Origin of the sequence: Parabacteroides caecihominis (assembly GCF_023656785.1) — a bacterium.
GTDB lineage: Bacteria > Bacteroidota > Bacteroidia > Bacteroidales > Tannerellaceae > Parabacteroides > Parabacteroides segnis.
Map to the genome: position 1 here is coordinate 115343 of NZ_JAMOKS010000013.1, position 57671 is coordinate 173013.

Sequence of the window (57671 nt, forward strand, 5' to 3'; positions counted from 1 at the left end):
CAGAATTGGAAGACATGGCTTTCAGGGTTGGCTGTACCGAACGGATTGTTTTAGGTAACTCAATAGAACTACCCGCATAATTTCCTGAGAATCCGTTGACCATTTTAACTTCGTAAACCATTGTTTTCAATTCCTCGTTCACATCATACCCTTCGCTGTTTGAGACGATCGTGAGAGGTAGGGCATACGAGATGTCGGGATCAAGCCCTTGTGGCTTTAGGGGTATATGAAGTACTCCGTATTGAGCGTTTGCCGGAATGGTTACCGATAAATCCGTCAATGTGTAATTTGCTTCCGGTAACAATTTTTTGTCGATATATAAAGGATTCCCCAATGCACTTTTTTTATTGAGCGAGTCGAGTGCATTCGGGTTGATTGCCAGTTGAACCGTCAGGTCGGACTTGATAGGTTCGGAGGAGGCGCAATAAACTGAAAATGACATGGAGTTGTTTTCACTTCCGTAAGCATGTTCACCCACGTAGAGCATATCACGGCTGTTTACGATATAGAGTGTTTTTTTATATTGTTCACCAAAATCAGTCGGTTCGCTCGAACAACTCCAAAATATGAAGGCTGACAGGGAAAATAATATGAGCTTTAATTTATCTGGTTTCATAATAAACTGTATTAATGTATTTGTCTAAAAACATATTATTAAAATCCGGGCATCTGGTCGAGATTAGGATTTTTATCCACTTCACTTTTAGGTATGGGGAAGAAAGTCTGTCTGCGGGTAAAGACCTTGTAGATCCAGTCTCTTTCTTTAACCTGGATAATGTTGTAAAATTTATCCTTTTCTGCTTCTGTTGCGCTTACATCACATCCCATAACCGGTGCGTTCTCGTAGATAATTGCTTTTTTAGTACGTCGCAGGTCATGATATCTGCGTCCTTCCCAGGCAAATTCGATCTGACGTTCCCGTGCAATCAACTCCCTCATTCTTTCCACATTGGCAACATCGGCGTCGGTGATGCCCGGTAATCCGGCCCGGTAACGGATCAGGTTGAAACAACGTTTCATTTCGCTTGTGTTGCGTGTCACTGTAATGTCGTTGATGGTGTATGCCTGATCCAGTTCATTCATCGCCTCTACATAATTTAAATATACTTCGGCCATACGGTAGGCCGGACAATATTTGGTTTTCTGCCTTCCGCCGCTGATCCATGAATCTTCGTAATGAAGGAATTTCCGGCAGAGATATCCGGTCATCGGATATTCTTCGGCTTCACCTTGGGGACGGTTCAGGGCATAGTCCCGTCCACTTTTTGAGTCGCTGAAATATTTGGCCACTTTGCCGTCCTGCTGGTCTACTTTGTCGGGAGGTGTTGAGGTGGAGGGGAAGTAGGAGTTATTGAAGGCAATCGTTGCATAAAAGCGCATTTCACGATTCGCGTACCATTTATGAGTTCCGCTCAGCAGCGTAAAACCATTACTGTTTTTCTCTCCGGAAAATACCAGATCCGTATTTGTGTAACCTTCCTCATAAGGATAGGCTTCACTTGCATTATTGATGGTACGTCCGTCGGCCATGTAGTAAGCATCGACCAGTGATTGCGGTACGAAGAATACATTCCAGGCATTCAGTACACCCGGAGCGGCATATTTATTCATACCGTTGATTCCCGAACTTTGGCGGCTAAAAAGTATTTCCCGGTTAGATGATGCTAATACACATTCGCCATTGAACATATCTATGTAAGAATGGTAAGGATCGATACCTCCTACGCCATCCGGGAAATTACCTTGTTCGGCTGCCGGTACAGGGAGAGTCGGAGTATTCTCCATTTTGGGAACAGTATAGAGATCGTTGGGTTTGATGTCAACCAATCGTTTAGCATTGGCAGCAGCGATAGCCCATTTTTTTATGTCTTTTACCGGATTAAGATAAGGTACCCCCTCGTTGTTTATAAAATCGCTGAATTCTGAATTTTCACCGTTATAGAGTGGGCTGGCCGTATAAAGCGTCAGGCGTGACAGTACTGCCAGTGCAGAATTCTTTACTGCCTGGCCGATTTCCGAATTATCCCTGACCTGCGTGGGTAATAGTTTGATTGCTTCTTCCAGCAAGGCTGATACATAATCGCTGCATTCATCCCATGTGTTGCGTTCGACCATCATCTGGTCGATAGGAGTGTCGAAGTCGACAGGCGTATCAGGAACAATGGGGACGGGACCATAGGCCAGCATCAGTTCAAAATAGATCATCGCTTTAACGAATGTCGCCTGTCCGATCCATTCCGATCGTTGTAAAGCGCTTACTTCCTGACATTCATTTACTCTTTGAATAAAAGTATTGGCTTTGCGGATTCCTTCATAAAAATAATTCCAATAGTCGAAGTGGTCCAGATCTTCCGCTTTCATTTCATTGTTACAGAAATAATTGTAGTTGTGTCTGTTTCTCTTGTAGCCTGCTACACCTTCATCGCTAATTAGAACCCAGGGTTGCGCATTGTCTGTCCATGCACTTGGCGAACCGTAGTCGATCAGATAACTATATACGTTATTCAGATATTTCTGTGTATATTCTTTTTTTGCAAACACAGTGTCAAGGGTGAACAGATCGGCTACATACGGATCTATATCCAAAAAGTTACACGATTGGAAGGTAATTCCTGCACTGTTGAGGATAACGAATAAGAAGGCAAATAGACTTGTTTTTATTTTTTTGCTTGTCATGATTCGATGAATTAAAATGAGACTTGTAAGACCATTGAATAAGAACGTGTAATAGGATAAACAGCACCATTGTCGCTTGCTTGTTCGGGATCCCATAATTTTACTTTATCCCAGACACATAAATTATCTCCGAGTACAGATATACGTAAATTGCTCATGTTTATTTTTGACAATATTTTTTTAGGAATCGTATATCCTATTTCAAGAGTTTTTAAACGGAGATATCCTGCATCGGCAAGCCAGAAAGAAGAGGGCCGATTGTTGTTTACATTTTCTCCGTAGGTAAGACGGGGAAAACGGGCGTTAGGGTTCTCCGTCGACGGGTCTCCTGAGTAAGAAGCCGGTGTCCAGCGATTTTTCTGATCGTTCACGATGGAAAGAACGTTGCCGGTCACACCTCCGGCAAACGGGTAATATCCGTTTCCTCCCATGAAATAATCTACCTGTGCTGCTCCTCTAAAAAATACACTGATGTCGAAACCTTTCCATTTGGCACTGGTCGCAAATCCGTATTGAACTTTTGGTATGTTGGAATTACCGATAGGAGCAATATCATAATCGTCGATACGGCCATCGCCATTTATGTCCTGATACTTAATGTCTCCGGGGAGGACTTTGCCGAATTGGGTAGGACTGTTTTTAACATCCTCTTCATCTTTGAAGAGTCCCAGAGCGATTAAACCACGGGTTACGCCATAACTGGTTCCTTTTTTAGCTAGATAAGGGTAGCGGGGAGGTACCTCGTCGTAATCGATGATCTTATCTCTTGTCAGTGTGAAGTTTCCGCGCAATTCAACGTCTACATTACCAAAACGATGGGTATAAGAGGCTGTACCGTCTGCTCCCCAGCTTTTCATCTTGCCCACGTTTCCCCAGGGTTTTGTTCCTACGCCGATGGTTCCAGGCAGTGTGGCACGTTCCATGAAGATATTATTTCGTTTGTCGATAAAAGCATCTACCGTGATGTCTAGCGCTTCCCAAAGGGTAAGGTCGATACCGAAATTCTGTTTGATCGCTTTTTCCCAAACAAGGCCGGTGGAACCCAATACGGCATCGGTCACTCCACCTCCCGAATTTTGGTACTGGTCGCCGAAGACATATCCGGGTGCACTCATATTTACGGTTGTAAGATAAGGAAAACGGACATCGTTACTGATCTGGTCGTTTCCTACTAATCCGTATGAATAGCGGAGTTTTAGGGTCGTGATGAACGGTAATTTCTTTTTCACCAGCGGATAGTTGGAAATAACATACCCCAAAGCTGCTGAGGGGAAAAAACCGAAGCGTTCTCCTTTCGGGAAATTTTCGGAACCATTATATCCGAAGTTACCTTCTACAAAGTAGATATCATTATAAGAATAGGTAAGGCGTCCGGCTAGCCCTTGATTACGATGCGGAATAGAAGCCAGTTCACCGTCTGCATCCGTGCGTTGGTAGTCCTTTTGATTGTAGAGGAACAGTCCTCCGATACGGTGCTTTTCGGCAAATAACCGGTTGTATTCCACTTTACCTTCGACATAAATCGTACGGATACCGTACGAAGTACTTTTGAAAGTCATTGGCTCGGCAACAACAGTTTTAAGCGTCATCAGTTCCCCGGTATTCCAGTTGCGGTCAGTCGCTTTATACAGATCCGGCATTTTGGTACGGCTGGTAAGATGATTGTTGTAGTTGTCGAACGACAGAGATGCCGTCGCTTTTAAGCCTTTCGTGATAAAATCTAGCGATTGTTCTATTTTCAATAAAGATTCTATAGAATTATCACGGTCAGTGAGGAAGCCGGTTTCATTTAGCAATACGGAAGGAGAGGTCATGTCTCCTTTTCCGTAAGCGGGAAGCTGTCCGTTCGAATAGCGTACCGGAACAGTCAACGGGGTTAAGGATGCTTGTGCACCCCATATCTCTTTGGTCGTGCCCATGCCCGGACGGTTCATATCAACCAATTTGGCGGATAAGAGTAAACTAATCAGTGTACTTTTGGTCAGATCGACATCGATGTTGCTTCTGAAAGTATATTGATTACGTCTTACATTCGAGTGATAACGTTCCATGCCGGTTTGTTTGTAAATGGCATCGTTGGTCCGGTAAAAGGCACTCATGTAATAACGGGCCAGTTTGCTACCGCCGGAAATATTGATATTGCCCTGTACACCCAGTGTCCGTTTTTTCAATATCTCGTCCTGCCAGCTAACATCCGGATAGAGGTCAGGATCCATATTGTATTTTATGATATCAAATATCTCGGGAGAATAAACCGATTTATCGCCTCTCACTACTTTGGCTTCGTTGGCTAATTGGGCATAGTCGTAAGCTCTGAGATAGTTGGGAAGTCTGGGTAGTGTTTCTATCATCGTTTTAACACTGCCGTTGATCGAAACTTTTCCTTCAATACCGCGTTTGGTATTGATCAGTACCACACCATTCGCACCTTTGGCACCATATACGGCAGTCGCTGTTGCATCTTTCAGAACGGAAAAACTCTCGATATCTTCGGGAGCCAGTTCATTCAGGCTGGAACTTCCGCGGTCTATCCCGTCTATCAGTATTAAGGCACTGCTATTGGCTCCGAATGTACTGATACCCCGGATCCAAAATTCGGATACATCGCTGCCCGGTTCGCCGCTCTGCTGAACGCCGATCAGCCCCGCTACACGTCCGGCTAGCGCATTACTGACTGAAGTTACACCGCCCACATTCAATGTCGTCGGTTTAATACTTGTAATGGCTCCGACTACGCTGACTTTTCGTTGTGTGCTATATCCTACGATACTGACTTCTTCCAGTTGCTGTGCATCGGCATCCAGTACCACATTGATTGTTTGTTCCTTGGCCGTGCCGATTTTGATCTCTTGTGTTTTGAATCCGATATAAGAAAAAACGAGCGTTGTGCCAGGTTTGACCTGAATGGTATATTTGCCGTCTATATCTGTAACGGTTCCATGCGACTGGTCGTTTCGCGGATATATGTTTACACCGATTTGGGTCTCATTATTAGAGTCGGTGACTACTCCCTGAATATTAATTGTTTTTTGCGCTGAGGCAAAAGCCGGCAGCATCGTCAAAAACAAGACGATCAATGCTATATATTTTTTCATTTTTATGTACTTTAATCTATGGTTATTGAATAGCTATACAACGGATCAAATAATTGTAGGTGTCGGCCACATATAGGATACCGTCGGGGGTAGCTGCTACATCATAAGGTTTATTGAAAAGTGCTTCCTGGGGTTTACCGTCTTTATATCCGGATTCTCCCGGAACTCCGGCGAAGATGGTTGCATTGAACTCCTCATCTACTTTCCAGATTACATGGTTGGTGTAGTCTGCCAGATAGACGTTTCCTTCCTGGTCGGCGGCCATTCCTTCGATCTCTCCGAGTTGTGCGGCTTTTCCGTTTCCTTCTTTAGCCGCGCCTTTACCTGTTCCAACGATATGTTCTATCTCGTTTTGTGTAATCCATGGAGTAGAATGTCCGGCAGGAGTGTGATAAGGATTCAGGCGATAGAGGCGTCCCCAGGCTTCGGAAGTGATATAGAGATATCCGTTTTTCTTATTATAGGCGATGTGTGCCCATGAATCCATATTCAGATTCTCTCCGATCAGTTCTACCTTTTTTGTTGCAATGTTTACACGGATCAGGCGTTTACCTGAAGAGGATAACAGGAAAACATAGTCATTGTCGGCAGCCAGCCCAAAATAGTCCATGGCTCCGGCGATGTAGTCACCTTTGTCGTTTTTTTGATCATAATAAGCTTCAGCTTCCTGCCAGTTACTCGATTTATACAATCCGTAGAAAAGAAGCGGGCGCATGGATGTACGTCTTTCCAGTACATAATAATTTGTAAAGTCCAGATTGAATGAACATTGCCAGGGCTCATGCATCCCGGAAAGTACAGTGCTGAGTTTGTTGTCCTGGATGGAAAGCATCCTAACCATCTTGCCTCCATCGTCAGCAATCAATACAGTCCCTTCATCATCGACAGCCAGCATGACGGGACGTCCGAATGAACCTTCCAAAGCTGGGCCGTCTTTAGCCGTTTTCACGTCTAATTGTCCGGCTACAGTAGTAACCGTGGCTTTAATGTTGTATTTAAATAATTTATCTTTAAGCGTTTCTTCCCTGTATTTGGGTGATCCGTCTGAATTTACTCCATCTTCTACTGCTACTTTGATGGTAGAACGTTCTCCAGGTTGTTTGGGGACCATGGCATAGATAGCGTTGTTTTGTACTTTAAGGATCAAGGCTTCTTTTTGATTGAAAAACAATTTTACTTTGGATATATCGTTTCCGAAGTTGGAGCCACTCACCACTACACGAGTTCCTATTCCTCCTTTTTCGGGACCTATGCTTGATACAACCAACGGTTTATCAGGAGAATACGGATTATCTTCAGAAGAACTGTTGTCATCATTACAAGCTGTAAGTCCTCCTATGAAAAGAAATGCGGTAAATAGATAGAATAAGGTTACATTAATTTTTGAGGTTTTCATTGTCTAATGTACTATGTTTAATACTAGGTGCAAAGTATCGTTAGTACAATCAGTAATTATTCATTTGCAACTGAATAATGATGATTGTATGTAAGCAGGCTTTTGCATGGTATAGCAAAAGAGGATCATATTAGATCTAATTTAACAAATAAAGATTACACATTCTCTTGGAGTATGTAATTGAATAATGCGACTAAGGGTATTTCAGGTCATGTTATAATATTATTTGTGAAAGACTGTAGTCTTTCTGGTTTGTAATTAGTATACGTTAACTTTAATGCTGTAGTCTTCGTAGAACTATGGCATTAGGCGAAGAATTGGGGGGCATAAATGGCAATTTATTTCATTTATTTATGATAAATCGAAATATTGTCCATCATTGTAGTCGTATTGTCCATTTTTATGCCTTTAAAAAGCTTGTTATTTTGTATTATTAATTAAATAATATGAGAAATAGTGCCATAGTTCTACGAAGACTATGGTGTTGTTATCAATAAGAATTATGCTGTATCAAATTAATTTGTCTCAGTTTTTACTTAATTTGAATTGGGTATGAAGAATGATCTGTTCCTTCAAATTTTATTTTGTTGTTTATATAATCCTTGTTATTTAATCGTTTATTCGTAAAATGTATGGTGCGTTGTTTGTATTGTCACTTTTAACTACATACTAAAAGAGAGCCTCAATGCTGTCGTTTCCTATATTTGCTTTCAGTTCTTAAATAAGTTGATTAAAATTAATTAAATGTCAGGGGCGTTTTGTTCATTTGTCTGTAATCTACGGAAGAGGACCTGGAGAGGGTAAAGCTTGCGATACTTGGTGGTACAGGCTATCCTGCTGTTGCGTATGGAAAAACAAAATTGATGAGTTTGAAAGAGTTTTCTTCCATTGACAAAGAAAAGGCTGAAAATATGAGGAAAGAAGTAAAGACGTATTTGGATCAAATGTTGCGGTTGCGTCTAGGGCTGGAAGAGGTGGAATTAGAATGGACATGCGATGGCACTATTTATAAGACTGTCTGTGTAGTTTCTGGCACACTTGGAGTCCTCTACGAAAATGTTTTTATCAACTCCTTTCAGCCTGGAGTTGAAACAACTACTGTGCGTTCGGAATTCTAACACAAAATTAAAACAACTATTTTCGGGATCAAAAACAATTGTTTTTTAGAATTAATTCTATATACTGTGTCAGTTTGTATGTCTGGGCTGTTCTCTATGTCATTTCAGACTACTGCTTTCAGCTTTCAGTTGTTCGGGATGGCCTATTTTTTTCAATCTATCCGGCTGAAGGGATGAAACCGTGAAAAAGTGTATACGGAAATTCGAGGTAAAATAACTTCCAGCAAAGCATATATGTTTTGTCGTCAAAGGTCCTGACTTAACATTTCGAAACACCTATGTTTTACGAGCAGGATAATTACCTGCAGGCAAATGGATAACTATTGGTTGGAGAATGGATAACTATTGATTGGCAAACGGATAACTATCTGGCGGAGTCTAAGTCCGGTTATATCACCTTTCAGTCGGACCGTTTATCTTTCAATGGGAGATTACGACTGACGCCTGAAAGGTGAGCTTTGAAAATTGCATTGCTATAGGCTGGGTTTTCTGCACGCTATTCAATGAGGTAGGATATCTTTCAGATTTCTGATTGTTTTAGACTTGTTCGTTAACAAATTGTAGTTGTTATGTCCTCCTGAATACAGAATACATTTTATTTCCAAAGCCTTTGCCACTTCCGCATCGTGTAATGTGTCTCCTATAATGAGTGCTTTTTCCGGATACAGAGAGTTTTCTTTTATCAGTCTTTGGCCGATTCCGATTTTTCCGGTAGCGCAGATATTATCTGAACCGTATATTCCTTTGAATTTATCCGTCAGGTGGAAACGGTCAAGCATACGTAGTAGATCGTTTGTCCCGGCAGCAGATAGAATATATTGGCTGATGCCTTTTGCATTGATCGCATCCAGGATAAAAGGGACATCAGCATGCAGCTTTATATCTTTCTCGTAGTTTTTATAACGTTCCATATACTCTGCGGATATCTCTTCGATCGATTCTTTTTCGAAGTCGATGCCTATCCGGATATGGAACTGTTTGACGGGGAAGCAAAATATCTCTTTATAGGTATTTATATCCAGCAGGGGTAAATTCCTTTTTGAAAGCATTTCGTTGATAACCTTGACGTTTACTTCTACATCGTCTAATAACGTTCCGTTCCAATCCCAGATTAAAGTTTCTGTTTCTGATAAAATCATTTTTTTAGTTTAAGTGTTTTTACTCGTCTTCTTTGGAGAAAGATAGTAGACAAAGATAGGCAGATTTCTTATATAATCCGGCTGTGTCGGTCGTGTTGTGGTACATTATTTTTATATTTGCGCCCGTCTCTTAATTCTGTGAATGTATGAAATATCTGTTGACTGTTCTTATTTTATTGGCTAATATGGCCGTTCAGGCCCAAACGAAAGAAACCTGTCGGGTCGCCTTGGTACAGGCACATCTTGCATGGGGAGATGTTGATGCAAACCTTGAAGCTTTTCAGAAGCGGGTAGAGAAATGCCAGGGATGTGATATGATTGTGTTCCCCGAGTTGTTTGTTTCCGGATGTGAAATGAAAAAGAAGGATAAAGAAATAGCTGTGCAGACGAAAGATGAAATAGCGGGTTATTATCCGGTTGTCATTGAGAAAATGAAGGAATGGGCGGCTGGTAGCGGAGCCTTGATAATCGGCTCTACAATATATAAAGAAGAAGGGAAATTTTATAATCGCTTACTTGCTGTTTTTCCTGATGGACATTATAAATATTATGACAAACATAACTGTTTTAAGAAAGGAAGTTTTTCTCCCGGAGAAAAGCAGTTGGTTCTGAACTGGAAAGGACACTGTTTGGCTACTTATATCTGTTACGATCTCCGTTTCCCGGATTGGAGTCGGAATGAAGGTCGTTATGATACAGCTATTTATATAGCCAACTGGCCGGAGTCCCGGCGTGATGATTGGAATCGTCTTCTTCGTGAAAGGGCTATAGAGAATCAGGCCAATGTTATCGCAGTCAATTGTGCCGGGACTGATCTGGGAGGTATCATCTATGCAGGCGATTCTTATCTCTTGTCTCCCGAAGGGAAGATCGTCGGGGAATGTGAAGCCTACAAAGATGACATACTGATTGTAGATTTATAATTACCGGTCAATATCTTATATCCATTTTCTCTTCTCCATTGTCAACAGCTACCGGATATGCGTTCTTATTATAAGTATATTTATAATAAGTCGTATGGGTGGTACCGGTTTTTCCATCTGTCACGGTTTCTTCCGTAAGTGTGTTCCGATAATTGAGGTACTGGCGAGAAGATATTCCTGATGCAAATGAATGATAACTGAAGAACCATAACGGTAATTCCACTTGGCTCATTGAACCAGGTTGGTTACTGTATTGAAAACTAGAGGTCGTAATAAGTGTCGAATCTTCGAGGTTGAACTTTTCGAGTTTTAACAGGTTTTTCGTTGATGGCTCGAAAGTTAAGGCATAGTAATATTTTCCATCCCATACTTTCTTATACCCTTCACTAGTCATTTGAAATGCACCCAGATCTGTTATCTTTGTAGGAAATCCGTTCCCGTCCAGTTCAATTTCCTGATTATAGGAAATATCCATGCTTGGTTCTCCACTTTGTTTTACAATGATTTTATTTCCTTCCTTTTCGAAACCTGTATAGCCGTTTCCGTCAGCAATATTGGGATCTGCAGGAGGAGCGTAGGAGATACCGCGAAGTTCATCGCCTTTGTAGTTGAAAGTAGTGGTGAAACCGTCTTGGTTCATCATTTGCAGCAATCGGTTACCGGAATACGATAGATAGGTTGTTTGATTTTCTGTTTTGAATGTACTGGGGAGACCGTCTCTCCCTGTCGAACCGAAACCTTCGGTATTGTCATCACAGGAAAACAGACAAAAACTTACAGCAATCAGAGCTGTCGAGACAAGGGTATGGATGAATAGTTTCATAATAATTAGTTGTTTATAGTTTTATAAATATGATGCGATAGTAATTTGGATAGTTGCATCTGTTTTTCTTTATTTTCTTGTTTTATGCATCATTTTCATTGAAAAAACACTTAACTTTGTAGTTAAGTAATAAAAAAGGAGGCATTATGGAAAGGACTGTTTTTAATGCTGCACAGTTACAGATATTGGATCTGATGGCATATGTTGAAAGTGAAGATACATTGAATGAAATAAAAGATATGTTGTCAAGTTATTTTGCCCAAAAGGCAGAAAAGGAGATTGATAAACTGTGGGATAGCGGACAAATCAACAATTCGGTAATAGAGGAATGGAAGTGCGAACATATGCGTACCCCTTATAAGGCGAAATAATGGATAGAATAGTTTTAGATACAAACTGCCTGTTGATTTCGCTGTCAAAAAGAGGCAATTATTATAAAGTCTGGAAAGAGTTTTTTGCAGAGAAGTATACATTGTGTTATACGAATGAGATACTGTCTGAATATGAGGAAATTCTTTCTTTAAAAATGGGGGCTGCTATTGCTCAAAATGTAATCAAAGCTATAATAACCCGTAAAAACACACTAAAACTGGATGCCCACTTTCGTTTTAACTTAATTCAATCAGATGTTGATGATAATAAGTTTGTAGACTGTGCTATTGTAGCCAATGCTTCTTATATTGTCAGCCAAGATCATCATTTTAATATTTTAAAAAATATTGATTTCCCAAAAGTGGAACTAATCGATATAGATACTTTTGTCGCTTTGTTAAGTAACGACTAAACCATTGTGAGATTCATTTTTTGTTTTATTATATAACTTCCATCTCTTTAGATGATGTTTTTGATGGTTGTTTATGTTTGTCAGATAAAGGTCCTATGTTTTGAAATGTAAAGACCTGACTTTCGTTTGCAAAATAAGGGACTTTTGATTTCAAAAGACCTGACTTTTTTTGAGGCGTTTCCTGGCTTTTCTTCTTTTGTTTTGAATCCTTTGTTTTTCAATATGAGTGAGTGCGTGAGGACTGATGATTGGTTTCTGAGAAATTGTTGTAGAAGAGCCATTATTTTTGTTTTTTAATAATTAATTCCTTTTCTCTGAATGATTTTCAATTCTTCTCTTTATATTTGCAACGTGTCTGATCGGGCAAAGCGTTGCCGCTTACACAAATTTATTAGTAAACATAAGCGTTTAAAGATATTATCCTAGAAATGAAATCTCGACAATTTCAGCAACAGGGGATAGTAGACAACTTCAAAACGCTCATGCTTTTTTACTTGTTATATATAATCTAGGGGTATGTTGTATCTGTAGGTATATTATAGTAAAGGGCGTGGGCTGTTGTTTATATCTCTGTTGCGGGCAGTCGAGAGCCTCATTTCCAGATATGATCAACAGTTTCCACGCTTTCTTTATTTATTAACTATCCATTTGGGAAATTGATGGATACCTTAAATCAGATTCTAGCATGAATACAAACTTATGCAAAGAAGTGTTTCCCTACATCCGAGGCCATACAATGTAACATGTCGCACATGCAGATAGGAATATCATGCACTATTCACACACTAGTATTGTTACATTAAGCTTATTACAAATGAAAAAGTCGTTACAAATGATCCGGAAAAGATCGCATCACTGGATGATAATGATGTTATTTTTATTCCTGGGGATCAATGTTGGCTATGCAGCCAATGAAAAATTGCCATCCATCGGCACGGTAGAAACAAACGTAAACAGTAATGCCGGAATTACTGAAGACAGATCCTGGACTATTCAGGGGCAAGTCTTTGAACAGTCTGAACCGCCTTACCCTTTGGCGGGAGTGAATATCTCGATCAAAGGAACCCAGCAGGGGACAATATCCGATAACGGAGGATATTTCTCTATTAAAGCTAAAAGAGGGGATATCATTGTTTTTACTTATCTTGGTTTTAAAAATTATGAGTATGTAGTTTCACGTGCTATCAGTAATTTGAATGTTTCGCTGGTTGAAGATATCGAAGCGCTTGATGAAGTGGTGGTAACCGGTTTCTCAGAAGAGAAAAAGCTGAACTCTATCTCGTCTATCTCTTCTTTGAATGTGTCTTCCAATCTTCTGAGTAAACCGGTGACTTCTGTGTCGCAGGCATTACAGGGAGGCATTACCGGTCTTTCTGTCAATCAAAGCTCTGGTTTGCCCGGGGCGGATGCGGCAACAATTAAAATCAGGGGTGTTTCGTCTTTACAGACGAACAATGACCCGTTGGTTCTGGTGGACGGTGTCCCGATGGATATGAACAATCTTGACCCGACAACGATCGAGAGTGTGACAGTCTTGAAAGATGCTGCCGCTGCGGCTATTTATGGGGCACGTGCGGCAAACGGGGTAATCGTTATTAAGACCAAACGCGGTACTCCCGGCAAAGTCAATGTTTCTTACAACGGATATTATGGTATCCAGCAGGCAACTTATCTCCCCGAATTTATTGACGGTGCGGGCTATATGGAAATGGTAAATGCTGCTAATATGAATATCGGGGGTAATCCTGTTTATTCACAGGAAGCGATCGACAAGACGAGGGATGGTTCAGATCCGGTCAATTATCCGGATACGAACTGGACTGATTTTCTGTTTAAGAACGGTTCCGTCCAAAGCCATTCCGTATCAGTGTCCGGCGGTGGTAACCTGGCCCGCTTTGCTTTAACAGCCAATTATCTGAAGAATGACGGTTTGGTACAAAATACCAATTCGGATCGTCTGAATATCCGTGCCAATACCTCTGTCAGTTTATTGGATAACTTGTCGGTAAACATGGACTTTAATTCTTACCGGACCAACAGGGAGAAACCGTTGTTTGATAATGGAGGCAATATCTTTTCCTATATTTATTCAACACCACCTAATACGGTAGTCCGTTATCCGATGAAAGAAGGAAACGATATAGTCTATTACGGTAACCGTCCGGAACAACGTAACCCGGCAGCTATTCTCGATCGTGGAGGTATCCGGACAAATCTCGAAGATAATATCAGTATCAATATTGCTCCCCGTTGGGAGGTGATACCGAAGTTGATCCTCCGGGGACAATATTCATACCGTATCAGTAGCAGTGCACAGCGGGATGAACGGAAGGCCTACAACTTCTTCGATTATAATTCCGGTGCGTTTCTCCAGACATGGGGAGCTTCTTATTCTGCTTCCAAGGATCGTTCCAGCTATTACTATATCGGTGCAACGGCTGAATATACTTGGGAAAAGAAAAAACATCGCTTATTCGGTATCGGAGGTTACAATCAGGAATTGACGAATAATGGAGATTGGGATCGCTGGTCGATGACTTCTATTTTTGCTAAAGTCAACTATACGTTCGATCGTCGTTACCTATTGGAAGGGACGATCCGCCGTGACGGTTCTTCTCGCTTCGGTAAAGGGAATAAATTCGGAGTATTCCCTTCCATTGCTGCCGGTTGGAACCTGCATGAAGAAAGTTTTATGAAACCTTTGAAGGAACAGGTAAATGAATTCAAGGTGAGAGCTTCGTACGGATTGTTGGGAAATGAGAATATCGGGTTGTATAAATATCAGACGTTGATTGATGCAGGCAACGGAAATGAAACGGTTTTCGGTAATCCGGATATAACCTGGGAGACAGTCCATATGCTGAATATCGGTGCTGATATTCGTCTGTTTAAAGATTGGAATATTACATTCGATTATTATGACAAGTTGACGAAAGATATGATCATCACTCCCCCTATTTCTTTTATCGGCGGAACAAGTGCTGCTCCCCTCAATTCAGGAGAAGTAAGGAACAGGGGCTGGGAATTGGATGTGAATTATGGAAAACAGTATAAAACATTCGGATTTAATGTACATGCCGGCTTATCACAGAATAAAAACAAGATTGAATCTTTGTTCGGTGCTCCTTATGACAAAGGCGACCGTGTTCATCAGATCGGATATGCTCTGAACAGCTATTATGTTTATCCTACCGACGGTCTGTTACAGGAGAACGATTTCACCAAAGATGGCGATGGTAAATGGATTCCCAAAGACGGTGTGACCATATTTGACGGACAACAGCCCGGAGATATAAAATATAAAGATATATCCGGACCGGATGGGAAACCTGATGGTAAGATTACGACAGACGACCGGGTTATCCGTGGGGATGACCAGCCGGATTTGAACTATTTTGCCAATATCTCGTTGAATTACAGGAATTGGGATTTTGAAATACTGTTCCAGGGAGTTACCGGGGTAAATGCTTATTATAGTGAACCGTATTCGTTCGGATTGAATGTATCCGGTGACGGACAAACACCGCTTGCCGTACAAACCGATTACTGGACTCCCGAGAATACGGATGCCCGTTATCCGAGAATGGCTCCGAACTCAACTTACGGTAGTAATTACCATACATCTGACTTCTGGCATTTCAATGCAAGCTACTGCCGTGTGAAATATATCCAGTTAGGATATACCTTTGATCAATTGGGATTGAAGAAGATAGGAATTTCTAATATCCGTCTGTATGTGAATGCACAAAATCCTTTCACTTTTGCCCAGGAGAAGTTAACAGACCCGGAAAGCCGTGGACAGAGAGGATCTTATCCGTTGGTAAAGACTTATTCGGCCGGTGTCAGCCTGAATTTCTAATTATTAATTTCAAAAACAGAATATATGAAACTGTATAATAAAATAAATCCGAAAGTATATCTGCTTATATGCCTGCTGGTTATATGCAGTAGCTGTTCAGACTTCCTGACGAAAGATCATCCGACCGGAGTGACCGACGATGACTTCTGGAAGACAATGAACGAATGTGAGAACGCGTTGGGGCAATGTAAATTATGGGTAAAAGGAGCCTATGGTGGCGATGAACTCGGACTCATATTTCTTGAAGGAGCGACTGATAATCTGTATTTTCAGTCTAACTTTGAGCAGCGGATCGTTAGTTTGGGTAATGGATCACTTGTTCCGCCTACCGATAACAATGCACCTTCGTCCTGGGAGTCAACGTTTAACAGTTGGAAGAATTATTATCTTCGCATTCGAAGATGTAATCGCTTTCTTAAATTTGTCGACAATGCTTACTTTGCCGATGAGAAGGAAAGATCACGTATGAAAGCTGAAGTCAGAGTCTGGAGAGCTTGGTATCATATCCGTTTGTTGTGCTGGTATGGCCGCAATGACGGTATACCTATTGTAGAAACGGATTTGACTCCTACCGAGATTTATAAACCTCGAAACACGGTTGAGGAATGTCTGGATTTTATCAATAAGGAGCTGGACATGGTTATTAATTCAAGCGATCTGGAATTTTTATGGGATGAAGGCCGCCGTGACCGTATGTCTGTTTCTTCGGCACTGGCCTTGAAGATGGATGTGAATCTGCAATTCAAAAAGTATGATATTGCAAAGGAGGCTGCTAAAAAGTTGATGGATTCCGGCAAGTTTGAGTTATACTATTCGACTTCGACTGATGATGATCCGGGTAAGAACTACCGTGATTTGTTCCGTTACATAGGAGAACAAAATAAAGAACGGATCATGTTCAAGTCCAGTGGGGTGGATAATATTTGGTTCCGTAATATGGGAACACCGCTTGGCGGGCAGGGAGTATCTGCTATTTTGAAGTCGTTTGTCGATTGTTATGAGACGATAGATGGCAAGACTATTCAATCGTTGCCGGCTGACGAAAGGAACAATTTCGAAAAGAATCCATTGCATAAATCGAGAGATCCGCGTTTATATGCAACAGTCTTTTTGCCGGGCGATAATACGACTATCTCTAATTATACCTACGAGCCTTTCAATGAGAATAGTAGTGATTATGTGGGAAAGACCGGTGCTGTACGTTCAGGATATATGATGAAAAAGTTTATTGATGAACAAGATCGGGCGACCGGTAATGGTAGTCTGGATTATCCGCTTTATCGTTATGCTGAGGTGTTGCTCGACTATGTGGAATGTCTGGTTGAGTCGGGCGACTGGCAGAATCCGGACGTAGAGAAATATATTAATATGATTCGTCATCGTGCCGGAATGCCGAATATGGACAAGAGTGTGTATAATACGCAGGAAAAAGTTCGTGAATTGTATCGTCGTGAACGTCGTGTGGAACTTTGTTTCGAAGGGAAACGTTACGATGATATCCGCCGCTGGGGCATTGGGCAGGAGGTCATGAATGGTCCTATCTATGGTGCATGGAATCCGAATGACAATGCATTTGTCACGATTGAAAACCGTACTTGTACATTCCCTAAATATGACTCATGGCCGCTTCCTCAAACAGAAGTGACTTCGAACCCGAATATTAGCCAGCCGACGGGCTGGTAAAAAAGTGGAAGAGGTGGTGCAAAGGCTTCAAGCCAATGTACTACCTCTTCTTATATATATTAATGTACGTGTTACCTACCCAATTCTTTATTATAGACTTCTTCATCATTAATAATGCGGAGTGCTTCTTTGAAGCTGGCATTATCATCATTGATTACCTGGAAATATTCTGCCATATCATACAGGTCACGAGCTATCAAAGCCTTTATCTGTAAGGCAATAAGTGGTTTTGAACGGTTGTATTCTTCTTCTTTATACTCGATCTTATCTTCTTTACCCAGATTAATTAACTCCTGAAGAGTTTCTTCGGGGACAACAAAGTCTTTTTTATACTGGCTGAATTTCGGATATTTCTTGTTCATTGCCGCACGGTTACGGTCCAGGTAACTCATAGAAACACGGTTTACAAGACCGGATGCAACCAGGTTGCGGTGATAATCCGTATAACGGGTTGTGTCTACCGGGATGAAAACGTCCGGCATGATACCGCCGCCACCGTAAACGATACGTTTGGTTTCCAGTGTGTTGTATTTCATAGAATCCGGGAAATGGATGCTGTCGGCACTCATTAGCTCGCCGCGGTTGTAACGGTCGATCAGGTCGTGCTGGTAATCTTCCAGTTTACCGTTTTCGTAATGTTTCTGGATACTACGTCCGGTAGGCGTATAATAACGGGCTACTGTCAGACGGATCATAGAACCGTCCGGCATTGGGATCGGTTTCTGAACCAGACCTTTACCGAATGTACGGCGTCCTACTACGACACCACGGTCCCAATCCTGTACGGCACCCGAAAGGATTTCGCTGGCAGAGGCAGATGATTCGTCTACCATAACGACCAGGCGTCCTTCCTCAAAATTGCCTTTGGCTGTCGATTTGGCTTCGTCGCGCGGCTGTTTGTTACCTTCGGTATACACGATCAGTTTGTCTTTATCGAGAAACTCGTCTGCCAGTTCGATGGCAATATTTAGATAACCGCCCCCATTACCTTGCAGGTCGAGGATCAGGTTTTTCATGCCTTGTTTTTGCAGTTTGGCAAGTGCGTCGCGGAACTCATCGGCCGATGAGGCGGCAAAACGGTTCAGCTTGATATAGCCGGTCTGTTTGTCTGCCATATAAGCGGCGTCCAGGCTGGTTACGGGTATCTTTCCGCGGATGATCTTGAATTCGATCAGTTCCGGATTCTTATTTCGCAATACCTTGATGTTTACTTCAGTTCCTTTCGGACCACGCAGACGTTTCATGATGTCGGTCGTCTTCATTTTTACACCGGCTATCAGGGTGTCGTCGACCATGATGATACGGTCGCCAGCCATCAAGCCGACCTTTTCGGACGGACCGCCGGGAATTACCTGAATGACATATAAGGTATCGGTCAGCATATTGAACTGGATACCGATACCGTCGAAGTTGCCTTGTAGGGGTTCGGTCATCTCTTTTGTCTCTTCCGGATCCATATAGTTTGAATGCGGGTCCAGCTTTTCCAGCATACCAGTGATCGCATCTTCTACCAGCTTGGAATCATCCACCGGATCTACATATAGATTCGAGATGGCATATACAGCCATGGATAATTTGCGGGCATCCTGATTCGGTTTCTGGGCCACAGCCGTTGTGATGGCAATCATTGCAACGAGCAGGGATACTACAATTCGTTTCATTTTAATTTTTGTTTCGTAAATAGTCAATATAAGTTGGTTCCCTTCGGAACGAAGGGAGAAATATCTTTGCCATACCGTAATAGCTCCCGTACAATGCTGGAACTGATGTGTGTATGTTCGGGTTCTGTAAAAAGAATGAATGTCTCAATGCCGCTCAACTTCCGGTTGACGTCGGCAATACTTTTTTCATACTCGAAATCATTGACGGTACGGATACCGCGCATAATAAATTCGGCACCGACTTCTTCTGCAAAATCGACAGTCAGTGAGTTATACGACATCACTTTTACCCGTGGCTCGTCTTTATAAAGACACCGGATCGCTTCCATACGTTTTTCAAGCGTGAAATAAGTCTGCTTTTTATCGTTAATACCGATAGAAATGATGATCTCGTCGACCAGGGCGAGCCCGCGGCTTACCAGCGATTGGTGTCCAATCGTAAAGGGATCGAACGTTCCGGGGAACAAAGCGATACGCTTATTCATTTTCAATTTTCAATTTTTAATTGATAACGTCTTCTTCTACAACCAGATTGTCAATAATAAAGTTCTGTCTTTCCATGGTGTTTTTACCCATATAGAATTCGAGCATCTCCTTAACCAGGTCTTCTTTTTTCATCGTTACCGGGTCCAGGCGCATGTCCTTGCCGATAAAGTTTCTGAACTCGTCCGGTGAAATCTCTCCCAGACCTTTAAATCGGGTGATCTCCGGATTCTTTCCTACTGCCTGGATTGCTGCCAGACGTTCTTCTTCTGTGTAACAATAATACGTTTTTTGTTTGTTGCGTACACGGAAAAGCGGGGTTTGCAGGATATAGACATGATTTCGTTTAATCAGGTCGGGGAAGAACTGCAAGAAGAACGTGATCAGCAGTAACCGGATATGCATACCGTCGACGTCGGCATCGGTAGCGATGATAACTTTGTTATATCGCAGACCGTCCAGTCCGTCTTCAATATTGAGGGCGGCTTGCAGTAGATTGAATTCTTCATTCTCATAAACGATCTTTTTAGTCAGGCCGTAGCTGTTAAGCGGTTTACCGCGTAGACTGAAAACAGCCTGAAAGTTCGGGTCACGGCTTTTGGTGATCGATCCGCTGGCCGAGTCACCCTCGGTGATGAAGATACAACTTTCTTCTGTCCGGTCGCCTTTGGCATCGTTGAGGTGGATGCGGCAGTCACGGAGTTTCTTATTATGCAGGTTTGCCTTCTTAGCTCGTTCGCGGGCCAGTTTCGTTACACCGGCAATCGCTTTACGTTCCTTTTCCGATTCGAGGATCTTGCGAAGCAGGGCTTCCGAAGTATCTGTGTTCTTATGAAGATAGTTGTCGAGTTCTTTCTTGATAAAGTCGCCGACGAATTTTGCCACGGTAGGGCCTTCGGGACCGATATCTTTCGAACCCAGCTTGGTTTTTGTCTGGCTCTCGAACACTGGTTCTTCCACCTTAATACTGATGGCGGCAACGATACCGGCACGGATGTCCGAATATTCGAAGTTTTTATTATAATATTCTTTGATGACACGTCCCAGCGTTTCGCGGAAAGCGGAAAGATGCGTTCCGCCCTGAGTCGTGTATTGTCCGTTTACGAACGAATAATATTCTTCACCGTATTGGTTACTGTGTGTTATAACCACTTCGATATCTTCTCCGTTCAGATGAATGATCGGATATAAGGGCTCGGTGGTCATATTTTCGTTCAATAGATCGACCAGTCCATTGCGTGAATGGAATTTCTTGCCGTTGAACATAATGGTCAGACCTGAATTCAGAAAGACATAATTCTTCAAAAGGCTTTCTATGAATTCGTCCTTGTATTGATATTCTTTGAAGATTTCCTTGTCCGGAATGAAATAGATAAGTGTCCCGTTTGCTTCGTCAGTCGGTTGGATTCCAGACTCCTCTGTAATGATGGCTTTGCTGTATTCGACCCGTTTACACTCTCCTTCGCGGAAGCTGGTAATCAGGAAATAGCTGCTCAGGGCATTCACGGCCTTGATACCGACACCGTTCAGTCCGACAGACTTTTTAAAAGCCTTGCTGTCGTACTTGGCACCTGTGTTCATTTTACTGGATACGTCGACCACCTTTCCCAGCGGAACACCACGGCCAAAGTCCCTGACGGAAACAGTTCCTTCTTCAACGGTCACTTCTATAGTTTTGCCGTACCCCATCATATATTCGTCGATGGAGTTATCGAGTACTTCTTTCAGCAATACATAGATTCCATCATCCGCATAGCTACCATCTCCCAGTTTACCAATATACATACCAGGGCGCCGGCGGATATGTTCCATCCAGTCCAGCGTCTTGATATCGTCGTCATTATACGCTGTCGGTTGTTGCATTGTTGAATTCAGTTCTTCCATAGAAAATCCTTATTTTAATTTTTTGATAAATGCTCTTCTTGTTTTGTGATGTTCACGTTTGAAATAGTCCCATTGGGCCTGTACGGCATTGTTGTTTGCCAGTTCCGGATTACTTTCGGCATATTCGACACCCAGACCGATATATACGGGAATAAGGTCGTTGAACAGCAATGCGTTTACCCCTTTGTTCTGATATTCAGGTAATACTCCCGTCAGATACAAGTCGATTACTTTGGGCTTTGTTTTCAATGCTTTCAGCAGATGTATCCAGCCGAAAGGGAATAAATGTCCTTTTGCCTTTTGCATGGCATGTGAAAGGCTGGGTAATGAGATTCCGAAACCGACTACGGTGTCATCTTCTTCCCTGATAATAAGAGTCACCAGATCCAGACGGATCATCGGGATATACATTTTTACATAATAGTCGATCTGCTTCTGGGTCAGCGGAGCAAAACCGTATAATGGTGCATAAGCCTCGTTCAGTGTTTCAAAAATCTTTTGTGCATACGGCCATATCTCTTTCGTCTTTTTGAACTTCATCGTTTTAAGGCCATATTTCTTTTTTACTATTTCTCCGATGCGCAGGTGTTTGTCGGGTACACCTTCCGGAATATATATTTTAAATTCATGCCAATCCTGATCTTTTTCGTATCCCATACGTTCCAGATGCTGCGGGTAATAAGGGAAGTTATAGATGGCGGCCATGGTTCCGAGTTGGTCGAATCCTTCGATCAGCATACCTTCATGATCCATATCCGTAAATCCCATCGGCCCGTGAATCTCTTTCATTCCTTGTTCTTTAGCCCATTTTTCAACGGCGTTGAACAAAGCGTCTACGACTTCTGCGTCATCGATGAAATCCAGAAAACCGAAGCGGGCGCGTTGTTGGTTCCACACTTCGTTACTACGGCGGTTAATCATTCCGGCAATACGGCCGACGATTTTACCGTCTTTGTAGGCAAGAAAATAGATGGCATCGCAAACTTCGAATGCCGGATTCTTCTTCTTGTCCAGTGTAACCATCTCCTCCTCGATCAATCCCGGTATATGGTAGGGGTTGTCTTTATATAAATCAATATTGAACTTAACGAATTTCTTCAGTTCTTTTTTGCTGGTAACTTCTTTAATTACTACGCCCATTGGTTATTTTTATTAGAACGGCAAATTTACATAATTAATTCGTTACATCATTCGTTTACAGTTAAGATTAGGACTTTTAACATGAATAATACCGTCCTGATCCGTATAGTATGGGACGTTTTTTGTTTTCGACGTCCTCAAAAATAAAACAGTTCCTAATAAGAGTCGGTATTCATCGTGAAAAATCCGTTTTCTACTAATATTAATGGGATTCGATCGTCCGGGTATTCGTAAAATATGTTATATTTGCACTTAGTAATGAGCAGCGAAATTGATTATTTACCATGAAAAATTTAATAGTGACCCTTATGTTAACAGTCCCTTTTCTTTCAGGAGCATCATGTTCCTCAGCTCCTAAAATGATCCAGTCGGATCTGGCATTTAAAGCAGAAGCAACAACCGGTGAAGGTTCTATCTGGCATCCGGACAGGAATACCCTGTTTTGGGTTGATATCGAAGGAAAGACCTTGTATGAATATTATCCGGACAAGCAGGACTGTAAAACGTGGGAATTCGACCGTATGGTTTCGACGGTGGTGCCGGAGACGGACAGTACGGTGGTTGTCTCTCTTCAGGATGAGATTGTACGGGTGAACTTGAATGACGGGAGTTTGTCATCTGTGGCGCCTATTCCTGATTATGAAGGAAAAGTAAGATGTAATGACGGAAAATGTGATCCGGCAGGTCGTTTATGGATCGGAACGATGGGATTCGGGGCGCCTAAAGGTGCCGGAACATTATATACGGTTGTGCCTGACGGAATGGTGGAGATCAAGTTGGAGAAAGTTACCATCTCCAACGGGATTGTCTGGTCGGCCAATAAGAAATACATGTATTACAATGATACTCCGACCGGTAGGGTGGCTCGTTACCGGTATGATGAAAAGACAGGCGAAATCCTGTTTGATGGCGTTGCTGTCACCTTGCCTCCCGGTTCAGGGGCTCCTGACGGGATGACGATCGATAGCAACGATAATTTATGGGTAGCTCAATGGGGCGGTTTCGGTGTGTACTGCTACAATCCTTATACGGGTGAGTTACTGGGAAAAGTAGAAGTTCCGGCTCCCAATGTGGCCTCCTGTGCATTCGGCGGCAAGGATATGGATACGCTCTACATTACAACGGCACGGGCCGGACTTTCGGAACAACAACTGGAAGAATATCCCCTTAGCGGTAGTCTTTTTGTTTGTAAACCCGGAGCAAGCGGGCCGGAGCCTTACAAATTTAAACAACCGACAAAGTGAACAATATAATTTAACCTGTTTGTAAACAGTATATCGATTATATTTGTTTATTTTGTGAGAGAGATGATTTATCTCTCATTTAATTACAAAAAATATATGACGAAAAACAAATCCGGGAAGAAGGATAATAGAGAAAACAAACCGAAGAAGAACAAGGCTAAACGTATGAAGAAAGAAGCCATGCTCCATTCCGTTATGTCCGTTTTTCAATCCTCTCCCAAGGAACCATTTAACTATAAACAGATTAGCAAACTGATTGGCGTAGAGAGCCAGGTGCAGAAGCTACAGGTTGTAGACCTGCTGTATGATCTCTCTGCCGAAAATTTTATTACAGAAATAGACCGCGGACGTTATCGCTATAACGGTCTGGGTACCACTGCGATCGGTACATTCGGACGCCGGAGCAACGGGAAAAATTCGTTTATTCCGGAAGATGGTGGTGCGCCGGTTTTCGTGGCGGAACGGAATTCCGGACATGCGATGGACGGTGATAAAGTGAAGGTGCAGTTGTTTGCCAAACGCAAGGGCGCTGAACCGGAAGCCGAAGTGATCGAAGTACTGGAAAGCCAGAAAAAGACATTTGTCGGTAAATTGCAGGTAACGAAAGGCTTTGCCTTCCTCATCACCGAGAACAAGACGCTGGCAAACGATATATTTATCCCGAAAGAAAAACTGAAAGGCGGCAAGAATGGCGATAAGGCTATTGTCCGTATCGTTGAATGGCCGGATGAAGCCAAGAACCCGTTGGGTGAAGTGGTCGATATTTTAGGTGTGGCCGGTCAGAATACAGCGGAAATGCATGCGATACTGGCAGAATTCGGCTTGCCGTATACTTATCCGGAAAATGTGGAAAAGGCGGCAAATAAGATATCGGAGATTATTCCGGAAGAAGAAATTGCCAAGCGTGAGGATTTCCGTAAGGTCCTGACCTTTACCATCGACCCGAAAGATGCCAAGGACTTTGACGATGCCCTTTCGGCTCGCCAGCTGGATAATGGAAACTGGGAAGTGGGCGTACATATTGCCGACGTAACTCACTATGTAAAACCTGAAAGTCTGATCGACCGTGAAGCGGAAAGCCGTGCGACTTCCGTCTATTTGGTGGATCGTACGATTCCGATGTTGCCCGAACGGTTATGCAACCAGATATGTTCCTTGCGTCCGGACGAAGAGAAGTTATGCTTCTCCGCTATTTTTGAACTGGACGAAGAGGCTAACGTGAAGAAATCGCGTATCGGACGTACCGTGATCAAGAGCGACCGCCGCTTCACTTACGAAGAGGCGCAGTTGGTGATCGAAACAGGCGAAGGTGATTATAAAGACGAAATACTGGTCCTGGACGCATTGGCAAAGAAGTTGCGTGAAAAACGTTTTAAGAACGGAGCCGTTAACTTCGACCGCTTTGAAGTAAGGTTTGAAATTGACGAAACCGGAAAACCGATCAGTACTTATATCAAGGAATCGAAAGATGCCAACAAACTGATTGAAGAATTTATGTTGCTGGCGAACCGTACAGTAGCTGAGTTTGTAGGTAAAGTGCCTAAAGGAAAGACAAAGAAAACGTTTGTCTACCGTATCCACGATCTGCCCGATCCGGATAAACTGGAGAATTTTGCCGCCTTTATCCGCCGCTTCGGTTATAAGATGAAAACGGAAGGCAGCAGTAAGATCGATATCTCCCGTAACCTGAACCGTTTGCTGGACGAAGTACATGATAAGCCGGAAGAGAATCTGATTGAAACATTGGCAATCCGCTCGATGCAGAAAGCACGTTATACGACAGAGAATATCGGCCATTATGGTCTGGCTTTTGAATATTACACTCATTTTACTTCTCCTATCCGTCGTTATCCGGATATGATGGTGCACCGTTTGTTGGAACGTTATCTTGAAGGCGGACGCAGCGTGGTAAAGGCAAAATATGAAGAAAAATGCGACCATTGTTCTACGATGGAGCAGGTTGCGGCAAATGCTGAGCGTGCGTCTATCAAGTATAAACAGGTTGAGTTTATGCAGGATAAGTTGGGTATGGTGTTCGACGGTGTGATCTCCGGTGTTACCGAATGGGGATTGTATGTTGAGTTGAATGAAAACAAGTGCGAAGGCCTTGTTCCTATCCGTGACTTAGGGGATGATTTCTACGATATGGATGAAGAAACATACAGCCTGATCGGTCGTCGTAAGAAACGCCGCTTCCGTCTGGGTGATCCTGTAACGGTGAAGATCGCAAATGCCAATCTGGAACGTAAGCAGCTTGACTTTATGTTGATGGAATAAAGAAGATATTGCTGGATAAAATAAAAGAGACAACCGGTCATTAATGAATCAGTTGTCTCTTTTTGTTTTATATGGGAAGTGATAAAGTCGTATTATTCTTCAGCAGGTTGGAGGTTTTCACCGATATTGTATCCTAATTCGTCATCACGTTTTTTATCCTGGAAAAGATATGAGTTTCCTTCTTCAGATTCGATATAGTAAAGGTTTGTATAGATAAAATCCGGGTTGTCATGTTTTAATACTTTGGCAACATTGTCCGGGATAGGAGTATCCTTACTTAATTCATACACTGTCCTTCTCCAGAAACCTCTGTCCGTTGCTATTTCCCCATGAAAGAAAACATGTTTAATTGTATCATTGTGAAGGATGAAGTATTCATGCTCTCCGTCATTCATGTACCCTCTTATCTCTGCCCCCTTATATTTTTCGTGTATAAAATTAAAATGGTCTTCGGGCAGATTTACAAACCAGCGTGTGTCGTTTGGAGTACATCTAAGGGTTCTCAAGTAAAGTCCGTCGTCATTGATATAAATATAATGTTGCATGTTGTCGGATTTTTTCCAGGGATACGTGAAATGTAATGTGTAAAGGGGCCTTGTTATCCCTGCTCGTTCTGTCTTAAATATCTCGATGTCCTGTACGCCAATATATCCGGCTTGCAGGAAAGAAGTCTGAACTTCAATGGGGAGTTGTTGGATATCGCTGATCTCTGTATAGGTCATTTTCCAGCTATCATTGACATACGAGATCAATGCCTCATTTTGTTCCGGATCTTTAAATTTTATTTGGTCGATGCCATCCGAATAATTCATGAAAGAAGTGATCTCAGCAGATGGATATCTTTTGGAGAAGTCGCTTTTGATTGCTGCGGGGATCTCATCTTCTATTGTTGAGTTCTCTTTATCACAGGCAGTAATACACATAAGTAGCATACATGCTACGATGTAGTGAAAACAGTTTATTCGCTTCATAAGCATTTTTATTTAGACAGGTAAATACAATAGTAATACTAGTTGGGTACAAAGATAAGAAAAACAAGGAATAGAAATTCTCAGACAGACTTCTGTTCCTTGTTTATGATGTATTATTTTTTACCAGTAAATCAAACCGAGTGTGCCGCAGCCAATTAGCGCTAATCCCAGCAAAGCGTAAAATATACGTGCCCCTTTTCTTCCGAATTTATTTACGAAAGTTGTTGCTCCGCTGGTTTCGAAATACCAGTCGAAATTAAAGATGGCAGCGACCAGGGAAAATGCTCCCAGGGCAATGAAGATGGCTAGTATGAAATAATCGGTAGGTTCCATCGGTTATTTTACTTCTACGGTTCGTGATCCGTCGGAATTTTCGCTGATCGTAACGTTTACCACGTCTCCCGGCAACAACTCTTCGATCTTTTCCGGCCATTCGATAAAGCAGAGGGCGCCACTGTAAAAATAATCTTCGGTTCCTATCTGTTCTGCTTCACTGATCTTATTGATGCGGTAAAAGTCAAAGTGATAGATCAACTCGCCGGTCGTATCGCTGCGATATTCGTTGATGATGGCGAATGTCGGGCTGTTGATAACATCTTCTACGCCCAGCTCTTCGCAGATCGCTTTGATAAAAGTTGTTTTTCCGGCTCCCATGTTTCCGTAGAAGGCAAAGACGGTACGGTCATCCATTCCGGCAATGAACTCTTTGGCTGCCTGGCGGATGGTATCTAAATTTTCAATCTTGATAATACTCATGATGTCTGTCGATTATTGATCATTTGTAATCTACCCGCAAAGGTATATTAATTTTCAATTTTCAATTCTCAATTTTCAATTATTTTGGTATCATGGTAATAAACGGCACCATCATTTCTTCCATCGAGATACCTCCGTGCTGGAATGTATTCTTATAATAGGAAACGTAATAATTATAATTGTTCGGATATGCAAAGAAATCATCGTTCATGGCAAATATATATTTGCTGCTCAGGTTGGGAGAGGGCAGGCCTATCTTTTCCGGATCGCGTATCTCTAATACTTCTTTGGGGTTGTAATTCAAATTTTTACCAACTTTGTAACGGAGGTTGGTATTGGTGTTCCTGTCTCCTATCACTTTGATCGGGTTATTGACACGGATCGTTCCGTGGTCGGTTGTAACGATCACTTTATACCCTTTATCGGAGATACGTCTGAACAACTCCAGGGTGGTTGAGTGTTGGAACCAGGAACGGGTCAGGCTGCGATAGGCAGCTTCACTTTGTGCCAGTTCGCGGATCATCTTCATTTCCGTCCGGGCATGCGACAACATATCCACAAAGTTCAGGACAACGACATTCAGCTGGTTGTGCGTCAGTGAAGAGATCATATTCAACAGCTTTTCACCATATTGTGAGTCGTGTACTTTATTATAAGAGAAGGTGTATTTCTTGCGGAAACGATCGATCTGTGTCCGGATCAAAGGTTCTTCGTTCAGGTTTTTTCCTTCTTCACTCTCTTCATCCACCCATAAGTCCGGAAACATCTTTTCTATCTGCAAAGGCATCAAGCCCGAAAAAATAGAGTTGCGGGCATACTGTGTGGCGGTAGGAAGAATACTGTAATACAGGCTTTCGTCGAATGTAAAATATTCAGCCAGCAGGTCTTTGACGACACGCCACTGGTCCAGACGGAAATTATCGATCAGGATGAAGAACACCTTTTCATCATTGTCCAGCAGAGGGAATACCTTTTTTTTGAAAAGATCCGGGCTCATCAGAGGACGTTCGGCGGGGTTTTGTATCCAGTTTACATAATTCTTTTTTACGAATTTCCCGAATGCGTTGTTTGCTTCTTCTTTTTGCATCCGCAGCATATCGGTCATCTGCACCTGGCTGCTTTCCAGTTCCAACTCCCAGTACACCAGTTTCTTGTATAATTCCATCCAGTCGTCGGTCGTCAGCGAATCGTTGATCTGCATACCGATGCGGCTGAATTCCTGCTGGTAGCCGACTGTTGTTGTTTCCGATATGATGACGTTTTTATGTACGTTCTTCTTAATGGAGAGGAGCAGCTGGTTCGGGTTGACCGGTTTGATCAGGTAGTCAGCAATCTTGTTTCCGATTGCCTGGTTCATAATGCTTTCCTCTTCGCTTTTGGTAACCATGACGACCGGCACGTTAGGGTTGATTTCCTTAATGTGGGCGAGTGTTTCCAGACCGGTCAGGCCCGGCATGTTCTCGTCCAGGAAAATAATATCGAACGATTGTTCCCTGCAACAGTCGATTGCATCCTGCCCGCTGATTACCGGAACCACTTCATACCCTTTATCCTGCAAAAACAAAATGTGAGGTTTTAGCAAATCGATCTCATCATCTGCCCAAAGTACTCTGTCTTTCTTTACTGCCATATTTGTTACCTTATTATTTCTTACAAATTTAATCGGAATAGTTTACATAATAACGAAGCTCGTTACAGATTTGTATATTATCCGCTGTTTTTTTACGGTCTTTTATATCCTTGTGTCTTATTTTGTAAATATCATGAAAATAGACGGATACTCTCGTTTATTATCCCTGATATTCTATATACAGTAACAAAATATCCTGTAAAAAGTTACAAATACCCCCTCTGCATACGGGTAAAAAATGATAAGTTTGTATATCTGTTATCAGGGGAAAAGAAGCTCAAACCGATTAGTCTGTTACTATATGAATAGAATACGATTTATATCTATTATTTGTCTGCTCTGCATTATTCCGTTTGTGCAGGGGGAGGAGAACAAGATATTGTTTAACCGTCTCGATGTAAACAACGGATTGTCTTCCAGTGAAGTCACCTGTATCTATAAGGACCGGAAAGGGTTCATGTGGTTTGGCTCCAGTTCGGGGTTGAGCCGTTTCGACGGATATGAGTTCCGTGCCTTCCGGCATGAGGTGGACGGTGCCCTGTTTTCGGAAGCCTATGTCACCCAGATAACGGAAACAGCCGACAGAAATTTGTGGATATCTTATGAAGACGGAAAAGTAGGCGTATATAATCCGGTTCAAGATGAATTCTATACGTTGGAAGAGATACAGAAGAAATTGGGACTACCGGAAAATATATCGAGAGTTTTTCAGGGTAAAGATTTTCAATTGCTGTTCAGTACTTTGGATAATGAGCTATGCGCTTACGACTATTTGACCGGGAAAGTGACCTGTTATCCTGCCGATCCGTCGGAAGGACAGGTCTGTGATGTTTACCAGAAAGGGGATATACTTTATGCGATTCATGTAACGGGTACTATTGAATTGATAGACTTATCACAGGAAAGAGCCATACTCAGGAACGACCACTTGAAAAAAGCCTGCAAAGCCAAACGTTTTATGCTGTTTGTGGATAGCGATAATGAGATATGGGTGTATCTCGATCCGGAAAGTTACGGTGGCGTATACCGTTTGAACCTGCGGAGCGGCAAATGGCAACAGTATGATACCTGTTCGCCTATCCCCCTGAGTTCTTCCCTAATACGGGGAATAGAGGAAGATTCGAATCGGGTTATCTGGATTGCCGCCGACCATGGAGGGCTGAATCTGCTGGATAAGAATACGGAAACGGTTCGTTATCTGAAAAATAACCCCTTCGACCTGCGAAGTATCAGCCAGAACAGCGTAATCAGTTTATATAAGGATGATACCGGAATCATCTGGACAGGAACTTACAAGAATGGCATTAATTATTACCATGAGAGTATCTTTAAATTCCGTTCGGTCCGTTATCCGGTGATGGAAGCGGAGGATGCGGAGATTAATGACTGTAACTGTGTGCTTGAAGACCGTTCGGGTAATTTATGGATTGGCACGAATGGAAACGGCCTGCTTTATTATAACCGGCATACCGGGCAATACCGGAAATACCGCCATGATCCTGCTGATCCTTCCAGCATCAGCAGTAATATTGTGGTTTGCCTGGAGAACGATGCCGACGGTAACCTTTGGATCGGCACGTATGTCGGCGGGTTGGATTGTTTTGACGGAAACCGCTTCAAACATTACCGTCCCCAGACCGATAGCCTGAAAGAGTTGTCGAACAACAGTGTATATAGCCTGCATGCGGACGAAGCCGGAAATCTCTGGATCGGTACGCTGGGGGGAGGTTTGGATTGCCTGAACCTGAAAACAGGGGAGTGGTCACATTATTATTCGGGCGACCCGCAGAATCCGCTGGGTTCCGATTATATTTATTCCATATCGAAAGGACGCAAGGATGAATTGCTGATCGGAACTTCATTGGGAGTCAATATGCTCGACACGAAAAGCGGACGTATCTCTTCTTTTAAAGGGGAGGTGAACGGCACGAAAGTATTCAATGATAAAGCAATCAATACGGTTTACCGGGATAGCCGCAACCTGTTGTGGATAGGCAGCAACAACGGGCTGACCGTCTATGATTCTTCCCATGATAAAATATATCATCTGGATAAAACGAACGGGCTGCCTGATAACGATATCATGTCTATCCGTGAAGACGATACCTACATCTTGTGGCTTGGTACGAAAAACGGTTTGCTTCAGCTTTCTCCGCAATACCGGAAAGATGATACGTATCACTTCAATTGCATTACTTATTATGAAAATGAGGGCGTGCAGGGACGTGTGTTCAACCGTAACAGTGTCTGCCGCTCTTCGTCGGGAGAGTTGATTTTCGGCGGGACGAACGGGCTGACTATCTTTAATCCGGCGCAGATAAAATATAATTTTAATCCCCCGACGGTTGCCGTAACCGGTTTTTTCGTGCAAAACGACCAGATCCTGCCGGGGCAGTCTTATAACGGGCGGATCATCCTCCAGGATGAAATCAGCTATTGCAACGAGTTGTCGTTGCAATACGATGAACGTAGTTTTTCTTTGAATATCACGGCACTCAGTTATTTCCTCCCGGAGAAGAACCGCTTTTCGTATATCATGGAAGGGTTCGACAAGAAATGGACAACCCTCGATGCCGCAAACCGGATTGTCACCTATACCAACCTCTCTCCCGGCACCTATACTTTTGTGTTGAAAGCAGAAAATAATGACGGAGTCTGGAGCCAGAAACCGGTAAAACTGAAGATTACAATTATGCCTCCTTTCTGGGGAACCAATTGGGCGATCTTTTTCTATTGTATCCTGGCGGCTTTCATGATTTATGGCACGATCCGTTTCGTCCTTCATATTCAGAAACGCAAGTTTGAGAAAGAGCAGGAGCGGATACGGGTTAACCAGCTTCATGAAATGGATGAGATGAAATTGCGTTTCTTTACAAATGTAAGCCATGAATTCCGTACGCCTTTATCCCTGATCATTACACCGATCGAGAAATTGATGAAAGGCGAAGCCAACCCGGAGAATCAGATGATACTGAAACTGATCTATCAGAATGCGAACCAGTTATTGCGGTTGGTGAACCAGTTGCTCGACTTCCGCAAAATCGACGTGCAGGGAGTCCAGCTGCTTCTCTCTTCCGGCGATATCGTATTGTTTATCAGGAATATTATTTACTCTTTCAAGGAATTGTCGGAGAAAAAGAATATCCGTTTCTCTTATACGGCTTCGTTCCCGGTGCTGGTCATGAAGTTCGATACGGACAAAGTGTTCAAGATCGTATCGAATTTGCTGAGTAATGCTTTCAAGTTCACGCCCGAAGGCGGGGAGATATCCGTTAATCTGAGTATGCAGCAGAGGGAGGACGGGAAGAGCCTGTTGCTGATTCAGGTCAGCGACACGGGGATCGGTATCGCAGAGGATAAATATGATCTGATCTTTAACCGTTTCTACCAGATACCTTCGGAGGATAAATCGGGAACCGTGGTCGGTACAGGTATCGGGTTGCATTTATGCCGGGAGTTTGTCAAACTGCATAACGGAGCGATCTCTGTCAGAAGCGAAGTAGGAAAGGGGAGTACTTTTACGGTTTCACTTCCGATAGAACTGCCTGAGATACAGGAAATCATTACCTCTCCGGATAAACCGGACACAACAGGCAATGTGGAATCGGGCGGAGTGTCCGAACCGGAGAATCTGTCTGAACAGCTTCAGGAAACAGGTGCGGCTGAGACGCTGGCCGTATCGGATAAACCTACTTTGCTGATCGTCGATGATAATGCCGATTTCCGGGAATTTATGAAACTGAGCCTGAGCGGCGCATACCGGGTCTTTACGGCCGATGACGGCGAGCAGGCCTGGGAAGTCATCCTGGAGGAACTGCCCGATATGGTTGTCAGCGACGTGATGATGCCGGTGACGGACGGTATCGTCCTGTGCAAACGTATCAAGCAGGATATCCGCACTTCCCATATCCCGGTCATCCTGCTGACTGCCAAATCAGCGGAAGAAAGCAAGCTGACCGGATTGGAGGCCGGTGCCGACGACTATATCGGCAAACCGTTCAATATGGACATGCTGGTCTTGAAGATACAGCATCTGGTGGAAATGAAAAAACGGTTGCAAAAACAGTTTTTGCAATCTTCTCCGACCGGTATCCAGTTATCGGATATTCCTATCAGTTCGATGGATGAACAGCTGATGCGGAAAGCGATCGCTTATATCGAAGAACAGATTTCCAACCCGGAACTCTCTGTGGAACGGTTAAGCCGCGAAATGGGCATGAGCCGTGTGAATTTCTATAAGAAAACGCTTTCCATAACAGGAAAGACCCCGGTCGAACTGATCCGTGCGATCCGTATGAAGCGGGCGGCATTGTTGTTGGAGAAGAGCCAGATGCGCATCAACGAAGTTGCCAGCGAGGTCGGTTTCAACGACATCAAACTATTCCGTAAGTATTTCAAGGATGAATTCGGTACGTTACCGTCCGATTATATGAAAAGGGAGTAAAGAGCTCCCCCAAGTAGGGTGACAAGGAATCATCCCACATGATTGTGGCAATCATCCTACATGATTCCTATAATCATCCCGCATGATTCCTGTGATCCTCTTACAATCATTCTGTATGATCTAATAGAGAAAGACAGAGGGAATAATATGTTAAATAAAGGGAGTTTTTACCACTAATGCAGCGTGTTAAAGCGGGGGATAAACAAAAATCCCCCATAAAAAACACATTTTATCCCTCCCCATTTACCGTTTGCCCCGCATCGTGAAACATCTTTTCCTTCATGTGTAAAGTACATGAACTAATTTTGTTTCAGTTAAAAATTTATTTTTTACTTAAATCAATTCAGTATGAATAAGCACGTTAAAATTTTGTTGACACTGAAGTCTTTGGGATTTGCAGTCTTGCTTAGTACGGGGCTTGTTGCCCATGCAACAGTCGGCACCGGTAATGTAAATCCGGCCAACGCAACTGCCCAACAGCAGTCGAAAAAAATCTCAGGTATTGTAACAGATGAAAAAGGTGAACCTATTATCGGGGCAAACATTGCAGTAGTCGGAACAACGATCGGTATAATCAGTGATATGGATGGTAAATATGAACTGGAAGTGCCTGACGGAGCCGAGGTGACAGTCTCTTATATCGGTTATGTTTCCCAAACATTTAAAGTCTCTTCGAAGGCTTCTTATAATATTGTATTAAGAGAAGACTCCGAAATGATCGAAGAAGTAGTCGTAGTCGGTTACGGTACGATCAAGAAAAGCGACGTTTCCGGTTCCGTTGTTTCGGTCGACAAGGAACAGATGATGAAACGTAACCCGCTGAACCTGGCACAGGGATTGCAGGGATCGGCAGCCGGTGTGATGGTTTCCAAAAACTCGGGCGACCCGGAAGGAACGGCAACGATCCGTATCCGTGGTGTTGCGACGGTAAACGGTTCGGCCGACCCGCTATATGTAGTCGACGGAGTACAGGTGGGGAACAATGCCAACTTTGTGAACCCGGCCGACGTGGAAAGCATCGAAGTCCTGAAGGATGCCTCCGCTACCGCTATCTATGGTGCCCGTGGTGCTAACGGTGTCGTGATGATCACGACGAAGAAAGGCTCGAAGGGCGCTACCCAACTCAACTTCTCTGCTAATTTCGGTATCCAGAATATGACCGGTAAACTGGATGTGGCCGATGCGGATCTTTTCGCTTATTCCGTTCGCCAGGGACGCGCCAACGATAATGCAAATATCCAGAATAAAGCATTCGGGGCAGACTATGCAGGCCGCCTGCGTACGATCGACTGGCAGGATGTAATGACCCGTACCGCATTGCAGCAGAATTATATGTTGTCTGTTTCCGGTGGTAACGAGAATACCCAATCCACCTTCTCTGTCGGTTATCTGAACAACGACGGTGTCATTCTGGATTCCAACTTCTCCCGCCTGACAGCCCGTGCCAACGTGACGCATAAGATTAAAGATTTTATTGAAATAGGTGGAAATGCCGCTTTTGTACACTCTGAAAAAGTAGGTGGCGGAAATCTCCGCAGCTATGCTACATTAACGCCGACAATGGACTATGTGGACGAAACGACCGGACAGTTCATCAGTAATGACTGGCGTGTCAATGCCGATGGCACCTACAATGCTTTCATGCAGATCAGCGGTGAAGGCGATATCGCAAAAGGGCAGGACAACCCGTATGCTGCCAAGATGGAAGAGGACAAAACTCCGACCTACGAAAATAAGTTTGTCGGCAGTGCCTATCTGAACCTGAAACTGTTCAAAGGATTACAGTTCCGCACGATCGGTTCCTATACCTTATCGACCGTCGATGCCAGCGCATTCAACGTTGTGAATGACCGTTCTATCACGGCTGCCCAAAAGAACTCATTCTCCATGAACCAGTCACAGGATAATAATATTGAAGTGGAAAGTTATTTTACATATAACTGGAAAAACGACATCAATAACCTGACGGTCATGGCCGGTAACTCCGTAAGTAATTATTGGGGCCATTGGGTATCTGCTTCTGCAAACGATTTCCTGTCGGATACTTATCGCCAGATCTCATTGACAAGCGACCAGACTTCGCGCATCGGTGACGGAGGTTATAATCTGAAAACCCGTTATATCTCCTGGTACGGACGTGCCATGTACACATTGATGGACCGTTATATCGTAACGGCTACCGTACGTCGTGACGGTTCTTCCAACTTCGGTTCGGGCAACCGTTGGGGTACATTCCCTTCTGCTGCCCTGGCCTGGCGTCTGTCGGAAGAAGATTTCATTAAGAACCTGGATCTGTTCAGTAATATGAAATTACGTTTCGGATGGGGACAAACAGGTAATGCCGGTGACGCGACAAGCCTGTCCGTATCGCAGCTTTCTTCCAACCGTATCGCTTACGACTGGGGACAGTTGGGAGGCTCTTCTTCCAGCTATACGAAAGTAGTCGGTTTTGCCCAGCTGAAAGAAATCGATACCAACCTGAAGTGGGAGACAAATACACAGACGAATATCGGTCTGGATTTAGGCTTGCTGAATAACGACCTGAATATCACGATGGATTACTTTATCCGTGATTCTAAAGACCTGTTGCTGTATCGTAATATGCGTCCGTCTACCGGACATGGCCAGGTGTATACCAATGCCGGACATATTCAGAATAAGGGTTTTGAGTTCAGCGTATCTTATAACAAACGTTTCGGTGATTGGAATCTGGGGGCAACGCTGACCGGTTCTACTTTGAAGAATAAGGTAATCGAAGTGGGTGATCCTATTTATAACAACCTGGATGCCAATGGCGATTTAATCACGGACGATGGCGATAACTGGACGACTCACTCGGTTACGATGGAAGGTCATCCGGTAGGTTCTTACTATGGTTATGTAGTGGAAGGCATCTTCAAAAACCAGGCGGAAGTAGATGCAGCCAATGCCCTGGCGAAAGAAAACGGTTACGATGCTTACCAGGTGAATGCTACGACAGTAGGTGATTACAAGTATAAAGATTTGAATGGCGACGGTCATATCGACGGAGATGACCAGCAGGTTATAGGACACGGTTTCCCGAAACTGAACTACGGCCTGACATTGAATGCCAGCTGGAAAAACTGGGATGCCATGATTTATATGTATGGTGTAGCCGGCATGAAGATCAACTCGTATGCAGCCATGAAAATGACACAGTTGTATAAAACCGGCGGCGGTATCCAGAATACGTTGAAAGAATATATCAACAATGCCTGGAGCGAATCGAACCCGGATGCAACCTATCCGCGTATGACTATCAACGATAACAACACCAATATGAAAGCATCCGACGCGTATGTGAAGAAAGGTGATTTCCTGAAAATTGCCAATATCCAGATCGGTTATACCTTCCCGCGACGCTGGTTGCAGCCGCTCCGAATGGACAATGCCCGCATCTTCGCCTCTGTCGAAAACCTGGCGTGCTTCTCCAGCTATAATAAATACGGTGACCCGGAAGTTGGTAATGCAGCCGTCTTGCAGACCGGTTTCGACGGCGGACGTTATCCTTATCCGCGTACATTCACTTTCGGTCTGAGCGTACAATTCTAATTGTTTAATCTTATAATTCGAGTCTTATGAAAAAAATAGTTATATCCGTCCTGTCAGTAGTCCTGTTACTTTCGACAAACAGTTGTAAGGATTATCTGGAAGTAGACCATTACGATATTCTCCCCGGCGACTTCATGTTCCAGAGTGAAGAAAACGTGGAAGGCGGCCTGATCGGCTGTTACGATACCTTCTATCCGTCGAAAGAAGACAATGAAGCCGGAGCCGACGGTTCCATGTGGGGATTCAAGCCGCAATATATGCTGTCAAACCATCCGACACTCGATACACAGGCGAGCGGTTGGGATAAAGCATACTGTACGGAAGACTGGACCTCTTCCAGTTCCGAGTTCCTTTCCTTATGGGTAGGATGCTATAAAGCGATCTCCCGTTGTAACACGTTGCTGGAAGGCCTGGAAAGCATGGACAACGATCTGTTCAGCGAAGGAGAGAGCGGCAAGAAGAAAATCGAGGCACAGGCCCGTGCCATCCGTGCTTACAACTATCTGGCATTGGCTAAGAACTTTGGCCGCGTCCCTATGCTGATGGCGGGAGAGACCTATGTCAACACCCCATCCAAACCGCGCCCGGAAACGGAAGATGAAACCTGGCAGGTGATCATCGACGACCTGGCATTCGGAGCATCCGTTTTGGACTGGACGCCTATCAATGGCGAATACGGCCGTGTAACCAAAGGTTTCTGTCTGGGTTATCAGGCTGAGGCTCTGATGTTCCAGGAAAAATATGCAGAAGCTAAACCGTTGCTGAAACAGATTATCGACAGCAATACCTATTCGCTGGTTCCTTGCTTCAGCTATTTGTTCGATCCGGAAAAAGCCTGGCAGACAGAAGACGTTTTTGCTACCGTCATGTGGACGGATAACGGGAATAACACGTCGGGTGTGCAAGGATGGTCACCGACGGAAGATCATTATATGACAGCTTGCTATTGTGCCGCTTCTATGGAATATAACGGTTGGGGCTCCCTGTTTGTTTCCTGGGAATGTTACAATTCGTTTGAAGAGGGCGACCGCCGCCGTGCCGCATCAATGGTGGCTTTAGGCGAGACGAACCCCTGGACCGGACAGACGATCGGTGCCAACGGTGCTCCGAATGTAAAGACTGGTTCCGAATACATGCCGAATATCTCCAGCCTGAAATACTGGCGTGCCAACTGCGACTATTGGACGACGATCAACCAGCCGTTCACCATGCACCTGTTACGCTATGCAGGTATCCTGCTGAATTATGCGGAATGCAGTTTCCAGACCGGCGACGAAACAAGTGGCTGGGATGCAATTCGCCAGATTCGCGAACGTGCCTGGGGTAACCACGAAGTAGGCCTGAGTGATCCGGAATATCCGATCCCGATGCAGGGCGAAACTGTTTCGGTTCCGGATGCAAGAACTTATTATACAAGATATAAAGCAGAAAAAGGTTATTCTGCCGACGTATGGATGATAGCTGTAAATATGGAACGCCGTCATGAGTTCAATGCAGAATTTAGTTTCTTCTATGACCTGAAACGTACGGGAATGATCGAAGAGTTCATCAATCTGGAATATCCGAAGGGCGTCGGCACGGCTCCGGGTACAGACGCAGCTTATCAGGATTGGCGTACGTATCGTACTTTCGATTATAACAAGGACAAAATGCTTTACCCGATCCCTTACCAGGAAATCCTGACAAATGCGGAGATCGGACAGGAAGATCAGAATCCGGGATATTGATTGATTCTTAAACGGTTTGATTATAGCTAAAGGAGTATCTCTTCCCCTCTCGAGAGGGGAAAGAGATACAACCGGTCGCTTAGAATCCGAGATAAGACACAGAGTATTTCCGGAAAATCTGCAACTATCAAAATGATACTACCTTACCATGTAATTCGCATTACTATACCAGGTATTTTGAATTACCCCACCGGGTAATATTTTTTAACGTATCAAAAAGACGGGAAAATAACTCGTTGCATTTCATTATGCTATTCGGGGAATTGGTAAGTCTTGATTAAATCTTATTCACATGAAACGAACACTTATCGGCATATACTTACTGGCTTCTGTCATCTCCTTACCCGCACAGGAGTTTAAACTAAATTCGTTAGGCTATTTCCGCAACGGAGGAGTGGATGTGATGTCGTTCAACGATTTCTATCCCGAAGGCCATCAGGGAGGCGTTTGCCTTATCATGAACGGTAACAGGGTGGCGACAAACGGCGATATACGCCTGGAAGCAACCCCCGGGCAATGGCAACCGGTTCCCAAACAGCTGGACCGGAAAACGGATCATGCATCCAACAGTATTATAACCGAACTTTGCTATCCGGATTCATCCCGTCATATGACCGGCTTCAATCCGATGATCTATCCCGATCTTCAATTCAATTACACAGTCCGGGTAGAAGGAAAGGGCGCGGATATCGTGGTTACGGTGGATCTGGACCGTCCCGTCCCGGCTGAATTTGCCGGTAAGGTGGGATTTAACCTGGAACTGTTTCCGGGAGGCCTTTTCGGTAAACCCTGGCTTATGGACGAACAGGATGGTATCTTCCCCCAACAACCGAACGGGCCGACACTGAATGTCCCTTCCAATCACCGGCATTCGGGCGATTATTGTTCTTTCACCCGCGAAAGTGGCCTGCTGGCCGACCGGCAACAACTGGCAGGGGACGGATCATCCTATAACCCGATCATTGCCGACGACCTGATTGCCGAACCTTATGCAGTGGGACATCGTTTTACCGTACGTCCCGACGACGCTTATAACAAATTTACAATCGTATCGGAAAACACGGAATTAAAATTATATGACGGAAGGATGAACCATAATAACGGTTGGTTTGTCGTCCGTAGCGAAATACCGGCAGGAGTTACCAAAGGCGCTGTCTGCTGGACAATCACTCCGAATGTGGTGGAAGACTGGTTGTATACACCGGTGATCCAGACCTCGCAGGTCGGTTACCATCCGGGACAGCCCAAGGAGGCGATCATCGAACTGGATGCGCGCGACACGGCCCTCCCCGAAGCCGCTTTATACCGGATTACGGCAAAAGGCGATGAGAAGGTGCGTTCGGCCCGCCCGCAGCAATGGGGCAGTTTCCTGCGTTACAATTATCTGAAATTCGATTTCTCTGATGTGGCGGATGAGGGGCTTTATCAGGTTCGTTACGGCAATTCGGTCTCTTCCGTTTTCCGTATCGCACGGAATGTGTATGAGCGGGGTGTATGGCAACCGGTCCTGGAATATTTCCTTCCGGTGCAGATGTGCCACATGCGGGTGAACGAGAAATACCGGGTATGGCATGACTTCTGCCATCTGGACGATGCCCGTATGGCTCCGGCACTGAATCACATAGACGGATATACCCAGAGCGCTTCGACGCTGACAACATACAAACCCGGGGATATTGTTCCCGGACTGAATATCGGCGGATGGCATGATGCCGGCGACTTTGACCTGCGTGTGGAATCGCAGGCCGGCGAATCTTATATTCTGGCACTGGCCTATGAAGCCTTTCAGGAAGATTACGACGTTACCTCCATTGACCACCACAACCGTATCACGGAGATTCACCAGCCGGACGGTAAGCCTGACCTGTTGCAGCAGGTGGAGAACGGTGCCCTGACGGTAGTCGGCGGTTATCGTGCCCTGGGACGGTTGTATCGCGGAATTATCTGTAATGACCTGCGCCAGTATGTGATGCTGGGGGATGCCGGAGCCATGACCGATAATGTGATGGGGAATGCAGACGACCGTTGGGTATTTACCGAAGATAATCCTTCCTGCGAACTGAGTACTGCTGCGGCTTTGGCTGCCGTTTCCCGTGTGCTGAAAGGATTTAATGATACATTGAGCGTGCAGTCTTTGCAGGCTGCCCGTGAGTTGTTTGACAGAACCCAGGTGAATGATCGTTCGGAGATCAATAAGCTACAGGCCGCAGTAGAACTGTATGTCGCTACCGGAGAAGAGGTGTATAAGAAGTATATCCTTTCCCAACAGGAATTGATCGTTCGGAATATTGCCCGTACAGGCTGGTTTATCGGGCGTGCCGACCAGGCGATGAATGACGGGAAGTTCTCAGTTGCTATACGTAAGGCATTAGCCGTTTACCGTCAGGATTTGGAGGAGCAGAAGAAAGAAACACCCTATGGAGTACCTTATAAACCCAGTATCTGGGGAGCCGGCTGGGACATTCAGTCATTCGGGTATCAGCAGTATTTCCTGGTGAAAGCCTATCCCGACCTGTTCGGGCCGGAATTGCTTTATAATGCGTTGAACTTTATCCTGGGATGCCATCCGGGAAGCAATACGGCTTCGTTTGCCTCCGGTGTCGGGGCTAATTCGGCTACGGTCGCATACGGTTTGAACCGGGCGGACTGGTCCTATATTCCCGGCGGTGTGATTTCGGGTACCGCCATGATCCGGCCCGATTTTCCGGAATTGCTGACGTTCCCGTTCCTGTGGCAGCAGACTGAATACGTGATGGGGGGCGGTTCCTCGCATTATATGTTCCTGGTGCTTGCCGCCCGTCAGTTACTTGAAAATAAATAAAGACCTATCCTATAAAAAACAGATATCATGAAGAATATATTGACTAGCATAAGTTTACTGGCAGCGATGCAGTTTTCCTCCCTTCAGGCGCAGGAGTTCAAACTCGATCCGGCCGGTTATTTCCGAAACGAAGGAGTGGATGTGATGGCTTTCAGCGATGTTTATCCCGAAGGTAAACAGGCTGGCCTTACCCTGATTATGAATAGTAACCGGGTGGCCGCCAGCGGCGATATCCGGCTGGAGACTTCACAGGGGCAATGGCAGCCGCTTCCGGTACTCCGCAATCGCCAGGTGAATGAGGCGGATAACAGCATTACCGTCACACTGAGCTATCCCGATTCGTCCAGACATATGACAGGGTTCAATCCTACGTTATACCCGGATTTTGTCTTTCAATATACGGTCCGTGTGACGGGAGAAGGAGAGAATGTGGTGGTGACTGTCGATCTGGATACACCTGTCCCGCAGAAGTACGAAGGGAAAGTCGGTTTTAACCTGGAGCTTTATCCGGGTTCCCTGCTGGGTAAACCCTGGATCATGGATAGCAAGGCCGGTATTTTCCCGGCACAGGCAAACGGTCCGACGATCTCCTGCGAATCGAATACCCAATGGCTGGGCGACTTTAATCCCGCCGGTAAGGTCGATCTGAAACATTTGCTGGGTGACGGGACTTATAACCCGATGATTGCCGACGATATTGTGGCGGCTCCCTATGCTCGCGGAAAGAAATTTACGATGAATCCCTCCGATCCTTATAACAAGGTGACGGTCCGTTCGGAAAAGGGTGACCTTATTTTGTATGACGGCCGGATGAACCACAACAACGGTTGGTTTGTCTTGCGGACGGAAATACCGGCAGGCGTTTCAAAGAATGCAATTAAATGGGTGATTACCCCGCATGTGGTAAAAGACTGGCTGTATACGCCGGTTGTACAGACTTCGCAGGTCGGTTATCATCCCGATCAGCCGAAAGTCGCTGTGATTGAATTGGATAGCCGCGATAAGGTCAACCAGGAGCCTGTTCTTTACCGGATTACGGATGCCGGCGAAGAGGTGGTGCCGGGCGGTCCGGCACAGGAATGGGGTAAGTTCCTGCGTTATAACTATCTCCGTTTCGATTTCTCTTCTGTCCGTGAAGAGGGTTTATACCAGGTGCGTTATGGTGAGTCCGCCTCTCCGGTATTCCGTATTGCCGGGGATATTTACGAACGCGGCGTCTGGCAGCCTGAACTGGAATATTTCCTTCCGATCCAGATGTGCCACATGCGGGTGAACGAGAAATACCGGGTATGGCATGACCTTTGCCATATGGACGATGCCCGTATGGCCCCTGTCGACCTGAGCCATATCGACGGTTATTCATCAGGACCTTCCACGTTGACGAACTATCAGCCGGGGGATTACGTTCCCGGTCTGACTATCGGTGGCTGGCATGATGCCGGCGACTATGACCTGCGTGTCGAATCGCAGGCAGGAGAGGCCTATATCCTGGCGTTGGCGTATGAACATTTCGGTATAGATTACGATGCCACGACTATCGACCATCATAAACGTATCACGGAAATACATCAGCCGGACGGCAAACCGGACCTTTTGCAGCAGGTGGAAAATGGTGCATTGACAGTCGTAGCCGGTTACCGGGCGTTGGGACGCCTTTACAGGGGGATTATCTGTAACAGTGTCCGCCAGTATGTCCACCTGGGAGATGCCAGTGCCCATACGGATAACGTGACCGGTAATGCCGACGACCGTTGGGTGTTTACTGAAGATAACCCATATCGCGAACTGACAACGGCTGCCCAGTTGTCCGCCATCTCCCGTGTGCTGAAGAATTTCAACGATACATTGAGCACTCAGGCATTGGATGCAGCTAAAGAACTGTATCAGGTTACCCGCACGGACGAACGGGTTAAAGGAGCCAGAATACATGCGGCAGTCGAACTTTATCTGACTACCGGAGAGAATGCTTATAAAGACTATGTCCTTGCCGAACAGGACTATATAGTAAAACATATCAATCGCCTCGGATGGTTTATCGGCCGCTTTGACAAGGCCGTGAACGATGCGAAATTCACTCAGGCTATGCGTCAGGCATTGCTGACGGTTCGCGACCAGTATGAGCAGATGAAAATGCAAACCCCTTACGGTGTACCGGAAGATCGCGGCAATCTGAGTTCCGGTTCCTGGGACGTGCAGACATTGGGCTACTACTATTGCTTCCTTCAGGATGCTTATCCCGACCTGTTCACACCTGATTATATATTCAATGCGATCCACTTTATCCTGGGGTGTCATTCGGGAAGCAATACCGTTTCCTTCGCTTCCGGTGTCGGAGCCAATTCAGCGACGGTCGCTTACGGGGTAAACCGGGCCGACGGCTCTTACATTCCGGGTGGAGTTACTCCGGGTACTGTCCTGATCCGTCCTGATCTTCCCGAACTGGTCCCGTATCCGTTCATCTGGCAGGAAGGCGAATACTGCATGGGCGGCGAAGCCTCTTACTTCATGTATATGGTATTGGCCGCACGGAAGATTTTGAATGATAAATAGAGTTTGTAATGCATTGATTCGAATGAGTATGAAACGAATATATTATATCCTGTCGGCCTTGCTGATTTCTTCCTATGCTTTTTCCGGGAACTATAAAAGTTTCAAGGTATCGGTTTATACCCGTGCCTATGAGGTGGAAAAAATGAAAGACCTTGCCTGGCTGGATTCTACCTGGAACATCCTATCGCAGCAGGTGAAGGTGGATAAGATCTATCTGGAAACACATCGCGACCTGCTGATCGTTCCCGGTGAGACACTGGAACAGGCGAAGAAATTCTTTCTCGACAAGGGAATAGAGGTGGGCGGAGGCATCACCTATACGATTAATGAAGCGAATAATTTCGAGACCTTCTGTTATTCCGATCCCGAACACCGTAAGATGGTGCAGGAAATAGCCGAACATACGGCCAGGCATTTCGATGACTTTATCCTCGATGATTTCTTCTTTACCAGCTGTAAATCGGACATTGAGATCAAAGCCAAAGGTAGCCGGAGCTGGAGCGATTACCGTATCCGGTTGATGACCGAGGCCGGTCAGACTCTGGTTCTTAAACCGGCAAAGAAAGTCAATCCGAATGTGAAGGTCATTATCAAATACCCGAACTGGTACGATCATTTCCAGGGATTGGGCTTCGACCTTGAAAACGGTCCCCAGTTGTTTGACGACGTATGGACCGGAACGGAGACGCGTAATCCGGGCAATGAACAACATTTGCAGAATTATCTGAGCTATAACGCAATCCGTTATTACGAGAACCTGCGTCCCGGACATAACGGGGGAGGCTGGGTAGATTCGGGCGGCTCTGAAATGGGGATGGACCGTTACGCCGAACAACTGTGGCTGACTATGTTTGCCAAAGCTCCCGAAATGATCCTGTTTGCCTATAACCAGTTACTGGGCGTAAAGATCAAACCGGAACACCGCACTCCCTGGCAGGGACAGGGTAGCAGTTTCAGCTTCGATGAAATGATGAAACCTGTCACGTTGCCGGACGGCCACCGGGTTCAACCGACGACGATCGCCCGTGCTGCCGGTGTGACTTTCGAACAAATCGACCGCTTCGTCCATAAACTCGGTAAGCCGGTCGGTATTAAATCATACAAACCCTATCATTCCCTGGGAGATGACTTTCTGCCGAACTATCTGGGTATGATCGGTCTGCCGATGGATATGTATCCGGAGTTTCCGACAGACCAGCAGGTAGTCCTGTTGACTGAACAGGCAAAATATGATCCGGATCTGCTCACGAAGATGAAAGCTCAATTGCAGAAAGGGGGAGATGTCGTAATCACCAGCAGTTTGTTGAAGGCGATCCCCGAACAGATAGCGGAGATAGCGGAGTTGCGTTGCACAGACCTGAAGGCTTTGGTGAACGATTTTGGCCGTCTGGGTAAATCCAACCGTGAACTCTTGATTCCGCAGGTTCGTTATCAGACAAACGATGCCTGGGAGCTGGCTAGTGCCGGACGCCCGTTAAACGGTGGTGTCAGCGGTTATCCGATGCTGCTCCGTGCTCTCTATTCGAAAGGTAGCCTGTATGTGATAACTATTCCTGACGATATGGGCAACCTGTATGATCTTCCCGAAGGTGTGCTGAATGTGTTCCGCCGGGTGATGAGCCGGGATTTGCCGGTCCGTATCGAAGCTCCGTCCAAAGTTAGCCTGTTCCTGTATGATAACGGGACATTCATTGTGGAATCGTTCAATGACGAACCGGTCACTGTCCATGTGGTAACCGGTGAGGCGGTGAAGCAGCTGACCGACCTGGTGGATAACTCTGTCCTGACTCCGGTTGGCGGAGAAAAACCGGACAAGAGGTTCCGTCTGACGCTTATGCCTCATTCTTACCGTGTATTCAACTATTAAACAAAATAAATCATGAAAAATAAGAATCTATTTCTTGCATTGACCCTCGCTGTACTGGGAGGACTTCCCGGACAGTCGCAGGCACAGCTTCAGATTAATTCGGGTTCGCAGTATCTGATGAACCAGGCGAAAGATATGAGCACCGATTTCGGTGACTTCACCAACATCTTTTTCTTTGCAGATGAATTGTCATCATTTGATGTAGCAAAAGCCAGCGGTACCGTTCGATGGAAACGGTACACGCTGGAAAGCCGCCAGGCGTTCAATACGAATACCGTATTGCCCCAGCCGCTTCAGATGCTGGATTTCCCTTCCACGGCTTATGTGAACGACCCCGACCTGAAGTTCACGATCGGCTTCGTATCTCCCCGTACCCTCCGTGTCCAGATGCTGACCACCCCGGTCGAACCCCGGGAAGAATCTTCCCTGATGCTTGCCGGCGAACCGGGGAAAGATAACTCCTGGAAAGCGACGGAGACTCCGGATGCCGTTACCTACGCGAATGCCAACGGCAGTATCACGATCGAAAAGGCTCCCTGGCGCATCGTTCTGCGCGATGCCAAAGGCAAGGTTATGACGCAGACACGCACATTGCACGATAACGACTCGACTCAGGCCAAAGTGATCCCGTTCAATTTTATCAAACGCGGATCGGACAACAGCCGGAGTATCAACCCGGTATTCTCGCTGGCTCCGAACGAAAAGATATTTGGTTGCGGCGAGTCCTTCGGCCCGCTGGATAAAGTAGGACAGAAAGTACATTTGTTCGTGACCGATCCGCAGGGGCCGGAAACCGACCAGCAATATAAACCGATTCCCTTTTTCATGAGTAACCGCGGCTACGGTATGTTTATGCATACCTCCGCTCCGGTTACTTGCGATTTTGGAGCGACCAATATCAATGTGAACAGGATGTTCATGGGGGATGAGGCAATGGATTTCTTCGTTTTCTTCGGTGAACCGAAAGATATCCTGAATGAATATACGGAGATTGTTGGCAAACCGGGTATGCCTCCCCTGTGGTCGTTCGGAACCTGGATGAGCCGTATTACTTATTTTTCCCAGAAAGACGGTTACGATGTTGCCACGAACTTGCGTAAACATAAAATCCCGTCCGACGTGATTCATTTCGATACCGGATGGTTTGAAACCGATTGGCAGTGTGATTATCAGTTTGCCCCCAACCGTTTCTCCGATCCGCAACAGATGCTGGATGACCTGAAGAAACAAGGATTCCATACCTGTTTATGGCAATTGCCTTATTTCACCCCGAAGAACCGTTTCTTTAACGAGCTGATCGAGAAAGACCTGTATGTGAAGAATGCAAAAGGCGAACTTCCTTATGAAGATGTGGTACTCGATTTCTCCAACCCGAATACCGTTAAATGGTATCAGGATAAACTGGCGAACCTGATTAAAATGGGGGTCGGTGCCATCAAGGTCGATTTTGGCGAAGCGGCTCCGTTGAACGGCCTGTATGCATCAGGCAAAAGCGGCTTTTATGAACACAATCTCTATCCGTTGAGATACAATAAGGCGGTGGCCGATATCATCAAAGAAGTACATGGTGAGAATATCATCTGGGCGCGTAGTGCCTGGGCAGGCTCGCAGCGTTATCCGTTACATTGGGGTGGTGATGCCGAGAATACCGATATGGGTATGCTGGGTACATTACGCGGCGGCCTGTCGTTCGGTCTGAGCGGATTCTCTTTCTGGAGCCACGATATAGGAGGTTTTGTGACTTCTACTCCGGAAGAACTTTACCGTCGCTGGTTGCCGATGGGCTTCCTGTGTTCTCATACTCGTGCGCACGGTGCACCTCCTACGGAACCCTGGTTGTATAACGAAAGTTTCCTGAAAGCCTTCCGCCAGAATGCAGAGTTGAAATATAAGCTGATGCCGTATGTCTATGCGCAGGCAAAGGAATGTAGTGAGAAAGGTCTTCCGATGATGCGTGCCCTTTTTGTGGAATATCCGCATGATGCAGGCGCATGGCTGGTAGAAGACGAATACCTGTTCGGCAGTCAGATGCTGGTTGCCCCGATGATGGAGAGCGGTATGGAACGCGATGTCTATCTTCCGGAGGGAAAATGGATTGATTACCAGACCGGAAAAGTCTACACAGGCGGCTGGCATACGATCCCGGTCGGAACGGTGCAGGCGGTTATTCTGGTACGCGACGGCTCTGTGCTTCCTCATATCAAACTGGCGCAGAATACCGGAGAAATGGATTGGAGCCAGATTGAACTGAAGGTATATGCCGCCGATGCTTCCGAAGCAACCGGCTTGGTATGCTTGCCGGCCGACAATCAGCTTCATCCGTTGACCGTCTCCGTGAAAGGCCGTCAGGTGAAAGCCGGCGGACTGGAAGGAAAAGTAAAATTCAACGTGACAAACTAATAATCAGAAAATATGAAACAAGCGATTGCATGTCTCACTTTTGGCGCCCTGCTGTTCTCCGCCTGTAATCAGGATGCTGTCCGGCAGACAGCGGACGGACTGATCGTCGCGGTTACTTCCGGCGAGACGAAAGCCGTCAAACTGGAAGTGGTAACCGACGATATCATCCGGGTGATGGCTTCACCGACGGGCGTATTCGAAGAAAATGTGAATCTGATCAAAGATACACGCCAACTGCCTGTCCCGGCTTTTGAGATTACCCGGAGCGGGGATACCGTTACGCTTAGTACGGCAACGACCCGGGCCCGCCTGTTGCGACAGACAGGAGAGGTATGGTTTACGGATAAACAAGGGAATATCATTCTCCGGGAACAGAACGGAGGCGGCAAGGAGTTTACCCCGGTACGGGTAGATGGCACTAACGGCTATTCCTTCCGTCAGGTTTTTGAGAACGGAGAAGACGAGGGGCTTTACGGCCTGGGACAACACCAGAGCGATGAGTTCAATTATAAGGGAAAGAATGAAGAACTGTTCCAGTACAATACGAAAGTCAGCGTTCCTTTCATCGTTTCGACCAAAGGGTACGGGGTGCTATGGCACAACTATTCCCTGAGCCGTTTCGGCGATAAGCGACCGTATGCGGATTTGGGTGATGTATTCAAACTATATGGTAAGGATGGGGAGGTCGGTGCTTTGACGGCTACTTATTATAAAGACCGGACTTCTTCTGCACAACCGCTGGTGAGGAAGGAAAATAAGATTTATTACGAAGACCTGGTAACGATTAAGGATTTCCCGAAAGACTTCCCGACCAACGAAGCCTATGCAACCTGGGAGGGAGAGATCGAACCGTCGGAAAGCGGTGTACATCATTTCAGACTTCATTATGCCGGATATACGAAGGTTTTTATCGATGGAAAAGAGGTTATTGCGGAACGCTGGCGTACAGCCTGGAATCCGAACGACTATAAGACGAAAGTCCGTCTGGAAAAAGGCAAACGTTATCCGATTCGTATCGAATGGCAGCCCGACGGAGGTGTCTCCTATCTGGGATTGAAAGTGCTGAGTCCGGTTCCCGAAAACGAGCAGAACCGTCTGGCTTTCTGGAGCGAGATGGGCGACCAGATCGACTATTACTTCATCAACGGTAAAAACATGGATGACGTAATCAGCGGCTACCGTACCGTGACAGGTAAAAGCCAGGTCATGCCTAAATGGGCAATGGGCTATTGGTTAAGCCGCGAACGTTATAAGACACAGGAAGAATTGCTCACGGCACTGGATGAATACCGCCGGCGCCGGGTCCCGTTGGACGTGATCGTTCAGGACTGGAGCTACTGGCCGGTGGATGCCTGGGGAAGCCATGAGTTCGATAAGGAACGTTTCCCCGATCCGGCAGGTATGATTAAGGAGATACACGACAAGGATGCCCGTTTCATGATCTCCGTATGGCCTAAATTCTATGCGGCGACAGAGCATTATAAAGAACTGGATAAAATCGGAGCCATGTACCAGCAGGCTATCAAAGACAGTATCCGTGACTGGATTTATCCGGGATATATCGGCTCTTTCTATGATGCCTATAACCCGGAAGCCCGCAAACTCTTCTGGGATCAGATGAACGAACATCTCTACAGCCTGGGTGTCGATGCCTGGTGGATGGATGCTTCCGAACCGAACGTACAGGATAATACGGATATGGAGTATCGCAAGAAACTGTGCGGACCGACTTATCTGGGGCCTTCTACCAAATATTTTAATGCTTATGCGCTGATGAATGCGGAAGCTATCTACGACGGACAGCGTGGTGTGAATCCGGATAACCGTGTCTTCCTGCTGACCCGTTCGGGATTTGCCGGACAGCAACGTTATTCGACGGCTACCTGGAGCGGCGATATCGGTACCCGTTGGGAAGATATGAAAGCTCAGATCAGTGCGGGACTGAATTTTGCCTTGTCGGGTGTTCCTTACTGGACGATGGATATCGGTGGTTTCTGTGTAGAAAAACGGTATGAACACGCGAAAGAGGGCAGTGAAGACCTAAACGAGTGGCGTGAGTTGAATACCCGTTGGTATCAGTTCGGAGCGTTCTGCCCGTTATTCCGCAGTCACGGTCAGTATCCGTGCCGCGAAATATACAATATAGCTCCCGAAGGAACACCGACGTATAAGTCCATGAAATATTATACCGAACTGCGTTACCGTCTGATGCCTTATATCTACAGCCTGGCTGGTATGACTTATTTCAACGACTATACGATTATGCGTGCCCTGGTAATGGATTATGCAGATGACAAGAATACCTATAATATTGATGACCAGTTTATGTTCGGTCCTGCTTTTATGGCTTGTCCGGTTCATCAGTATAAGAAACGTGACCGGGAAGTCTATTTCCCTGCCGGAACCTGGTATGACTATTATACGGGCAAGAGCATTACCGGAGGAACTTCCGGTACAGTGTCTGCGCCTTATGAACAAATGCCTTTGTTTGTGCGTGGCGGTTCCGTCATTCCTACCGGAAAGTTGATACAGTCGACAACCGAGCAACAGAAGGACCTGACGGTTTATGTGTATACCGGGGCGGATACTTCTTTCTCCTTGTATGAGGATAATGGAATTACCTACGCTTACGAGAAAGGAGAGTACAGTACCATACCGCTTTCTTATAAAGAGTCCGGTAAGGAATTGACGATCGGTGACCGTTCCGGTTCTTTCCCCGAAATGGCGGCAGAACGGAACATAAAGGTTATCTTTGTGACACCTGAATATCCGGCAGGAAAAGAAACTTCTACCGTCTATAAAGGTGAACAGTTAACCATTTCGTTACCCTGATAAACTATAGCGTATGAAACAAATAGCAATTGTATTCCTGAGTCTGTTGCTGGCGGCCTGTTCGGCCGGCCCGCAGGGGCGGGAAAGAGTTTCTTTCAATCATGACTGGTTGTTCTCCCTGACCGATAACCAGGCAGATACCGCTGCTCCCGATGCAGATGATTCGGGCTGGCGCTCACTGAACCTGCCGCATGACTGGAGTATCGAAGCCGATTTTTCCAAAGAGAATCCGGCTACACCCGGCGGTGGGGCTTTGCCCGGTGGCATGGGATGGTACCGGAAGCATTTTAACATGCCGGAGACTGACCGGGGGAAGAAGATTTATATTGATTTCGACGGTGTTTACCGTTGCAGTAAAGTATGGTTGAACGGTTATCTGCTGGGTTTCCGTCCGAACGGATACATCTCGTTCCGTTACGACCTGACCCCCTATCTGAAATACGGACAGGAGGAAAACGTACTGGTCGTGCAGGCGGATAATTCGCAACAACCCAACTCCCGTTGGTATTCCGGATCGGGTATTTACCGTAATGTCTGGCTGGTGAAGACCGGACAGGTCCATGTGGATCATTACGGAACAAATATAACAACTCCGGAAGTCGCTGAGGACAAGGCAACAGTGGTGATTGAAACGACATTGAAGAATAATGAGGCCGCCCCCGTTTCCGCCGAATATACAACAATCGTGAAAGACCCTTCCGGGAACGTCGTAGCCCAGGTTACGCAACCTGCCGGATTACCGGAAAACGGGACTAAATCGTTCAGTCAGACAATTGAAGTAAAGAATCCTGAACTGTGGGGTACCCGGAATCCGGTATTATATACGGCAATAACCGAAGTAAGATCCGGTGGTCAGTTGACCGACCGGTATGAAACGACCTTTGGTATCCGTACTTTCCGCTGGGATGAAGCGACCGGCTTTTATTTGAACGGGGAGCCGACCAAAGTGCTCGGTGTTTGCCTGCATCATGATCTGGGCTGCTTGGGAACAGCTGTCAATAAACGGGCCATCGAACGCCAGTTGCAGATCATGAAGGAGATGGGTGTCAATGCGATCCGTACAAGCCATAACCCGCCTGCTCCTGAGTTGCTCGAACTTTGCGACGAGATGGGCTTGCTGGTACAGGATGAATCGTTCGACATGTGGAGAAAACGTAAATCGCCTTACGATTATGCGCAGTATTTCGATGAATGGCACGAACGTGACCTGACGGACCAGATCAAACGCGACCGCAACCATGCTTCCGTCTTAATGTGGAGTATTGGTAATGAAGTACTCGAACAGTGGTCGCATGCCGATGCCGATACATTGAGCTTGCAGGAGGCGAACCTGATACTGAATGCCGGCCATAAGATCGATCCGGCTTTGTTGGAAGACAGCACGATGAGTGTACAGTCGCTGATTACGATTGCTTTGGCCGATATTGTCAGGAAGCTCGATACTACCCGTCCGGTAACGGCCGGAAATAATGGTGTAGATCCCACCAACCATCTGTTCCGTTCAGGGGCGCTCGATGTCTACGGATTCAACTATCATGAAAAGGATTTCGCTCCTTTCCCGCAGGTCTATCCCGGAAAGAAGCTGATTGTCAGCGAATCGACTTCGGCGTTGATGACACGCGGCTATTATCAGATGCCGTCCGACGAAATGTATATCTGGCCTGAGTCATGGGACAAACCTTTTGACCGTCCGGAACACTTGTGTTCTTCGTATGATAACTGCCATGTCCCCTGGGGCTCTACGCACGAAGTGACCTGGTACGAAGTGAAACGCCTGCCGCATGCCTCCGGTATGTTTATCTGGACTGGTTTTGATTATCTGGGCGAACCGACTCCTTACTGGTGGCCGAGCCGCAGCAGTTTCTTCGGTGTTGTAGACCTGGCCGGGTTCCCGAAAGATGTCTATTATATGTACCGGAGCGAATGGACCGACCAGCCGACTCTGCACCTGTTCCCGCACTGGAACTGGAAGGAAGGGGAGATGGTGGATATCTGGGCCTATTATAACCAGGCGGACGAAGTAGAACTCTTCCTGAACGGAAAGAGTCTGGGGGCAAGAAGTAAAAACGACAGTACGTTCCATGTCTCCTGGCGCGTACCGTTCACACCGGGTACACTGAAAGCCGTATCCCGCAAAGCCGGTCAGGAAGTCCTGGCGCAGGAAATCCATACTGCGGGTGAAGCGGCTCAGCTGGCATTGATTCCTGATCGTTCCGTTATACAGGCGGACGGCACAGACCTTTCCTTCATAACCGTTGAGGTAAGGGATCAAGAAGGAAACCTGGTTCCCCGTGCGAATAACCTGCTCCGTTTTTCCGTAGAAGGTGACGGTTTTATCGCAGGAACCGATAACGGTGACCAGAATGATCCGAACAGTTTGAAGAAACCGGAGCGGAATGCTTTCTATGGAAAAGCCCTTGTCGTGGTGCAGAATACAGGCAGGAAAGGCGTTATCCGTGTAAAAGCGACGGCCGACGGATTACCGGATGCCGTAACAGAAATTAAAGTTCAATAAATTAGTAAACATGAAGAATTTGATAACTATGGCTGTGCTTTCCTTTTGTATGACCGCTGCGGTATCGGGTGCACAGCCCTCAGATAAAGACGATCAGCAGATCGAGAAACGGATTGAGAAGCTGGTCCGTAAGATGACATTGGAAGAAAAGGTTAGTTTGTTACACGGGAACTCCAAATTCTACGTCTCGGAGATTAAACGCCTGGGTATTCCCGAATGGAGCCTGAGTGACGGCCCGCACGGGGTACGCGCGGAAATCAACCGGCACGACTGGGGCTATGCCAACTGGACGACCGACTCGTCCACCTATTTCCCGACCGGTACTGCTTTTGCAGCCGCCTGGAATCCGGAACTGGCCTATTACCGGGGAGAAGTATTGGGGGAAGAAGCCCGTTGGCGTAAGAAAGACGTCTTGCTCGGCCCCGGTGTAAATATCATCCGTAGCCCGTTGTGCGGGCGTAACTTCGAATATATGAGTGAAGATCCTTATCTGAACTCAGTTCTGGCCGTTCAGTATATTCAAGGATTGCAGAGCCGTGATGTCGCTTGCAGCGTGAAACATTTTGCCCTGAATAACCAGGAAACGAACCGGACGACCGTTGAGGTGGAATGTAGCGAGCGTGCCCTTCGTGAAATCTATTTGCCGGCCTTCAAAGCGGCTGTACAGGAAGGCGGCGCCCTGACTGTGATGGCTGCCTATAATAAGTATCTGGGTGATTGGTGTGCTGAAAACAAATACCTGGCCCGTGATATTCTTCGTGACGAATGGGGATTTAAAGGCGTTTATGTTACCGACTGGGGTGCTGCACACAGTACGGTCAAATCAGCAATTGCCGGTCTCGACCTGGAAATGGGTACCAATATCGAAAACTACGATGACTGGTATTTTGCCAATCCTTTGATCGAAGCGGTTAAAAAGGGGGAGATACCCGAAAGCCTGGTAGATGAAAAGGTCGGAAATGTACTTCGTGTAATGATCAAGACTAAGGTTCTGGATCCGAAGCAACGTTTTAACCAGGGTTCCATCAATACGTCGGAACACCAGCAGGCCGCTTATCAGGCTGCTGCCGAAGCCATTGTATTATTAAAGAACAAGGAAGATTTGTTACCGCTGGACGTCTCTTCGGTTAAAAGTATTGCCGTAATTGGTGATAACGCCACCCGTAAACATTCGAACGGCGGATTGAGTTCGGAGATCAAGGCTTTATATGAAATAACTCCGCTGGAAGCAATCCGCACAAAGTTGGGTGACCGTGTAAAGGTCAACTACGCACAAGGATATGAAAAACTTTCCACCTTTATTGAGGGAAGCAATAACGGACAAAACGCCGGGAGTTTTACCGATGGCAACCAGCTGAATGAAGAATTGTTGAAAGAGGCGGTGGAGACTGCCCGCAACAGTGATGTGGCTATCGTTATAGGTGGTTTGAATCATGACTACGATACGGAATCGTCCGACCGCCAATATATGGAACTCCCTTACGAGCAGGTCCAGCTGATTCAGGAGGTCGTGAAAGCCAACCCCAGAACGATTGTGGTGATTGTTGCCGGCTCTCCGGTCAATATGGCGGCATTGGATATTTGTGCGCCCTCGATTTTGTGGGCATGGTATAACGGTATGGAAGGCGGTAACGCTTTGGCAGATGCTATCACCGGAAAGGTAAATCCTAGTGGCAAAATGCCGTTTACGACACCTGTTACATTGGAGCAGTCACCTGATGTCGCTTTGGGTAATTTCCCGGGAAGAGACCTGAAAGTGAAATATGAGGAAGATATCCTGGTCGGTTATCGTTGGTATGATACGAAACAGTTACCGGTAGTTTATCCCTTCGGATATGGATTATCTTATACGGACTTTTCTTTTGCCGGTTTATCTACCGATAAGAAAAGCTACGGACCGGATGAAACGGTCAAAGCAACTTTCACACTGACTAATACTGGGAAAAGAGATGGGGCAGAGGTTGCCCAGCTTTATGTAAGCGACCCGGAATGTTCCGTTATGCGTCCGGTAAAAGAATTGAAAGGCTTTAAAAAGGTATTCCTGAAAGCCGGTGAAAGTAAGCAGGTCGAGATCGATATCCCGGTAAGTTCTCTGGCATTTTACAGTGAAGCACAGAAACAGTTTGTAGTAGAGCCGGGCACTTTCCTGTTGCACCTGGCTACTTCTGCCCATGATATAAAGGCTGATACTTCTATCGAAGTCCGTTAGTATTCAGCCTGTTAATTATAGAAAAGGTCTGTAGCTGTGTTATTGGTTACAGGCCTTTTTGTTATGGATAACTACGTAATAGTCCTTGTTTAATATAAATTAATCAATTGTTTTATATAGTTGTACGAATATTTCGTATGTTTGCGATTGTATCGTAATGCGTTAAATGATATCTAAAATAACATGCCATGAGAACAGGACTATTACTTATTGCCTTCTTTTTGTCGTCGGTGATGACAATGGATGGTCAGGAGAACAACAATGATTATTTAAGAAAGGTGTTGAGTAATCTTGAGAATATAAAAACAGCGACGTACCGTTCGCTTACCGAAAGTTGGGAACCGGGAGATACGACAACCAATATTTCAGGTTTTACTTTCGTGGAAGAATACGATAATCCCGCAGATTCTACGATAGGAGCCAGTTGGGTGAATTATACAGATGACAAAAAGGAGTTGACCAGTTGTTACGATGGCCATGTGCATATTTCATACTGGCATGATAAACACGGGGTGGTAGTTAATGATTTTACTTTTCGGAAGTTGCCTTTCAGACCTTTAGGAAGTCCTTTTTTTAATTATGCCAAAAATATTATTAAGTACGCACTAACTACTGATGATAGCATTTCCGTAGATGTGAAAGACAGCGGTGCTGATTATTTTTTCAGATTGGTGATTAATGAGGATGAACAAGTTGAGTTTTTTGGGGCCGGCCATCATATCCCTAAGCCTCCGTTTGATATGGGTGATCCTACTTCTATTTATGAGATGTGGATTGGTAAATTGAATGATTTACCTTATAAGATCAGGAGAGAGATGTCGCATAATATATCGGCAAATACATGTTTTGATGTACAACTTAACAAACTGGAAGCGACAGAGATCAAAGCATCCGATTATATCCCGAAAGATTATGAAGTGAGAGAGTATGGCAAAAAATATGATACCAAGCCGCAACCTGACCTTACCGGGAAACAGGCTCCGGATTGGACGTTGATGGATATCAAAGAGCAGATGGTCTCGCTTTCTGAGTTGAAAAGCAAAGTTATCCTGATCGAGTTTACCGGAATAGGTTGTGGTCCTTGCATGGCTTCTATCCCTTTCTTGAATGAATTGAAAAAGAAGTATAGTGCAACCGATTTAACAGTTGTAGGAATAGAGACTTGGAACAGAAAGACGCGCTCACTCCAAA

General features: G+C 45.4%; 33 protein-coding genes (2 of these 33 running past the window's edge). 19 read left to right on the forward strand and 14 right to left on the reverse strand.

The window, feature by feature from the left end:
- The 4 genes in view from NBH14_RS12860 to NBH14_RS12875 are tightly spaced (at most 38 nt apart) and all read right to left on the reverse strand, a layout consistent with a single transcriptional unit that may run on beyond the window.
- Positions 1-616: the 5' portion of a BT_3987 domain-containing protein gene (locus NBH14_RS12860; protein ID WP_186959558.1), read on the reverse strand. 266 nt of this gene lie to the left of the window's left edge; the window shows 616 of its 882 coding nt (coding positions 1-616); it begins with the start codon at positions 614-616; its stop codon lies beyond the left edge, outside the window.
- Between the two features lie 38 nt (positions 617-654).
- Positions 655-2676, reverse strand: a complete 2022-nt coding sequence (locus tag NBH14_RS12865) for a RagB/SusD family nutrient uptake outer membrane protein (protein WP_186959559.1) — start codon at positions 2674-2676, stop codon at positions 655-657.
- 11 nt (positions 2677-2687) lie between these two features.
- Positions 2688-5771 (reverse strand): SusC/RagA family TonB-linked outer membrane protein, encoded by a 3084-nt coding sequence (locus NBH14_RS12870; RefSeq protein WP_186959560.1) that lies wholly within the window; start codon positions 5769-5771, stop codon positions 2688-2690.
- Positions 5772-5793: 22 nt separating this feature from the next.
- Positions 5794-7167, reverse strand: a complete 1374-nt coding sequence (locus tag NBH14_RS12875; protein ID WP_128135406.1) for an IPT/TIG domain-containing protein — start codon at positions 7165-7167, stop codon at positions 5794-5796.
- 863 nt (positions 7168-8030) lie between these two features.
- On the opposite strand from NBH14_RS12875, the gene NBH14_RS12880 reads away from it, so the two are divergent.
- A complete protein-coding gene (locus tag NBH14_RS12880; protein WP_250817494.1) occupies positions 8031-8285 on the forward strand; it encodes a hypothetical protein in 255 nt (84 codons plus the stop codon).
- Between the two features lie 500 nt (positions 8286-8785).
- Here NBH14_RS12880 and NBH14_RS12885 read toward each other — a convergent pair whose 3' ends face one another.
- A complete protein-coding gene (locus NBH14_RS12885) occupies positions 8786-9424 on the reverse strand; it encodes an HAD family hydrolase (protein WP_186959561.1) in 639 nt (212 codons plus the stop codon).
- A 146-nt stretch (positions 9425-9570) separates the two neighbouring features.
- Here NBH14_RS12885 and NBH14_RS12890 point away from each other — a divergent pair, with 146 nt between their 5' ends.
- Positions 9571-10347: a nitrilase-related carbon-nitrogen hydrolase gene (locus NBH14_RS12890; protein ID WP_186959562.1), complete on the forward strand. Its 777-nt coding sequence runs from the start codon at positions 9571-9573 to the stop codon at positions 10345-10347.
- A 7-nt stretch (positions 10348-10354) separates the two neighbouring features.
- Here NBH14_RS12890 and NBH14_RS12895 read toward each other — a convergent pair whose 3' ends face one another.
- A complete protein-coding gene (locus NBH14_RS12895) occupies positions 10355-11170 on the reverse strand; it encodes a permease (protein ID WP_186959563.1) in 816 nt (271 codons plus the stop codon).
- 146 nt (positions 11171-11316) lie between these two features.
- Between NBH14_RS12895 and NBH14_RS12900 the strand changes: the two genes are divergently transcribed.
- From NBH14_RS12900 to NBH14_RS12915, 4 genes are all read left to right on the forward strand, one after another.
- On the forward strand, positions 11317-11541 hold the full coding sequence (locus tag NBH14_RS12900; RefSeq protein ID WP_186959564.1) for a DUF8507 family protein: 225 nt from the start codon (positions 11317-11319) through the stop codon (positions 11539-11541).
- Positions 11541-11954 carry a putative toxin-antitoxin system toxin component, PIN family gene (locus tag NBH14_RS12905; protein ID WP_186959565.1) on the forward strand — a complete coding sequence of 138 codons (414 nt, stop codon included), beginning with the start codon at positions 11541-11543 and terminating at the stop codon, positions 11952-11954. The genes NBH14_RS12900 and NBH14_RS12905 overlap by 1 nt, the downstream gene beginning before the upstream one ends.
- An 814-nt stretch (positions 11955-12768) precedes the next feature.
- Entirely contained in the window at positions 12769-15813 is a 3045-nt protein-coding gene (locus tag NBH14_RS12910) for a SusC/RagA family TonB-linked outer membrane protein (RefSeq protein WP_250817496.1), read from the forward strand.
- Positions 15814-15837: 24 nt separating this feature from the next.
- A complete protein-coding gene (locus NBH14_RS12915; RefSeq protein ID WP_186959566.1) occupies positions 15838-17496 on the forward strand; it encodes a RagB/SusD family nutrient uptake outer membrane protein in 1659 nt (552 codons plus the stop codon).
- A 71-nt stretch (positions 17497-17567) separates the two neighbouring features.
- Here the strand turns inward: NBH14_RS12915 and NBH14_RS12920 are convergent, their stop codons facing one another.
- Genes NBH14_RS12920 through NBH14_RS12935 form a run of 4 tightly spaced genes read right to left on the reverse strand, consistent with a single transcriptional unit; the run spans position 17568 to position 22664 of the window.
- Entirely contained in the window at positions 17568-19157 is a 1590-nt protein-coding gene (locus NBH14_RS12920) for a S41 family peptidase (protein WP_128134679.1), read from the reverse strand.
- A gap of 23 nt (positions 19158-19180) precedes the next feature.
- Positions 19181-19642 carry a pantetheine-phosphate adenylyltransferase gene (coaD, locus tag NBH14_RS12925; protein ID WP_128134680.1) on the reverse strand — a complete coding sequence of 154 codons (462 nt, stop codon included), beginning with the start codon at positions 19640-19642 and terminating at the stop codon, positions 19181-19183.
- Positions 19643-19658: 16 nt separating this feature from the next.
- Positions 19659-21524 (reverse strand): DNA topoisomerase IV subunit B, encoded by a 1866-nt coding sequence (locus NBH14_RS12930; RefSeq protein WP_186959567.1) that lies wholly within the window; start codon positions 21522-21524, stop codon positions 19659-19661.
- 9 nt (positions 21525-21533) lie between these two features.
- The gene (locus NBH14_RS12935; protein ID WP_186959568.1) at positions 21534-22664 is read right to left on the reverse strand and encodes a hypothetical protein; all 1131 of its coding nucleotides are present in this window, start codon (positions 22662-22664) and stop codon (positions 21534-21536) included.
- A 308-nt stretch (positions 22665-22972) separates the two neighbouring features.
- Between NBH14_RS12935 and NBH14_RS12940 the strand changes: the two genes are divergently transcribed.
- The gene (locus tag NBH14_RS12940) at positions 22973-23908 is read left to right on the forward strand and encodes an SMP-30/gluconolactonase/LRE family protein (RefSeq protein WP_436277964.1); all 936 of its coding nucleotides are present in this window, start codon (positions 22973-22975) and stop codon (positions 23906-23908) included.
- 96 nt (positions 23909-24004) lie between these two features.
- A complete protein-coding gene (gene rnr / locus NBH14_RS12945; RefSeq protein ID WP_010801009.1) occupies positions 24005-26185 on the forward strand; it encodes a ribonuclease R in 2181 nt (726 codons plus the stop codon).
- Positions 26186-26277: 92 nt separating this feature from the next.
- Here rnr and NBH14_RS12950 read toward each other — a convergent pair whose 3' ends face one another.
- From NBH14_RS12950 to porX, 4 genes are all read right to left on the reverse strand, one after another.
- A complete protein-coding gene (locus NBH14_RS12950) occupies positions 26278-27156 on the reverse strand; it encodes a hypothetical protein (RefSeq protein WP_186959569.1) in 879 nt (292 codons plus the stop codon).
- A 120-nt stretch (positions 27157-27276) separates the two neighbouring features.
- Entirely contained in the window at positions 27277-27489 is a 213-nt protein-coding gene (locus NBH14_RS12955) for an immunity 17 family protein (RefSeq protein ID WP_009860178.1), read from the reverse strand.
- Between the two features lie 3 nt (positions 27490-27492).
- The gene (gene tsaE / locus NBH14_RS12960) at positions 27493-27912 is read right to left on the reverse strand and encodes a tRNA (adenosine(37)-N6)-threonylcarbamoyltransferase complex ATPase subunit type 1 TsaE (RefSeq protein WP_009860177.1); all 420 of its coding nucleotides are present in this window, start codon (positions 27910-27912) and stop codon (positions 27493-27495) included.
- 79 nt (positions 27913-27991) lie between these two features.
- On the reverse strand, positions 27992-29542 hold the full coding sequence (gene porX, locus NBH14_RS12965) for a T9SS response regulator signal transducer PorX (protein ID WP_010801006.1): 1551 nt from the start codon (positions 29540-29542) through the stop codon (positions 27992-27994).
- Between the two features lie 301 nt (positions 29543-29843).
- On the opposite strand from porX, the gene NBH14_RS12970 reads away from it, so the two are divergent.
- From NBH14_RS12970 to NBH14_RS13020, 11 genes are all read left to right on the forward strand, one after another.
- A complete protein-coding gene (locus tag NBH14_RS12970) occupies positions 29844-33986 on the forward strand; it encodes a hybrid sensor histidine kinase/response regulator transcription factor (protein ID WP_186959570.1) in 4143 nt (1380 codons plus the stop codon).
- Between the two features lie 348 nt (positions 33987-34334).
- Entirely contained in the window at positions 34335-37559 is a 3225-nt protein-coding gene (locus NBH14_RS12975; RefSeq protein WP_186959571.1) for a SusC/RagA family TonB-linked outer membrane protein, read from the forward strand.
- A 26-nt stretch (positions 37560-37585) separates the two neighbouring features.
- Positions 37586-39286 (forward strand): RagB/SusD family nutrient uptake outer membrane protein, encoded by a 1701-nt coding sequence (locus NBH14_RS12980; protein WP_186959572.1) that lies wholly within the window; start codon positions 37586-37588, stop codon positions 39284-39286.
- Between the two features lie 292 nt (positions 39287-39578).
- Positions 39579-42107, forward strand: coding sequence for a glycoside hydrolase family 9 protein (locus tag NBH14_RS12985; protein ID WP_186959573.1), 2529 nt, complete (start codon positions 39579-39581; stop codon positions 42105-42107).
- 27 nt (positions 42108-42134) lie between these two features.
- Positions 42135-44657 (forward strand): glycoside hydrolase family 9 protein, encoded by a 2523-nt coding sequence (locus NBH14_RS12990; protein WP_186959574.1) that lies wholly within the window; start codon positions 42135-42137, stop codon positions 44655-44657.
- 28 nt (positions 44658-44685) lie between these two features.
- Positions 44686-46524 carry a putative glycosyl hydrolase gene (locus NBH14_RS12995; protein ID WP_250817498.1) on the forward strand — a complete coding sequence of 613 codons (1839 nt, stop codon included), beginning with the start codon at positions 44686-44688 and terminating at the stop codon, positions 46522-46524.
- A gap of 12 nt (positions 46525-46536) precedes the next feature.
- Complete coding sequence (locus NBH14_RS13000; protein ID WP_186959575.1) at positions 46537-48924, forward strand: glycoside hydrolase family 31 protein; 2388 nt, start codon at positions 46537-46539, stop codon at positions 48922-48924.
- Positions 48925-48936: 12 nt separating this feature from the next.
- Positions 48937-51756: a TIM-barrel domain-containing protein gene (locus tag NBH14_RS13005; RefSeq protein WP_186959576.1), complete on the forward strand. Its 2820-nt coding sequence runs from the start codon at positions 48937-48939 to the stop codon at positions 51754-51756.
- Between the two features lie 13 nt (positions 51757-51769).
- Positions 51770-54271, forward strand: a complete 2502-nt coding sequence (locus NBH14_RS13010; protein ID WP_250817500.1) for a glycoside hydrolase family 2 TIM barrel-domain containing protein — start codon at positions 51770-51772, stop codon at positions 54269-54271.
- A 10-nt stretch (positions 54272-54281) separates the two neighbouring features.
- Entirely contained in the window at positions 54282-56480 is a 2199-nt protein-coding gene (locus NBH14_RS13015; RefSeq protein WP_186959577.1) for a glycoside hydrolase family 3 C-terminal domain-containing protein, read from the forward strand.
- Between the two features lie 188 nt (positions 56481-56668).
- A protein-coding gene (locus NBH14_RS13020; RefSeq protein ID WP_186959578.1) for a peroxiredoxin family protein crosses the window boundary here: on the forward strand, positions 56669-57671 show its 5' portion. The gene runs 209 nt beyond the window's last position; only the first 1003 of its 1212 coding nucleotides appear in the window; the start codon lies at positions 56669-56671; the stop codon falls past the right edge of the window.

Bases quoted from the DNA above. Each gene is read 5' to 3' on its own strand.
- NBH14_RS12940 (WP_436277964.1), top strand. From the start codon at position 22,973: ATGTTAACAGTCCCTTTTCTTTCAGGAGCATCATGTTCCTCAGCTCCT.
- porX (WP_010801006.1), bottom strand. From the start codon at position 29,542: ATGGCAGTAAAGAAAGACAGAGTACTTTGGGCAGATGATGAGATCGAT.
- NBH14_RS12920 (WP_128134679.1), bottom strand. From the start codon at position 19,157: ATGAAACGAATTGTAGTATCCCTGCTCGTTGCAATGATTGCCATCACA.
- NBH14_RS12930 (WP_186959567.1), bottom strand. From the start codon at position 21,524: ATGGAAGAACTGAATTCAACAATGCAACAACCGACAGCGTATAATGAC.
- coaD (WP_128134680.1), bottom strand. From the start codon at position 19,642: ATGAATAAGCGTATCGCTTTGTTCCCCGGAACGTTCGATCCCTTTACG.
- NBH14_RS12980 (WP_186959572.1), top strand. From the start codon at position 37,586: ATGAAAAAAATAGTTATATCCGTCCTGTCAGTAGTCCTGTTACTTTCG.
- NBH14_RS12885 (WP_186959561.1), bottom strand. From the start codon at position 9,424: ATGATTTTATCAGAAACAGAAACTTTAATCTGGGATTGGAACGGAACG.
- NBH14_RS12875 (WP_128135406.1), bottom strand. From the start codon at position 7,167: ATGAAAACCTCAAAAATTAATGTAACCTTATTCTATCTATTTACCGCA.
- NBH14_RS12955 (WP_009860178.1), bottom strand. From the start codon at position 27,489: ATGGAACCTACCGATTATTTCATACTAGCCATCTTCATTGCCCTGGGA.
- NBH14_RS12910 (WP_250817496.1), top strand. From the start codon at position 12,769: ATGAAAAAGTCGTTACAAATGATCCGGAAAAGATCGCATCACTGGATG.
- NBH14_RS13010 (WP_250817500.1), top strand. From the start codon at position 51,770: ATGAAACAAATAGCAATTGTATTCCTGAGTCTGTTGCTGGCGGCCTGT.
- NBH14_RS12895 (WP_186959563.1), bottom strand. From the start codon at position 11,170: ATGAAACTATTCATCCATACCCTTGTCTCGACAGCTCTGATTGCTGTA.
- NBH14_RS13015 (WP_186959577.1), top strand. From the start codon at position 54,282: ATGAAGAATTTGATAACTATGGCTGTGCTTTCCTTTTGTATGACCGCT.
- NBH14_RS12990 (WP_186959574.1), top strand. From the start codon at position 42,135: ATGAAGAATATATTGACTAGCATAAGTTTACTGGCAGCGATGCAGTTT.
- NBH14_RS12890 (WP_186959562.1), top strand. From the start codon at position 9,571: ATGAAATATCTGTTGACTGTTCTTATTTTATTGGCTAATATGGCCGTT.
- NBH14_RS12880 (WP_250817494.1), top strand. From the start codon at position 8,031: ATGAGTTTGAAAGAGTTTTCTTCCATTGACAAAGAAAAGGCTGAAAAT.
- NBH14_RS12995 (WP_250817498.1), top strand. From the start codon at position 44,686: ATGAAACGAATATATTATATCCTGTCGGCCTTGCTGATTTCTTCCTAT.
- NBH14_RS12975 (WP_186959571.1), top strand. From the start codon at position 34,335: ATGAATAAGCACGTTAAAATTTTGTTGACACTGAAGTCTTTGGGATTT.
- rnr (WP_010801009.1), top strand. From the start codon at position 24,005: ATGACGAAAAACAAATCCGGGAAGAAGGATAATAGAGAAAACAAACCG.
- NBH14_RS12905 (WP_186959565.1), top strand. From the start codon at position 11,541: ATGGATAGAATAGTTTTAGATACAAACTGCCTGTTGATTTCGCTGTCA.
- NBH14_RS12915 (WP_186959566.1), top strand. From the start codon at position 15,838: ATGAAACTGTATAATAAAATAAATCCGAAAGTATATCTGCTTATATGC.
- NBH14_RS12865 (WP_186959559.1), bottom strand. From the start codon at position 2,676: ATGACAAGCAAAAAAATAAAAACAAGTCTATTTGCCTTCTTATTCGTT.
- tsaE (WP_009860177.1), bottom strand. From the start codon at position 27,912: ATGAGTATTATCAAGATTGAAAATTTAGATACCATCCGCCAGGCAGCC.
- NBH14_RS12870 (WP_186959560.1), bottom strand. From the start codon at position 5,771: ATGAAAAAATATATAGCATTGATCGTCTTGTTTTTGACGATGCTGCCG.
- NBH14_RS12900 (WP_186959564.1), top strand. From the start codon at position 11,317: ATGGAAAGGACTGTTTTTAATGCTGCACAGTTACAGATATTGGATCTG.
- NBH14_RS12985 (WP_186959573.1), top strand. From the start codon at position 39,579: ATGAAACGAACACTTATCGGCATATACTTACTGGCTTCTGTCATCTCC.
- NBH14_RS12935 (WP_186959568.1), bottom strand. From the start codon at position 22,664: ATGGGCGTAGTAATTAAAGAAGTTACCAGCAAAAAAGAACTGAAGAAA.
- NBH14_RS13005 (WP_186959576.1), top strand. From the start codon at position 48,937: ATGAAACAAGCGATTGCATGTCTCACTTTTGGCGCCCTGCTGTTCTCC.
- NBH14_RS12950 (WP_186959569.1), bottom strand. From the start codon at position 27,156: ATGAAGCGAATAAACTGTTTTCACTACATCGTAGCATGTATGCTACTT.
- NBH14_RS12970 (WP_186959570.1), top strand. From the start codon at position 29,844: ATGAATAGAATACGATTTATATCTATTATTTGTCTGCTCTGCATTATT.
- NBH14_RS13000 (WP_186959575.1), top strand. From the start codon at position 46,537: ATGAAAAATAAGAATCTATTTCTTGCATTGACCCTCGCTGTACTGGGA.